At 73.4% G+C, this 55,681-nt stretch carries 52 protein-coding genes, 1 other RNA gene and 2 pseudogenes (1 of these 55 cut by a window edge); 26 read left to right on the forward strand and 29 right to left on the reverse strand.

What is annotated here, in order from left to right; translation table 11 throughout:
- Window positions 1–331 precede the first annotated feature (331 nt).
- From ACP4J0_RS25680 to ACP4J0_RS25705, 6 genes and pseudogenes are all read right to left on the reverse strand, one after another.
- On the reverse strand, window positions 332–1,186 hold the full coding sequence (locus ACP4J0_RS25680) for an ECF transporter S component (RefSeq protein ID WP_426601096.1): 855 nt from the start codon (window positions 1,184–1,186) through the stop codon (window positions 332–334).
- Window positions 1,183–2,868 (reverse strand): ABC transporter ATP-binding protein, encoded by a 1,686-nt coding sequence (locus tag ACP4J0_RS25685; protein ID WP_426601097.1) that lies wholly within the window; start codon window positions 2,866–2,868, stop codon window positions 1,183–1,185. The genes ACP4J0_RS25680 and ACP4J0_RS25685 overlap by 4 nt, the downstream gene beginning before the upstream one ends.
- Window positions 2,865–4,001 carry a CbiQ family ECF transporter T component gene (locus ACP4J0_RS25690; RefSeq protein WP_426601178.1) on the reverse strand — a complete coding sequence of 379 codons (1,137 nt, stop codon included), beginning with the start codon at window positions 3,999–4,001 and terminating at the stop codon, window positions 2,865–2,867. Before ACP4J0_RS25690 ends, ACP4J0_RS25685 begins: the two co-directional genes overlap by 4 nt.
- 79 nt (window positions 4,002–4,080) lie before the next feature.
- A complete protein-coding gene (locus ACP4J0_RS25695) occupies window positions 4,081–4,752 on the reverse strand; it encodes an SCO2322 family protein (protein ID WP_426601099.1) in 672 nt (223 codons plus the stop codon).
- The gene (locus ACP4J0_RS25700) at window positions 4,749–6,008 is read right to left on the reverse strand and encodes a prenyltransferase/squalene oxidase repeat-containing protein (RefSeq protein WP_426601100.1); all 1,260 of its coding nucleotides are present in this window, start codon (window positions 6,006–6,008) and stop codon (window positions 4,749–4,751) included. The genes ACP4J0_RS25695 and ACP4J0_RS25700 overlap by 4 nt, the downstream gene beginning before the upstream one ends.
- 492 nt (window positions 6,009–6,500) lie before the next feature.
- Window positions 6,501–7,196, reverse strand: a pseudogene (locus ACP4J0_RS25705) (TetR family transcriptional regulator); the annotation flags it as partial.
- A 181-nt stretch (window positions 7,197–7,377) separates the two neighbouring features.
- On the opposite strand from ACP4J0_RS25705, the gene ACP4J0_RS25710 reads away from it, so the two are divergent.
- From ACP4J0_RS25710 to ACP4J0_RS25720, 3 genes are read left to right on the forward strand one after another with little or no spacing between them, the layout of a single operon-like run.
- Window positions 7,378–8,778, forward strand: a complete 1,401-nt coding sequence (locus tag ACP4J0_RS25710) for a glycosyltransferase family 4 protein (RefSeq protein ID WP_426601101.1) — start codon at window positions 7,378–7,380, stop codon at window positions 8,776–8,778.
- Window positions 8,772–9,506 (forward strand): class I SAM-dependent methyltransferase, encoded by a 735-nt coding sequence (locus tag ACP4J0_RS25715; protein WP_426601102.1) that lies wholly within the window; start codon window positions 8,772–8,774, stop codon window positions 9,504–9,506. Before ACP4J0_RS25710 ends, ACP4J0_RS25715 begins: the two co-directional genes overlap by 7 nt.
- Window positions 9,503–10,573: a prenyltransferase gene (locus tag ACP4J0_RS25720; RefSeq protein ID WP_426601103.1), complete on the forward strand. Its 1,071-nt coding sequence runs from the start codon at window positions 9,503–9,505 to the stop codon at window positions 10,571–10,573. Before ACP4J0_RS25715 ends, ACP4J0_RS25720 begins: the two co-directional genes overlap by 4 nt.
- Window positions 10,574–10,598: 25 nt before the next feature.
- On the opposite strand, the gene ACP4J0_RS25725 is transcribed toward ACP4J0_RS25720, so the two are convergent.
- From ACP4J0_RS25725 to ACP4J0_RS25745, 5 genes are all read right to left on the reverse strand, one after another.
- The gene (locus ACP4J0_RS25725) at window positions 10,599–10,892 is read right to left on the reverse strand and encodes a hypothetical protein (RefSeq protein WP_100046606.1); all 294 of its coding nucleotides are present in this window, start codon (window positions 10,890–10,892) and stop codon (window positions 10,599–10,601) included.
- Between the two features lie 103 nt (window positions 10,893–10,995).
- Window positions 10,996–11,868, reverse strand: coding sequence for a hypothetical protein (locus tag ACP4J0_RS25730; protein WP_426601104.1), 873 nt, complete (start codon window positions 11,866–11,868; stop codon window positions 10,996–10,998).
- A 164-nt stretch (window positions 11,869–12,032) separates the two neighbouring features.
- Window positions 12,033–13,037, reverse strand: coding sequence for an N-acetylmuramoyl-L-alanine amidase (locus ACP4J0_RS25735; RefSeq protein WP_426601105.1), 1,005 nt, complete (start codon window positions 13,035–13,037; stop codon window positions 12,033–12,035).
- Between the two features lie 22 nt (window positions 13,038–13,059).
- Window positions 13,060–13,710: a class I SAM-dependent methyltransferase gene (locus ACP4J0_RS25740; protein ID WP_426601106.1), complete on the reverse strand. Its 651-nt coding sequence runs from the start codon at window positions 13,708–13,710 to the stop codon at window positions 13,060–13,062.
- A gap of 134 nt (window positions 13,711–13,844) precedes the next feature.
- On the reverse strand, window positions 13,845–15,641 hold the full coding sequence (locus tag ACP4J0_RS25745) for an MFS transporter (RefSeq protein ID WP_426601107.1): 1,797 nt from the start codon (window positions 15,639–15,641) through the stop codon (window positions 13,845–13,847).
- 297 nt (window positions 15,642–15,938) lie between these two features.
- Here ACP4J0_RS25745 and ACP4J0_RS25750 point away from each other — a divergent pair, with 297 nt between their 5' ends.
- Together ACP4J0_RS25750 and ACP4J0_RS25755 are read left to right on the forward strand one after the other, a co-directional pair.
- Entirely contained in the window at window positions 15,939–17,381 is a 1,443-nt protein-coding gene (locus ACP4J0_RS25750) for an MFS transporter (protein ID WP_426601108.1), read from the forward strand.
- A gap of 251 nt (window positions 17,382–17,632) precedes the next feature.
- The gene (locus tag ACP4J0_RS25755; protein ID WP_426601109.1) at window positions 17,633–18,508 is read left to right on the forward strand and encodes a MaoC/PaaZ C-terminal domain-containing protein; all 876 of its coding nucleotides are present in this window, start codon (window positions 17,633–17,635) and stop codon (window positions 18,506–18,508) included.
- Window positions 18,509–18,617: 109 nt separating this feature from the next.
- Here ACP4J0_RS25755 and ACP4J0_RS25760 read toward each other — a convergent pair whose 3' ends face one another.
- The gene (locus tag ACP4J0_RS25760) at window positions 18,618–18,791 is read right to left on the reverse strand and encodes a hypothetical protein (protein WP_426601110.1); all 174 of its coding nucleotides are present in this window, start codon (window positions 18,789–18,791) and stop codon (window positions 18,618–18,620) included.
- A 97-nt stretch (window positions 18,792–18,888) separates the two neighbouring features.
- Entirely contained in the window at window positions 18,889–20,127 is a 1,239-nt protein-coding gene (locus ACP4J0_RS25765; protein WP_426601111.1) for a hypothetical protein, read from the reverse strand.
- A gap of 220 nt (window positions 20,128–20,347) precedes the next feature.
- Between ACP4J0_RS25765 and ACP4J0_RS25770 the strand changes: the two genes are divergently transcribed.
- From ACP4J0_RS25770 to ACP4J0_RS25780, 3 genes are all read left to right on the forward strand, one after another.
- Complete coding sequence (locus ACP4J0_RS25770; RefSeq protein WP_426601112.1) at window positions 20,348–21,205, forward strand: Nif3-like dinuclear metal center hexameric protein; 858 nt, start codon at window positions 20,348–20,350, stop codon at window positions 21,203–21,205.
- Complete coding sequence (locus ACP4J0_RS25775; RefSeq protein WP_426601179.1) at window positions 21,202–21,945, forward strand: zinc ribbon domain-containing protein; 744 nt, start codon at window positions 21,202–21,204, stop codon at window positions 21,943–21,945. The genes ACP4J0_RS25770 and ACP4J0_RS25775 overlap by 4 nt, the downstream gene beginning before the upstream one ends.
- 216 nt (window positions 21,946–22,161) lie before the next feature.
- Window positions 22,162–23,445 (forward strand): bifunctional RNase H/acid phosphatase, encoded by a 1,284-nt coding sequence (locus tag ACP4J0_RS25780; protein ID WP_426601180.1) that lies wholly within the window; start codon window positions 22,162–22,164, stop codon window positions 23,443–23,445.
- Here the strand turns inward: ACP4J0_RS25780 and eda are convergent.
- The 4 genes from eda to ACP4J0_RS25800 all read right to left on the reverse strand — a co-directional run bounded on the left by eda (window position 23,420) and on the right by ACP4J0_RS25800 (window position 26,344).
- A complete protein-coding gene (gene eda / locus ACP4J0_RS25785) occupies window positions 23,420–24,088 on the reverse strand; it encodes a bifunctional 4-hydroxy-2-oxoglutarate aldolase/2-dehydro-3-deoxy-phosphogluconate aldolase (RefSeq protein WP_426601113.1) in 669 nt (222 codons plus the stop codon). The genes ACP4J0_RS25780 and eda overlap by 26 nt on opposite strands.
- A 75-nt stretch (window positions 24,089–24,163) precedes the next feature.
- Window positions 24,164–24,946, reverse strand: coding sequence for a peroxide stress protein YaaA (gene yaaA, locus ACP4J0_RS25790; RefSeq protein ID WP_426601114.1), 783 nt, complete (start codon window positions 24,944–24,946; stop codon window positions 24,164–24,166).
- Between the two features lie 43 nt (window positions 24,947–24,989).
- A complete protein-coding gene (locus ACP4J0_RS25795) occupies window positions 24,990–25,586 on the reverse strand; it encodes a hypothetical protein (RefSeq protein ID WP_426601115.1) in 597 nt (198 codons plus the stop codon).
- Window positions 25,583–26,344, reverse strand: a complete 762-nt coding sequence (locus tag ACP4J0_RS25800; protein ID WP_426601116.1) for a MerR family transcriptional regulator — start codon at window positions 26,342–26,344, stop codon at window positions 25,583–25,585. The genes ACP4J0_RS25795 and ACP4J0_RS25800 overlap by 4 nt, the downstream gene beginning before the upstream one ends.
- 241 nt (window positions 26,345–26,585) lie before the next feature.
- Here ACP4J0_RS25800 and rnpB point away from each other — a divergent pair.
- Window positions 26,586–26,987, forward strand: an RNA gene (gene rnpB / locus ACP4J0_RS25805) — RNase P RNA component class A.
- A 90-nt stretch (window positions 26,988–27,077) separates the two neighbouring features.
- Here the strand turns inward: rnpB and ACP4J0_RS25810 are convergent.
- On the reverse strand, window positions 27,078–27,932 hold the full coding sequence (locus ACP4J0_RS25810) for a hypothetical protein (protein WP_426601117.1): 855 nt from the start codon (window positions 27,930–27,932) through the stop codon (window positions 27,078–27,080).
- Between the two features lie 570 nt (window positions 27,933–28,502).
- On the opposite strand from ACP4J0_RS25810, the gene ACP4J0_RS25815 reads away from it, so the two are divergent.
- The 5 genes from ACP4J0_RS25815 (at window position 28,503) to ACP4J0_RS25835 (ending at window position 33,109) form a co-directional block, all read left to right on the forward strand.
- Window positions 28,503–30,338, forward strand: a complete 1,836-nt coding sequence (locus ACP4J0_RS25815; RefSeq protein ID WP_426601118.1) for a sensor histidine kinase — start codon at window positions 28,503–28,505, stop codon at window positions 30,336–30,338.
- A gap of 141 nt (window positions 30,339–30,479) precedes the next feature.
- Window positions 30,480–30,899 carry a roadblock/LC7 domain-containing protein gene (locus ACP4J0_RS25820; RefSeq protein WP_426601181.1) on the forward strand — a complete coding sequence of 140 codons (420 nt, stop codon included), beginning with the start codon at window positions 30,480–30,482 and terminating at the stop codon, window positions 30,897–30,899.
- Window positions 30,896–31,252 carry a DUF742 domain-containing protein gene (locus tag ACP4J0_RS25825; RefSeq protein ID WP_426601119.1) on the forward strand — a complete coding sequence of 119 codons (357 nt, stop codon included), beginning with the start codon at window positions 30,896–30,898 and terminating at the stop codon, window positions 31,250–31,252. Before ACP4J0_RS25820 ends, ACP4J0_RS25825 begins: the two co-directional genes overlap by 4 nt.
- Window positions 31,233–31,850: a GTP-binding protein gene (locus tag ACP4J0_RS25830; protein WP_426601120.1), complete on the forward strand. Its 618-nt coding sequence runs from the start codon at window positions 31,233–31,235 to the stop codon at window positions 31,848–31,850. Before ACP4J0_RS25825 ends, ACP4J0_RS25830 begins: the two co-directional genes overlap by 20 nt.
- Window positions 31,847–33,109, forward strand: a complete 1,263-nt coding sequence (locus ACP4J0_RS25835; RefSeq protein WP_426601121.1) for a cytochrome P450 — start codon at window positions 31,847–31,849, stop codon at window positions 33,107–33,109. The genes ACP4J0_RS25830 and ACP4J0_RS25835 overlap by 4 nt, the downstream gene beginning before the upstream one ends.
- A gap of 203 nt (window positions 33,110–33,312) precedes the next feature.
- Here ACP4J0_RS25835 and ACP4J0_RS25840 read toward each other — a convergent pair whose 3' ends face one another.
- Window positions 33,313–34,539 carry a cytochrome P450 gene (locus ACP4J0_RS25840; RefSeq protein WP_426601122.1) on the reverse strand — a complete coding sequence of 409 codons (1,227 nt, stop codon included), beginning with the start codon at window positions 34,537–34,539 and terminating at the stop codon, window positions 33,313–33,315.
- Window positions 34,540–34,959: 420 nt separating this feature from the next.
- Here ACP4J0_RS25840 and ACP4J0_RS25845 point away from each other — a divergent pair, with 420 nt between their 5' ends.
- Window positions 34,960–35,517, forward strand: coding sequence for a maltokinase N-terminal cap-like domain-containing protein (locus ACP4J0_RS25845; RefSeq protein WP_426601123.1), 558 nt, complete (start codon window positions 34,960–34,962; stop codon window positions 35,515–35,517).
- Window positions 35,518–35,693: 176 nt separating this feature from the next.
- Here ACP4J0_RS25845 and ACP4J0_RS25850 read toward each other — a convergent pair whose 3' ends face one another.
- Window positions 35,694–36,743, reverse strand: a complete 1,050-nt coding sequence (locus ACP4J0_RS25850) for an LLM class flavin-dependent oxidoreductase (protein WP_426601124.1) — start codon at window positions 36,741–36,743, stop codon at window positions 35,694–35,696.
- A 325-nt stretch (window positions 36,744–37,068) separates the two neighbouring features.
- Between ACP4J0_RS25850 and ACP4J0_RS25855 the strand changes: the two genes are divergently transcribed.
- The 3 genes from ACP4J0_RS25855 (at window position 37,069) to ACP4J0_RS25865 (ending at window position 39,954) form a co-directional block, all read left to right on the forward strand.
- On the forward strand, window positions 37,069–38,070 hold the full coding sequence (locus tag ACP4J0_RS25855; RefSeq protein WP_426601125.1) for a glycoside hydrolase family 11 protein: 1,002 nt from the start codon (window positions 37,069–37,071) through the stop codon (window positions 38,068–38,070).
- A 32-nt stretch (window positions 38,071–38,102) separates the two neighbouring features.
- Entirely contained in the window at window positions 38,103–39,092 is a 990-nt protein-coding gene (locus ACP4J0_RS25860; protein ID WP_426601126.1) for a polysaccharide deacetylase family protein, read from the forward strand.
- Between the two features lie 130 nt (window positions 39,093–39,222).
- Window positions 39,223–39,954 (forward strand): hypothetical protein, encoded by a 732-nt coding sequence (locus ACP4J0_RS25865; RefSeq protein ID WP_426601127.1) that lies wholly within the window; start codon window positions 39,223–39,225, stop codon window positions 39,952–39,954.
- A 396-nt stretch (window positions 39,955–40,350) separates the two neighbouring features.
- Here ACP4J0_RS25865 and ACP4J0_RS25870 read toward each other — a convergent pair whose 3' ends face one another.
- The gene (locus tag ACP4J0_RS25870) at window positions 40,351–40,737 is read right to left on the reverse strand and encodes a MazG-like family protein (RefSeq protein ID WP_426601128.1); all 387 of its coding nucleotides are present in this window, start codon (window positions 40,735–40,737) and stop codon (window positions 40,351–40,353) included.
- A gap of 50 nt (window positions 40,738–40,787) precedes the next feature.
- A complete protein-coding gene (locus ACP4J0_RS25875) occupies window positions 40,788–41,330 on the reverse strand; it encodes a DoxX family protein (RefSeq protein WP_426557832.1) in 543 nt (180 codons plus the stop codon).
- A 236-nt stretch (window positions 41,331–41,566) separates the two neighbouring features.
- Here ACP4J0_RS25875 and ACP4J0_RS25880 point away from each other — a divergent pair, with 236 nt between their 5' ends.
- Window positions 41,567–41,893: a nuclear transport factor 2 family protein gene (locus ACP4J0_RS25880; protein ID WP_426522504.1), complete on the forward strand. Its 327-nt coding sequence runs from the start codon at window positions 41,567–41,569 to the stop codon at window positions 41,891–41,893.
- 495 nt (window positions 41,894–42,388) lie between these two features.
- Here ACP4J0_RS25880 and ACP4J0_RS25885 read toward each other — a convergent pair whose 3' ends face one another.
- Window positions 42,389–43,216: an SDR family oxidoreductase gene (locus ACP4J0_RS25885; RefSeq protein WP_426601129.1), complete on the reverse strand. Its 828-nt coding sequence runs from the start codon at window positions 43,214–43,216 to the stop codon at window positions 42,389–42,391.
- Window positions 43,217–43,348: 132 nt separating this feature from the next.
- Between ACP4J0_RS25885 and ACP4J0_RS25890 the strand changes: the two genes are divergently transcribed.
- Entirely contained in the window at window positions 43,349–44,995 is a 1,647-nt protein-coding gene (locus ACP4J0_RS25890; RefSeq protein ID WP_426601130.1) for an alkaline phosphatase D family protein, read from the forward strand.
- On the opposite strand, the gene ACP4J0_RS25895 is transcribed toward ACP4J0_RS25890, so the two are convergent.
- Window positions 44,982–46,013, reverse strand: coding sequence for a Gfo/Idh/MocA family protein (locus ACP4J0_RS25895; protein WP_426601131.1), 1,032 nt, complete (start codon window positions 46,011–46,013; stop codon window positions 44,982–44,984). The two genes, ACP4J0_RS25890 and ACP4J0_RS25895, sit on opposite strands and share 14 nt — an antisense overlap.
- A 97-nt stretch (window positions 46,014–46,110) precedes the next feature.
- On the opposite strand from ACP4J0_RS25895, the gene ACP4J0_RS25900 reads away from it, so the two are divergent.
- The 4 genes from ACP4J0_RS25900 (at window position 46,111) to ACP4J0_RS25915 (ending at window position 50,897) form a co-directional block, all read left to right on the forward strand.
- A complete protein-coding gene (locus tag ACP4J0_RS25900) occupies window positions 46,111–47,616 on the forward strand; it encodes a multidrug effflux MFS transporter (RefSeq protein ID WP_426601132.1) in 1,506 nt (501 codons plus the stop codon).
- A gap of 77 nt (window positions 47,617–47,693) precedes the next feature.
- Complete coding sequence (locus ACP4J0_RS25905; protein ID WP_426601133.1) at window positions 47,694–48,752, forward strand: serine hydrolase domain-containing protein; 1,059 nt, start codon at window positions 47,694–47,696, stop codon at window positions 48,750–48,752.
- Window positions 48,753–48,918: 166 nt separating this feature from the next.
- Window positions 48,919–49,923 carry a small ribosomal subunit Rsm22 family protein gene (locus tag ACP4J0_RS25910; RefSeq protein ID WP_426601134.1) on the forward strand — a complete coding sequence of 335 codons (1,005 nt, stop codon included), beginning with the start codon at window positions 48,919–48,921 and terminating at the stop codon, window positions 49,921–49,923.
- Window positions 49,924–50,198: 275 nt separating this feature from the next.
- On the forward strand, window positions 50,199–50,897 hold the full coding sequence (locus ACP4J0_RS25915) for a response regulator transcription factor (RefSeq protein WP_426601135.1): 699 nt from the start codon (window positions 50,199–50,201) through the stop codon (window positions 50,895–50,897).
- Window positions 50,898–51,025: 128 nt separating this feature from the next.
- On the opposite strand, the gene ACP4J0_RS25920 is transcribed toward ACP4J0_RS25915, so the two are convergent.
- Window positions 51,026–51,232, reverse strand: coding sequence for a DUF6243 family protein (locus ACP4J0_RS25920; RefSeq protein ID WP_426601136.1), 207 nt, complete (start codon window positions 51,230–51,232; stop codon window positions 51,026–51,028).
- A 110-nt stretch (window positions 51,233–51,342) separates the two neighbouring features.
- On the opposite strand from ACP4J0_RS25920, the gene ACP4J0_RS25925 reads away from it, so the two are divergent.
- The gene (locus ACP4J0_RS25925) at window positions 51,343–51,993 is read left to right on the forward strand and encodes a TetR/AcrR family transcriptional regulator (RefSeq protein WP_426601137.1); all 651 of its coding nucleotides are present in this window, start codon (window positions 51,343–51,345) and stop codon (window positions 51,991–51,993) included.
- Between the two features lie 203 nt (window positions 51,994–52,196).
- Window positions 52,197–52,928, forward strand: a complete 732-nt coding sequence (locus tag ACP4J0_RS25930; protein WP_426601138.1) for a bifunctional DNA primase/polymerase — start codon at window positions 52,197–52,199, stop codon at window positions 52,926–52,928.
- Window positions 52,929–52,953: 25 nt separating this feature from the next.
- Here ACP4J0_RS25930 and ACP4J0_RS25935 read toward each other — a convergent pair whose 3' ends face one another.
- The 4 genes and pseudogenes from ACP4J0_RS25935 to ACP4J0_RS25950 all read right to left on the reverse strand — a co-directional run.
- On the reverse strand, window positions 52,954–53,955 hold the full coding sequence (locus ACP4J0_RS25935) for a hypothetical protein (protein ID WP_426601139.1): 1,002 nt from the start codon (window positions 53,953–53,955) through the stop codon (window positions 52,954–52,956).
- Window positions 53,930–54,053, reverse strand: a pseudogene (locus ACP4J0_RS25940) (iron transporter); the annotation flags it as partial. The gene ACP4J0_RS25935 and the pseudogene ACP4J0_RS25940, both read right to left, overlap by 26 nt.
- A gap of 3 nt (window positions 54,054–54,056) precedes the next feature.
- Window positions 54,057–54,899: a heme ABC transporter ATP-binding protein gene (locus ACP4J0_RS25945; protein ID WP_426601140.1), complete on the reverse strand. Its 843-nt coding sequence runs from the start codon at window positions 54,897–54,899 to the stop codon at window positions 54,057–54,059.
- On the reverse strand, window positions 54,896–55,681 hold the 3' portion of the coding sequence (locus ACP4J0_RS25950) for a FecCD family ABC transporter permease (protein WP_426601141.1). Its footprint extends 321 nt past the window's final position; only the last 786 of its 1,107 coding nucleotides appear in the window; its start codon lies off the right edge, out of view; its stop codon occupies window positions 54,896–54,898. The genes ACP4J0_RS25945 and ACP4J0_RS25950 overlap by 4 nt, the downstream gene beginning before the upstream one ends.

The following is a 55,681-nucleotide window of genomic DNA, read 5'->3' on the forward strand; positions in this document are numbered from 1 at the left end:
GCCCGCCGCCCGCCGCCCGCCGCCCGCCGCCCGCCGGTGCCCCACCCGCGCCCACCCGTGAACACTCCGCCCCTCACTGTCCTCACCGCGCTCATCCGAGCGCACGAAGGACGCTTGCCTCCTTTTGTTCACGTTTCCCGATGGGGCCGTAGCGCGCGGCCGCCGCTCCGGTCGGCAATCGGCAGGCTTCCGCTCGGATTCACGAAGGCGGCCCCGGGGATCGTGGGGCCGCCGCTTCCGGTACGGGGAGGGCGGGAGCGGTCGGCCGGGGCCGCGCGGTCCGTCCGCCGGCCGGCCTTCCCCTACGAAGCCGCTCCGTAGGTGAACCGCGTCATGTGGGGCGGCCCACCTCGTCGGCCTTCTCGAACGTGACCGGCGCCTCGAAGGCCGCCCGACGGGTGGCGCGGCGCAGGGCCTTGAGGAGCGGGGTGCCGAGCGCGAGGGTCAGCACGACCGTCACGGCGGCGCGGCCCGTGTCCCAGCCGAGGGACGTGGCCAGGCAGTAGGCGACGAAGCGGGCCAGGTTGTCGGGGACCGACGCGTCAGGGTCGAAGGCGATGTTCGAGGCGAGCGTGTTCATGAAGGTCCAGCCCGCGAGGTTCATGACCGTGCCGTAGGCGAACGCGGCCAGGAAGCCGTACGCGGCCAGCATGAGCAGCTCCGCCCGGCCGCGCAGGCGGTCGGGGCCGGGCAGCAGGCCCGCGCCCATCGTGAACCAGCCCATCGACAGCATCTGGAACGGCATCCACGGCCCCACCCCACCCGTGAGCAGCGCGGACGCGAACATCGTGACCGAGCCGAGGACGAAGCCGAAGCCGGGGCCCAGGACCCGGCCGCTGAGGACCATGAGGAAGAACATGGGTTCCAGGCCGGCCGTCCCCGCGCCGATCGGACGCAGCGCCGCGCCCGCCGCCGCCAGGACGCCCAGCATCGCCACCGCCTTGGGGCCGAGGCCCGACTCCGAGATCGTCGCGGCCACCACGGCCACCAGCAGCACCAGCAGCCCCGCGAACAGCCACGGCGCGTCCTGCGCGTGCGCGTTCAGGGAGGCGTCCGGCGGGGCCAGGAAGGGCCAGCCGAAGCCCGCCACACCGACCGCGCTGACCAGCACGAGGGCGGCGACCGAGCGGGGGCCGAGGCGGACGGCGCGGGCTTGACGGTCGCGCGACGAGGACGGCCCCGTCATGCCAGCGCCTCCCGAACCTGCGCGACCGTGAGCCATTTGCGCGGCGCCAGCACCTTCGCCACCTGCGGTGCGAAGGAGGGGGAGGCCACCACCACGTCCGCCGCCGGACCGTCGGCGATCACCTCGCCCTCGGCGAGCAGCACGACCCGGTGGGCCAGCTCGGCGGCGAGTTCCACGTCGTGCGTGGCCAGCACGATCGCGTGGCCCTCGGCGGCCAGCCCGCGCAGGATCCCGGTCAGCCGGGCCTTCGCCGCGTAGTCCAGGCCGCGGGTCGGCTCGTCCAGGAGGAGGAGGGGCGGGCGGGCGGCCAGGACGACGGAGAGGGCGAGGGTGAGGCGCTGGCCCTCGGAGAGGTCGCGGGGGTGGGTGTCGTCGGTGACGCCCGGGAGGAGTTCGGTGAGCAGGGCGCGGCAGGTGCCGGGCGCCGCCTCCGCGTCCCGGTCGGCGGCCTGGCACTCGGCGGCGACCGTGTCGGCGTACAGCAGGTCGCGCGGCTCCTGCGGGACCAGGCCGACGCGGCGCACGAGGTCGCGGGGGGCCGTGCGGTGCGGCACCGCGTCACCGGCGCGGACGGAACCGGCGGACGGCTCGACCAGGCCGACGAGCGCGGAGAGCAGCGTGGACTTGCCGGCGCCGTTGCGGCCCATCAGGGCGACGGTCTCGCCGGGGGAGACGGTCAGGTCGACGCCGCGCAGCGCGTGGATCCGGTCCCGGCGGACGGTGAGGGAACGGACCTCGGCGGCGTACGGGGAGGCGGCGGCCGTTTCCGCCCGCTTCCCGCGCCGCCACCGGCGGGAGGCGGGGGGCCGGAGCGCGGGGGGTGCCGGCAGCGCGGCGGCCGGTGGGGTGTGCTCCGGTATCTCCCGGCCGGCCAGCCGGTCCCGCAGCGGGGCCGCGCGGCGGCGGGCGTCGCGGACCGTCAGCGGCAGCGGGGCCCAGCCCGCCAGCCTGCCCAGTCCCACCACCGGCGGATACACCGGGGACACGGCCATCACCTCCGCCGGGGGACCGAGGAGCGGTGCCGCACCCGGGGACGGGAGCAGGACGACCTGGTCGGCGTACTGGACGACGCGTTCCAGGCGGTGCTCGGCCATCAGGACCGTCGTGCCGAGGTCGTGGACCAGGCGCTGGAGGACCGCCAGGACCTCCTCCGCCGCGGCGGGGTCGAGCGCGGACGTCGGCTCGTCCAGGACCAGCACCTCGGGGTGCGGGGTGAGGACCGACCCGATCGCGACCCGCTGCTGCTGCCCGCCCGAGAGCGTGGCGATGGGCCGCGAACGGAGGTCGGACAGGCCCAGCAGGTCCAGGGTCTCCTCCACGCGGCGGCGCATCACGTCCGGGGCCAGACCGAGGGACTCCATGCCGTACGCGAGCTCGTCCTCGACGGTGTCCGTCACGAAGTGCGACAGCGGGTCCTGGCCGACCGTGCCGACGACGTCGGCGAGTTCGCGCGGCTTGTGGGTGCGGGTGTCGCGGCCGGCGACCGTGACCCGGCCGCTCAGCGTGCCGCCGGTGAAGTGCGGGACCAGGCCGCTGACCGCGCCGAGGACGGTGGACTTGCCGACGCCGGACGGGCCGGCGAGCAGGACGAGTTCCCCTTCGGGCACCTCGAAGTCCACGCCCCGGACGGTGGGTCCGGCAGCCCCGTCGTACGTCACGGAGACATCCTCGAAGCGGATCACGACGGCTCCTTGACGGGTACGGGGTGAGGGGCGGGGGTGACGAACGCCGGGAGCAGGCCGACGAGTACGGCCGCCGCCGGCCACAGCGGGAGGGTCGGGGCGACCAGCGGGACCACGCCCGGGTGCAGTGCCGCCGGGTCACGGGCGGCGGCGAGGAACATCAGCGCCGCGACCGCCACGCCGGAGGCGGTGACCAGCCAGGCGCGGGCGTCCCAGCGGTCCGGGCGGTAGCGGGTACGGACGGTACGGCGGCCGCCGAGCCACAGGCCCCCGAGGGCGGCGGCGACCCCCACCAGCAGCACCGGGACGCCGTACGTGCCGCCCGCGGCGGTCAGCAGCCCGTACGTCCCCGCGCAGACGCCGAGCAGGCCGCCCAGGGTGAGGACGGCGGTGGTACGGCGTACACGTGCGGGGACCCGGGCGGTACGGCCGTAGCCGCGGGCGTCCATCGCGGCGGCGAGGGCGACGGAGCGCTCCAGGGCACCCTCCAGTACCGGGAGCCCGACCTGGAGCAGGCCCCGTACACCGTGGTCGGGGCGACCGCGCAGCCGGCGGGCGGCGCGCAGGCGCTGGACGTCGGCGATGAGGTTCGGGGCGAAGGTGAGGGCGACGACGACGGCCACGCCCATCTCGTACAGGGCGCCGGGGAGGGACTTGAGGAGGCGGGAGGGGTTGGCGAGGGCGTTCGCGGCACCGACGCAGACGAGGAGGGTGGCCAGCTTCATCGCCTCGTACAGGGCGAAGGCGAGACCCTCGGCGGTGACCCGGCCGCCCAGGCGGATGCCCTGCGCCCAGTCGGGGAGGGGGACCTCGGGGAGGGTCACGACGGTGTGGGTGCCGGGAATGGCGGAGCCGAAGACCGTGGTGAAGAAGAGGCGGACGAGGAGGACGGCGAGGGCGAGCTTGACGAAGGCGCCGTAGGAACGGGACCAGGGGGCGTGGGGGCGGCGGGCGATGACGACGTAGGCGGAGACGGCTACGAGGAGGGCCAGGAGGAGGGGGTTGGTGGTGCGGGTGGCGGCCGTGCCCAGGGCCAGCGCCCAGAGCCACCAGGCACCGGGGTGGAGCGCGGGGCCCCGGCTGAGGGGGATGGCCGCGCCTGCCGATGCCGACCGGGTGCCGGCCGCGGGCAGGCGCGCCGCCCCGGCGGGACGATCGCCCGCGCCCGCAGGCAGCGCGGCACGATCGCCCGCAGCCGGCCGGCCCGCCGGGTCAGTCGGTGGCATTCCTGCGCCGCCTCGCCTGCCAGGCCGCCGCTCCGGCCAGGGCTGCCACGAGGGCGATGCCCGCGTAGAGGCCGGCCGACGGGCCGCTGTCGTCCTGCGCGCTCTCCCGGTCCGGGGCAGCCGTGGCCGTCGAGTCCTCCTGCGGGTTCGCGTCCTCCTTCTGCGACACCTGCTCACCGCACCCCGACCGCGGGTAGCCCGCGATGCCGCACAGCAGGGCGTTGGTGTCGTAGCGGAGCGGGTCCGCCACGGCGGCCAGGGCGTCGGCCGTCGTGGCGTCCGGGGAGACCCGGGCGCAGGCCGTGCGCGGGGCCGGCGGGGTCTCGCCGGACGGGGCGTCGGAGGCCGTACCGAAGTCGAGGACCAGGGCGACGCGCTTGCTGCCGTCCTCGGCCGGTGTCTTCGCGCAGATCGACGCGAAGTCCGCGGCGCCGCGGGGCTGCGCCGCGTCGCCCGAGTTCTCGCTCACCGCGAAGCGGAAGCCCTGGACGTCGCCGTCGGAGGGGCGGGCGAGGGACGGGCCCTGGGTGGCGTAGACCCAGCGGTCGCCGTCACGCTCCCAGAAGGACCAGTAGCGGTAACCGGCGGCCTGCGCCTGGCCCGCGGTCCCCGTCAGCAGGAACGCGGCCAGGAAGAGGAGGACGACGCGGCGGGTCACGGCTGCTGCTGCTTCTTGTTGCGGCCGCTCAGCAGGAAGCCGACGCCGATACCGACGACCAGGCAGACGCCGACGAACCACCAGACGCCGAAGCCGGAGTCGTCCTTCTTCTCGTCCTCGTCCGCGGCCTTGTCGCTCGTGGTGACGGTGTCCTTCGCCGCCGCCCCCTGCGGAGCCGGCCCCGTCGCGTTCAGTTTCTCCACCAGGTCCGTGCCACCGAAGGCGCGCGGGTCGGTGCCCGTGGCGTGCGCGGCGAAGATCAGCTGGGCGTAGGCGGCCGGGCCGCTCTGCTCGGCCCACTTCGCGGCGTTCTTCTCCAGCCAGGCCAGCGGCTCGGCCGCCGTGTCCTTGCCGCCCTGCGCGGCGAGCGCGACGACCGCGTCGGCGGTGTTTCCGTAGTCGGGCTGCTCGGCGGAGCCGCCGAGGGCGGACTTGAGGTGACCGTCCTTGCCGAGGGCGTCGGCGAGGTACGCGGCGCCGTTCGCGGCGGCCTGCTCGCGGGTGGGCTCGCCCGCGTCGGTGCAGGTCGCGCCGTCGGCCTTCTTGCCGGCCTCGGTGACCAGGCCCTTGCCGAGCGCGCCGAGGACTCCGGCGGCCGTCGCGTCCGCGTTGGCGAGCAGCTTGCCCTTCTGGTCCGGGTACCCGAAGGCGCCGCCGTCCTCGGCGCAGGGCAGGGCGGAGGCCAGCAGCGCGTCGTACGGGGACTTGCCGTCCTTCTTGACCCCCGCCGGGTCGGTCTCCGTGGCGGTCAGGGCGCCGATGACGACGGAGGTGGAGTTGGCCTCGCTGGGCCCGCCGGGGGTGTAGCCCCAGCCGCCGTCCTTGTTCTGCACGGACTTCAGCCAGGCCAGGGCGGACTCGACGGCGTCACCGTGGCCGCCGACGGCCCACAGCGCCTGGACGGCGGCGGCCGTGCTGTTGGTGTCGACCATGGTCCCGGCGTCGCAGGCCTTGGCCGGGTCGGCGCGGAAGGGGGCGAAGGCACCGTTGTCACACTGCTGGTCCGTGAGCCACTTCACGGCCTGCGACGACGGGACCACACCGGCCGTGTCCTGCGCGAGCAACGCGAGGGACTGGCGCCATACGCCGTCGAACCGGGGGTCGGTGGACCCGTACAGTCCGGACGGGCCGGACGGCGTGGACGCCGACGTGGACGGTGACGGCGACGGATCGGCGGCGACCGCGGGCGCGGCGGCGGCGCCGATCACGGCTATGGCGGCCAGAGCCGCGGCGCTGCTGCGACGGCGGACGTTCATGAGCGGCGGGTGCCTTTCCCTGTGCGGGGCCGGACAGCACGGGGCACCCCCGGCGGCTCGGCCCCGTATGCCTCGACGGTGCCCGTGCGCCGGCGGGTGCCGGGCACGTGAGCCGGTCACGTCCGCGCGGGGCAGTCCGGCTCACCGTCCCCGGAAGGCGGCCTCGACGGCCTCGGCGGGCGGCTCACGGTTGCGGGTCAGCGCCGGAATTGCACCGGCTTCCCCCCGTACGGGTGTGATGACGACGCGGCCACCTTACCCGGAGGCAACCGGCCCGGACCCGTGCGGCCGCCCACGCTTCCCCGCGCCCGCCGCGTCGGGCTTCCCGGCCTCGGCCGCGTCGGGCTTCCCGGCCTCGGCCGCGTCGGGCTTCCTGGCCTCGGCCGCGTCGGGCTTCCTGGCCTCGGCCGCGTCGGGCTTCCTGGCCTCGGCCGCGTCGGGCTTCCCGGCCCCGGCCACATCGCGCTCCCCGGCCCCCGCCGCGTCGCGCTCCCCGGCCCCCGCCGCAGCGGGCACCCCCGCTCCCGTCACGTCGATCAGCCGGCACACCGTCTCGATGTCCACCCTCACCTGGGCGATGGACGCGCGGCCGGAGAGCCAGGTGATCAGCGTCGAGAGCCAGGTGTGCTCGACGACGCGGACCGCGGAGAGCTGTTCGGGGGTGGGATTGGCCAGGCCGCCCATCGCGTCCAGGATGATCGCCGTGGTCCGGCGGGAGACCTGGTCGACCTCCGGGGAGACACTCCGGTCGGCGAAGGTCAGCGCGCGGGCCATCGCCTCGGCCAGCCGGGGTTCGCGCTGGAGCGCGCCGAAGGCCCGCATCAGGGTCTGCGCCACCCGGTCCGCCGCCGTCTCACCGGCCGGCGGGCTCTTGCGCAGCGTCCCGTGCAACTGTTCCAGCTGGTCCTGCATGGTCGCGACCAGCAGATGGACCTTGGACGGGAAGTAGCGGTACAGCGTGCCCAGGGCGACCTGCGACGACTCCGCGACCTCGCGCATCTGTACCGCCTCGAAGCCGCCCCGGCAGGCCAGCCGGGCGGTCGCGTGCAGGATGCGGCGGCGGCGCTCCCGCTGCCGTGCGGTCAGGGACGGGGCGGCGGCGGGACGCGCGGACCCGGACGTACGGGCGGCTTCCGCTTCCGGATTGTCCGCTTCCGGGTTGTCCACCTTGGTCACCTTCTCCCCCATGCCCGGCCCGGCACGGTGTCCGCACAGTGCCGGGCCGTGGCGTGAATCACCTGATCCACTCGTCACAGCTTCCTTACCTGCCGGTAGATTCGGAGCCTCCGGACGATCAAGTCTGAAACTTGTTCTAGATTAACGTCCCGGCATAGTGTCGCGGGACAGCGCAGTGAGAAGGGGGCCCAGGGTGACCGCCGAGGCCAGTCAGACGGGTCCCCGTCCGGAGCCCGCCGCCGACGGCATGCGACCGCTCCGCATCGCACTCCTCACCTACAAGGGAAACCCGTTCTGCGGCGGCCAGGGCGTCTACGTCCGCCACCTCTCGCGCGAACTGGCCCGCCTCGGCCACCGGGTCGAGGTGATCGGAGCCCAGCCCTACCCCGTCCTCGACGACGGCCCGGACCACGGCCTCGGGGACCGGCTGTCCCTCACCGAGCTCCCCAGCCTCGACCTCTACCGCCAGCCCGACCCCTTCCGCACCCCGAAGCGCGACGAGTACCGCGACTGGGTCGACGCGCTGGAGGTCGGCACGATGTGGACCGGCGGCTTCCCCGAGCCGCTGACGTTCTCCCTGCGCGCCCGCCGCCACCTGCGCGCCCGCCGCGGGGACTTCGACGTCGTCCACGACAACCAGACCCTCGGCTACGGGCTGCTGGGCGACGTCGGCGCCCCCCTCGTCACCACCATCCACCACCCCATCACCGTCGACCGGCGGCTCGAACTCGACGCCGCCGAGGGCTTCAAGCGCCGGTACTCCGTGCGCCGCTGGTACGCGTTCACCCGCATGCAGAAGCGCGTGGCGCGCCGCCTGCCCTCCGTGCTCACCGTCTCCGGCACCTCCCGCCAGGAGATCGTCGACCACCTCGGCGTACGGGACGACCGCATCCACGTCGTCCACATCGGCGCCGACACCGACCTGTTCTCGCCCGACCCCTCGGTGCCGCGCATACCGGGCCGGATCGTGACGACGTCCAGCGCGGACGTGCCGCTCAAGGGCCTCGTCTTCCTCGTCGAGGCGCTGGCGAAGGCACGCACCGAGCACCCCCGGGCCCACCTCGTCGTCGTCGGCAAGCGGCCCGCCGAAGGACCCGTCGCGCAGGCGATCGAGCGGTACGGCCTCGAAGGCGCCGTCGAGTTCGTCAAGGGCATCTCGGACGCCGAACTGGTCGGCCTCGTGCGCTCCGCCGAGGTCGCGTGCGTGCCGTCGCTGTACGAGGGGTTCTCGCTGCCGGCCGCCGAGGCCATGGCGACCGGCACCGCGCTGCTCGCCACCACCGGAGGAGCCGTCCCCGAGGTCGCCGGACCCGACGGGGAGACCTGCCTCGCGGTGCCGCCGGGGGACGCGGGCGCGCTGGCCGCCGGGCTGAACCGGCTGCTCGGCGACCGCGAACTGCGCGCCCGGCTCGGCGCGGCCGGACGCGAACGCGTCCTGCGGCACTTCACCTGGGCCCGCGCCGCCGAGGGCACGGCCGCCCGCTACCGCGAGGCCATCGGCCCCTCCGCGACCACCCCGAGGGCCGCCCCCGCGACCCCGACGAGCGCGACCAGTGACACCGGTGTCTACCCCGAAAGCAGGGCCACGTGCTGACCGTCGACTTCTCCCGGTTCCCGCTCGCCCCGGGCGACCGCGTCCTGGACCTCGGCTGCGGCGCCGGCCGGCACGCGTTCGAGTGCTACCGGCGCGGCGCCCGGGTCGTCGCCCTGGACCGGAACGCCGAGGAAATCCGCGAGGTCGCCAAGTGGTTCGCGGCGATGGACGAGGCCGGCGAGGCCCCGGCCGGCGCCACCGCCACCGCCATGGAGGGCGACGCGCTCGCACTGCCCTTCCCGGACGAGTCCTTCGACGTCGTCATCATCTCCGAGGTGATGGAGCACATCCACGACGACAAGGGCGTCCTCGCCGAGATGGTCCGCGTCCTCAAGCCCGGCGGACGGATCGCGGTCACCGTGCCGCGCTACGGCCCCGAGAAGGTCTGCTGGACGCTGTCCGACGCCTACCACGAGGTCGAGGGCGGCCACATCCGCATCTACAAGGCCGACCAGCTCCTCGCCCGCATCCGCGAGGCCGGGCTCAAGCCCTACGGCACCCACCACGCGCACGCGCTGCACTCGCCGTACTGGTGGCTGAAGTGCGCCTTCGGCGTCGACAACGACAAGGCGCTGCCGGTGCGCGCGTACCACAAGCTGCTCGTCTGGGACATCATGAAGAAGCCACTGGCGACACGCGTCGCCGAGCAGGCGCTGAACCCGCTGATCGGCAAGAGCTTCGTGGCGTACGCCACCAAGCCGCACCTGCCGCCGGTGGACGCCGCGTGACCACGCCCCGCACCGAACACCTCGTCCTGCCCGGCGTCCTCACCGACGCCGAGGCCGCCGCGACCGTCCGCGGCATCCTCGCCGAGCAGCGGGAGGACGGCGCGATCCCGTGGTTCCGCGGGCACCACCTCGACCCCTGGGACCACATCGAGGCGGCGATGGCCCTCGACGCGGCCGGTGAGCACGAGGCCGCCGGGCGGGCGTACGAGTGGCTGGCCCGGCACCAGAACCCGGACGGATCCTGGTACGCGGCCTACGCCGACGGCGACTTCGCCGACGTCACCGACCGCGGCCGGGAGACCAACTTCGTCGCCTACGTCGCCGTCGGCGTCTGGCACCACCACCTCGCCACCGGCGACGACACGTTCCTCGACCGGATGTGGCCCGTCGTCCACGCGGCGGTCGAGTTCGTGCTGCGCCTCCAGCAGCCCGGCGGGCAGATCGGCTGGCGCCGCGACGACGACGGCACGGACACCACCGACGCGCTGCTGACCGGCAGCTCCTCCGTCCATCACGCGCTGCGCTGCGCCCTCGCCATCGCCGAGCAGCGCGAAGAACCCCAGCCCGACTGGGAGTTGGCGGCGGGCGCGCTCAGGCACGCCATCCGCCGCCACCCGGAGCGGTTCCTGGACAAGGACCGCTACTCGATGGACTGGTACTACCCGGTGCTGGGCGGCGCGCTGACCGGCACCGAGGCCAGGTCCCGCATCGCGGAGAGCTGGGACCGCTTCGTGGTCCCGGGCCTCGGCGTGCGCTGCGTCGTCCCCAACCCGTGGGTCACGGGCGGCGAGTCGGCCGAACTCGCGCTCGCCCTGTGGGCGGTGGGCGAGTCCGACCACGCCCTGGAGATCCTCCAGTCGATCCAGCACCTGCGCGACCCCGACAGCGGCCTGTACTGGACGGGCTACGTCTTCGAGGACGAGGCGGTCTGGCCGCGCGAACTGACCACCTGGACGGCCGGCTCCCTGCTCCTCGCCGTCGCCGCACTCGGCGGCCACGAGGCGACCTGCCAGGTCTTCTCCGGCGACCGCCTGCCGCGGGGCCTGGACCCGGACTGCTGCGTCTGACCGCCGGGCCGGGTCCGCGTCCGGCTCAGTGGCGGTGCAGGCGGTTGGCGACGGCGTGGCCGACGAAGAGGTAGACGACCGCGGCCAGTCCGTAGCCGGCGACCACGCGGGCCCAGGCCTCGTCGAAGGTGAAGAGGTCCCGTGACCAGCCGGCCAGCCAGTTGGCCGCGTCATGGACGAACCGCACCAGGTCGTTGGCCCGGTTGGCGTCCAACAGGTACATCAGGATCCACAGTCCGAGGATGACGGCCATGATGTCCGCGATCACCGCGACGGCCGTCCCGGCGGAGTTGGAGCCACTGCGACTTCGAGGGGACATGTCTTCCGACTGGCCCCGGACGTCCGTTTCAAACCTACGGCCCCTCGCCCGGAAGTACCGGTGGGCGAGGGGCCGTTGACGTGGAACGGGTGGGTGGGCGCGGTCAGCCGCGCTGGATGCCCGAGGTGTCCTGCAGCACGCCGCGGCGGCCGTCCTGCGTCTGGGCGACCAGGTTCGCGCCGCGCTGCTCGACGGCCAGGTACCAGGTGCCCGGCGCCAGCTCGGCGATCGGCGTGGGGGAGCCGTCCTCCGCGAACAGCGGACGCGGCACCGGCACGGCGAACCAGAACGGCGAGAAGTCCGCGGCCGGGGCCGGCTGCGCCTGCGCCGGCTGCGGGGCGTGCGGCTGGCCCGGCTGCGGCTGGCCGCCGAAGGACTGACCCGGCTGACCCGGCTGACCCGGCTGTCCGGGGCCGGGCTGGCCCGGCTGCCCGCCGTACGGCGGCTGCTGCGCGCCCGGGTAGCCGTAACCACCCTGCGGCTGGCCGCCGTAGGGCTGCGGCGCGGCCGGACGGGCGGCCGGGATCAGGGAGCCCTTGAGGGCGGGGACCAGCGGGGTGGCGACGGCCGCGACGGCCATGACCAGCGTGGCGACGAGGGCGAGGATCAGGCCCGTGCCGGCGCCGAACTCGTCGGTGATGCCACCGTCGCCGTCGAAGGCGCCCGCCGGGTCGAAGATGTTGCCGAGCGCGGACCAGGCGGCGAAGACCGTGAACGCGACGCCGAACTGACCGAGGTCGAGGCCCGCCACCTTCTTGGGCTGCGGCAGAGTGCGGGCCACGATGACGAGTGCGGTGCCGATGATGCCCGCGAGGACGACACCGAGCACGACCGCCCCACTGCCCCACAGGCTGGGAATGTCGGCGTCGTCCGGGGCACCGTCGATCGAGTAGATGTCGAGGAACGACGCGATGAACAGCAACACCGCTGCTCCGATCACCACGCCGTCGCCTCGAGTGAGGGAGCGGATATTCACTTCAGGTCCTTCGTAGGTCGTCTCGTCGTCGGTAGAGGCGTCGCTGTCACCGTGCCGCCGTCAGGTTCGGGTTCCGGTGTGAAGCGCGGGGGTGGCCCCTCATCGTACGGATGACACTATCGTCCGTACGTCGGAGCTGTCCGCAGGGATGAGCGCGCTGATCGCTACCCGCGCAGGAAACTCACGATTCCCTCAGACATCCCTTGCGCCGCCTTCTGCCGCCAGGCCCCGCTGGTCAGCAGGGCCGCGTCCTTGCTGTCGCGCATGTTGCCGCACTCGATGAACACCTTGGGAACCGTTGACAGATTGAGACCGCCCAGGTCCGTGCGCGTGACGAGACCGGTGCCGCCACCGACGTAGTTGGAGGGCGCGCTGCCCGTGGTGCGGACGAAGTTGCCCGCGATGCGTTGGCCGAGTTCGGCGGACGGGGCGATGATGGCGCGGGTGTCGGCGGCGCCGTCGTGCACGGGGCCCGGCAGGATGACGTGGAAGCCGCGGTTGCCGGCCCCCGACCCGTCGGCGTGGATCGAGACCGCGGCGTCCGCCTCCGCCTCGTTGCCGATCCGGGCCCGCTCGTCCACGCAGGGCCCGTACGGACGGTCGGCGTCCTGCGTCAGCTTCACCGTGGCGCCCTGCTCCTCCAGGAGCGTGCGCAGCCGGTGGGCCACGTCGAGGGTGAACTTCGCCTCGGGCCAGCCCGCGTTGGTGGCCGTGCCCGTCGTGTCGCACTCCTTCCAGTGCGTGCCGACGTTCACCTTGCGGTTGATCTCGGCAGTGTGCTGGAAGTTGCCGGGGTTGTGCCCCGGGTCGATGACGACGACCTTGCCCTTGAGGGGGCCGGAGGCCGCGGCGGGCGCGGACGCCGAGTCCGAGGGGGAGGGCCCGGCCGCCGTCGCCGACGGGGAGCTGCCCGCGGGCGACTTGGCGTCGGCGGTGGGTGACGCGGGGCCGGCGGGACCACTGGAGGAAGGCGCCGGGGACGACGTCCGCACGCTGCCCGCGCGGTCCGCGCCGCCTTCGCCCCCGTCGTCCGGGCCGCCGACCGCCGCGTACACCCCCCACCCGAGCAGCGCCCCGGGCACGAGCGCCGCGATCGCCACGGTCAGCGGGCGGCGCAGCGGGGAACGGCGGGGCTGGGGAGGATCGAAGTCCGGGCCTGTGTACGACACGCAGCGACTCTAGACCGAGCCCTCAGATCCCCGCGCCCGTTCGCCGCAGGACGCGCAGCGAGTCGGTCACGGAGACCTCGGTGAACGCGCCGGACGCGAGAGCCCTGAGGTAGACGCGGTACGGGGCCTGCCCGGTGAACTCGTCGGCCGGGTCCGGGAAGACGTCGTGGATGACCAGGAGGCCGCCGTCGGCCACGTGCGGCGCCCAGCCCTCGTAGTCGGCGTTCGCGTGTTCGTCGGTGTGGCCGCCGTCGACGAAGACGAGGCCGAGGGGGGAGTTCCAGAGAGCCGCCACCTGGGGGGAACGGCCGACGAGGGCCACCACGTGCTCCTCCAGCCCGGCCCGGTGGAGGGTGCGGCGGAAGGCGGGAAGGGTGTCCATCACGCCCAGTTCCGGATCGACCGTCTCCGGGTCGTGGTACTCCCAGCCCGGCTGCTGCTCCTCGCTGCCCCGGTGGTGGTCGACGGTGAGCGCGGTGACGCCGGCCCGGCGGGCGGCGTCGGCGAGCAGGACCGTGGAGCGCCCGCAGTAGGTGCCGACCTCCAGCAACGGCAGCCCGAGCCCGCCCGCCTCCACGGCCGCCGCGTACAGGGCGAGGCCCTCGTGCGCGGGCATGAACCCCTTCGCGGCCTCGAAGGCGGCCAGGGTGTCGGGGGTGGGTGCCGCGGACATGGGGGTCCTTCCGGTGGTACGAGCGTGTCGGCGCCCCATGCTGCCGCACCCCCCGCCGCGCGATGCGGACAGGGGGTGCGGGTGCGCCGACGGTACGGGTGGATCAGGCGGAGCGGGTGGGTCAGGCGGAGGGCTCAGGCGGAGACCGTCTCGCCCGGCAGGGACAGGTCCAGGTCGACCGGGCTGTCGTCGCCGGCGTGTGTCGCCGAGTGGGCGAGCGGGCCGTGGCCCGCGGCACGGGCGGCCAGCACGTACGGGCCCCGGGCGGGGACGGCGAGCGCGTAGCCGCCGTCCGCGGCGGAGAGGGCCGCGCCCGCCTGGCGGCCGTGCCGGTCGATCAGCGTGACCTTGGCGCGGGCGACGGGTGTGCCGTCGGCGGCCAGGACCCGGCCGCGGAAGCCGCGCAGCGGCTGGCCGGCCACGGCCGCCCCGGTGACGGGCTCCCCGGCCAGTGTCTCGGCCAGTGCCTGCTCGGCGCGGGCCAGGTTCGCGTCCTCCTCGCTGCTCGCGCGCAGCCGGGTGGTCGTGGCCGGGCGGCGGCGGGGGAGGAAGAAGGCCAGTGCCAGGCCGACGGCGACCGCTCCGGTCGCGATCAGGAAGGAGACGCGGAAGCCTTCCATGGTGGGGACGGCGACCCCGCCGACGTCGTCCGCGGTGTTGGCGAGCACCATGCCGATGACCGCGCTCGACACCGACGTACCGATGGACCGCATCAGGGTGTTGAGGCCGTTGGCCGCGCCCGTCTCCGAGGCCGGGACCGCGCCGATGATCAGCGCGGGCAGCGAGGAGTAGGCGAGACCGATGCCCGCGCCGAGCAGCACCGAGGTGACGACGGTCTGCCAGGCGGCGCTCATCAGGCCGAGGCCGCCGCCGTAGCCGATCGCGATGATCAGCAGGCCGATGAGCAGGGTCGTCCGGGGGCCGTAGCGGGCGGACAGGCGGGCGTACACCGGCGCCGTGAACATCATCGTCAGGCCGAGCGGGGCCACGCACAGGCCCGCGACCACCATCGACTGCCCGAGGCCGTAGCCGGTCTCGGAGGGCAGCTGGAGGAGCTGCGGCAGGACCAGGGAGACGACGTAGAAGGCGACGCCGACCATGATCGAGGCGAGGTTGGTGAGGAGGACCTCGCGGCGGGCCGTGGTGCGCAGGTCGACCAGCGGGGCCGCGACGCGCAGCTCCATCAGGCCCCACAGGAGCAGGACCACGACGGCGGCGGCGAACAGGCCGAGCGTGGTGGGCGACGACCAGCCCCAGTCGCTGCCCTTCGTGATCGGCAGGAGGAAGAGGACCAGACCGGCGGTCAGACCGAGCGCGCCCGGCAGGTCGAAGGAGCCCTTGGCGCGCAGCGGGGACTCCGGTACGACGGCGAGGGTCAGGGCGATGGCGAGGACGCCGAGGCCGGCGGCCCCGTAGAACAGGGCGTGCCAGTCGGTGTGCTGCGCGACCAGGGCCGCGGCGGGCAGCGCCAGGCCGCCGCCGACGCCGATCGAGGAGCTCATCAGCGCCATCGCCGAGCCGAGCCGCTCGCGGGGCAGCATGTCGCGCATCAGGCCGATGCCGAGGGGTATCGCGCCCATCGCGAAGCCCTGGAGGGTGCGGCCGACGATCATAGGGAGCAGGGCGTCGGTGAACGCGCTGACCAGCGCGCCCACCACCATTACCGAGAGGCTGGCCACCAGCATGCGGCGCTTGCCGAACAGGTCGCCGAGCCGGCCCATGATCGGCGTGGCCACGGCCCCGGAGAGGAGCGTGGAGGTCATGACCCAGGTGGCGTTGCCGGGTGTCGTGTCCAGAAGTCGGGGCAGGTCCTTGAAGACCGGGACGAGCAGGGTCTGCATCACCGCGACGACGATGCCCGCGAAGGCGAGTACCGGGACGGTGGCCCCGCTCGCTGTCCGGGCGGGCTCGGCGGTCGTCGTGTCGGACATTGAGTGAGGCCTCCAGGCCGGGGGATCGGCGAATGTGTGCAGGCTGAACCTCGTGCGCCGGGGCAACTATTCCGTTACTTCGAGTCCCTAACGAATTCTTGACCTTCTCTTTGGGGAGTGTCCACGTCCGGGCCATGTCCGAGTCCGAATCCCGCGCCCGGGACCCGGGGCCTGGACGCGGGGCCCGGACGCGGGGCCCGAGGCCCGAGGCTCGAGGACCGAGGGCCGAGGACCTAGGACGGTCTGGGGCCCAAATCCCGATGCAAGGGGCGCTCCGGGGTTGAGACCATGACGCCCATGCTCGAAGCCACCGGTACGAACACCGCCCGAATATCGTCGCGCCGCACGCCCCCCACCTGGCTGGTCGTGGCGCTCGCGTGCGCCGGACAGTTCCTGGTCGTGCTCGACGTGTCCGTCGTCAACGTCGCCCTGCCGTCGATGCGGACCGACCTCGGCCTGAGCGCGCAGGGTCTGCAGTGGGTCGTCAACGCCTACGCCATCGCCTTCGCCGGCTTCATGCTGCTGGGCGGGCGGGCCGGGGACCTGTACGGGCGCAAGCGGATGTTCCTGGTCGGGCTCGGACTCTTCACGCTGGCCTCGCTGGGCGGCGGACTTGCCCAGGAGGGCTGGCAGTTGCTGGCCGCACGCGCCGTGCAGGGCCTGGGCGCGGCGGTACTCGCCCCCTCGACGCTCACGATCCTGACCGCGGCGGTGCCCGAGGGAGCCGCGCGGGCCCGGGCGATCGCGACCTGGACCGCCGTGGGCGCGGGAGGCGGTGCGGCGGGCGGTCTGGTGGGCGGCGTCCTGGTGGACGGGCTGTCGTGGCGCTGGGTACTGCTGATCAACGTGCCGGTGGGCGCGGTGGTACTGGCCGGCGCCGTGTACTGGCTGTCCGAGAGCCGGGCGGGGGAGCGGCGGCGCCTCGACCTGCCGGGCGCGCTGCTGGTCACCGCCGGGCTGGCCACCCTGGCCTACGGCATCTCGCAGACGGAGTCCGAGGGGTGGGCGGCGGCCGCCGCGCTGGTGCCGCTGCTCGCCGGGCTCGCGCTGCTCGCGCTGTTCCTCCTCGTCGAGGCGCGGACGGCGGCGCCGCTGATGCCGCTGGGGCTGCTGCGGCTGCGGTCGGTGGCGTCGGCGAACGTGGCGATGCTGGTGTCCGGTTCGTCGATGTTCTCGATGTGGTTCTTCATGACCCTGTACGCGCAGAACGTACTGGGCTACTCCCCGCTGGAGGCGGGGCTCGCCCTGGTGCCCAGCTCGCTGGCGGTGGTCCTCGGCTCGAAGGCGGCACCGCGGTTCATGCCGGTGATCGGGGCGCGGAACGTGGCCGTGCTGGGCACGCTCGTCGCGGCGGTCGGCTTCGGCTGGCAGTCGACGATGACCGCGGACGGCGGGTACCTGACCGCGATCATGATTCCCGGGGTGCTGATGATGCTGGGCGCGGGTCTGGCGGCGACCCCGCTGGCGTCGCTGGCCATCTCCGGGCCGGCGGCCGGGGACGCCGGACTGGTCTCCGGGCTGGTCAACACCTCCCGGACGATGGGCGGTTCGCTGGGACTCGCCGTGATGTCGACGATCGCGGCGGCCCGGGCCGGGGGAGAGGACGCCGGGCCCGAGGAACTGACGGACGGGTACGCGCTGGTGTTCCGCACGGCGGCGGTGGTGCTGGCCGCCGGGGCGGTGCTGATGCGGGTGTGGCTGCCGCCGGGGGAGCGGACGAAGCGCGGGGCGCGCGGGTAGCCGGGGCCCGGGGCTCGGTGGCGGGGCTCGGTGACCGGGCTGTCCGGACTTCGGAAGGACAGCTGTCATGGGTGGCCGGCGTCCCGTACGGTCGTGGCTGTCCGCAGGCGGTGCTGGGACGACGGGTGCCGGCCTGGTGGGTGCCCGGGCGACGGGTGCCGGCCCGGTGGGTGCCCGGACGACGGGTGCCGGAACGGCAGGTGCCCGGGTAACGGATGCCCGGACGACCGGTACCGGGGTGAAGGAGAGCCATGCCCGTCGACGCAGCCCAGGCGCTCGCCGCCGCGCCCCGCGTCCGTGAGATCGCCTGGGACCACAAGGACGTCCAGCTCTACCACCTCGGCATCGGCGCCGGCCTGCCCGCCACCGACCCGGGCGAGCTGCGCTACACCCTGGAGTCCCGGCTGCACGTCCTGCCGAGCTTCGCCACCGTCGCGGGCGGCGGCCCGCCCGGCGTGATCCGCGCGCTGTCCATGCCCGGTGTCGACGTCGACCTCGCCCGCGTCCTGCACGGCGGGCAGTACCTGCGCCCGCACCGGCCCGTTCCGGTGCGGGGCCGGGCGAGCGCCGCCTCCCGCGTCGTCGCCGTCTACGACAAGGGCACGGCGGCCGTCCTCGTCCTGCGCACCGAGGTCACCGACGCGGACGGACCGCTGTGGACCGACGAGGCCGAGATCTTCGTACGCGGAGAAGGCGGCTGGGGCGGTGAACGGGGGCCGTCCGGACGCCCGGCGCCGCCACCCGCCGCAGCACCGGACCACGTGGCCGAGCGCCCCGTACGCGAGGACCAGGCCCTGCTCTACCGGCTCTCCGGTGACTGGAACCCCCTGCACGCCGACCCGGAGTTCGCCGCGCGCGCCGGCTTCGGCCGGCCCGTCCTGCACGGGCTGTGCACCTACGGGAGCACGCTCAAGTCGGTCGTCGACACGCTGCTGGACGGTGACGTGACCCGGGTGCGCGAGTACCGCACGCGGTTCGTCGGGGTCGTGTATCCCGGGGAGACACTGCGGGTGCGCATGTGGCGGTCCGCGGGGGCGGCGGGCGGCGGCACGGTGCGGGTGGCGGTGGGCGCCGTGGAACGGGGCGGCGCGCCGGTCCTCGCCGACACCGTCGTCCGGTACGGATGACGACAACGGCCCCGTCCGTCGGAGTGACGGACGGGGCCGGAGCCGCTTGCTGCTCGCTGCTTCTGTACTTCTGTTCCTGTACTTCTGTGTCGTGTTTCCTGACGTGCCGTCAGGCCGCCGCCGCCGTGTCGGCCTCTTCGGCCGGCTTGCGGTGGCGGCCCCGCGGAATCGCCGCGCCGTCCTGACTGGAGACCGGTCCTCGGTGCCGGCCGTGGCCGGTGTCGGTCTCGCGAACGTCGGCGCCGTCGGCCTGCATCGGCTGGGTCGTGCTGGCGTCGTTCATCGGAAGGAATTCACCCCGTCAACATGATCTTTCCTACAGCCGGGCGAGTGTAACCGGCACCCCTCGGCCCGAATCCAGGCGACCACGCCAACCGGCACTACTTCGTTACAAGCCGTCCCAGCGGGGCCTGTTGCAGGGGTACGGGACGCGTCGAGGCGGACGCCGGAGTGCCTGATTCGCCCGTTGTCTCCGGATTATCCGGAGTCATATCCTCCGTATTCTCCGCATCCCGCGTACCCTCCGCCTCCCGCCTGCCTTCCGCGCCCCGCGTTAACTCCGCACCCTCCGGGTCCCCTGCCCGCCCGCCGCCCGCGTCGCGTGCGGTCAGCCGCGCCACACCGCACGGCGACTGCGGTGTGGCGCACGGCAGACGCAGCTCCCCGTCCGCGGTCCACAGCCCGGCGCCCGTCAACCACCCTTCCGGAGCCGGAAGGTGACGCACCCGCCGTTCGGTGGGCCGCCACACCCCGACCCAGCTGCCGAACGCGCCGTCCAGGCGCAGCGCCACCGCGCAGCGCTCCGGCGTGAGCGCCTGGCCGGGCTGGATCGCGAACGGCGTGACGACGCAGTCCGGCAGTCGCAGGCACTCCGGGAAGCGCACCGGCAGGGTGCTGCCCAGCACCCCCCAGCCGAGCCGCGCCTGCCCCGGCGAGGGCGCGTCCGAGCGGATCAGCGCCAGCCCGCTGTCCGGGTCGGCCAGCAGTATCCGGTCGTCGCTGTCCGCGGTGATCTGCAGCAGCGGGGACACCTCGCCGCCCCGCTCCAGGTCCACCACGACCGCCTTGGTGCGCCCGCCGGACTCCCGGTCCACGGCCAGTATCCGGCCCGTGCGGTCCAGCCAGGCCCCGCCCGAGCACCGGCCGGGGATCTCGGCGGCCCGCTCCGGTCCGAAGAGGCCGCCGGCGACCTGCCACAGCACCGTCACCCGCGGGCCGGCGGCGAGGGCGTACGCCCGCTCGCCGTCCGGGGCCGGCGGCAGCAGCCGCAGCTCGATGGTGTCCGACGGGCACTCGACCGCACCGAGCGGCAGCTCGCCGGTGCCGGGGCCGGTCGGGTACAGCAGCGAGAAGACGTGCCGTCCGGCCGCGACGCGGTGGACCAGGACCCGCCCGTCACCCATCGGCTGCACCTCGGTGCCGGGCTCCTCCGGCTGATTGCCGGGCAGCGGCACCGCGTACGGTTCGGGGCCGTCCAGGGTCCAGCGCTCCGGGTACCAGGAGTCTCCGCTCAGGGTGAGGCGCGCGGCGTAGGCGCCCTCCGCGGTGATGCTGCAGGCCGCCCGCGGGGGGCCGCCGTGCCCGGGATTCGCCGAAGGCTCGATTGCACAGACCGTCATCGTTCGGTCACCTCCAGCGACGAAGCTAGTTTCGTACGCACGGGCGGGGGACCGGCGGCAGGCCCCATCACACATACGTGTGGCACAGGAACGATTCGCCTGAGAGAAGGGCGGGGTGTGTGCTGCGCCGGAGCGGGACGGCCGCGCGGGAGGCCGCCGGTACAGCTGCCGGTACGGCTGCGGGTACAGCGGCGCAGAACCTCCAGGTAGCCTTGCATTCGTGCCCCGTCTGTCAGAAGTCATCGCCGCGCTGGAGAACCTGTGGCCCGCCGAGCGGGCCGAGTCCTGGGACGCGGTCGGCACCGTCGTGGGCGACCCCGGCCAGGAGGTCTCCCGGGTCCTGTTCGCCGTCGACCCGGTCCAGGAAATCGTCGACGAGGCGGTGAAGCTGGGCGCCGACCTGCTCGTCACCCATCACCCGCTGTATCTGCGGGGGACGACGACGGTCGCCGCCTCCACCTTCAAGGGCCGCGTGGTGCACACGCTCATCAAGAACGACATCGCCCTGCACGTCGCCCACACCAACGCCGACACCGCCGACCCGGGCGTCTCCGACGCGCTGGCCGGCGCGCTCGACCTCCGCGTCGTGGGGCCCCTCGTGCCGGACCCGGCCGACCCGCAAGGGCGTCGGGGCCTGGGCCGGGTGTGCGAAGTGGAGCACCCGCTGACCGTCCGCGAGCTCGCCGCCCGCGCCGCCGAGCGGCTGCCCGCCACCGCGCAGGGCATCCGCGTCGCCGGCGACCCGGAGGCGACCGTCCGCACGGTCGCCGTCAGCGGCGGCTCCGGCGACAGCCTCTTCGACCACGTGCGCGCGGCCGGCGTCGACGCGTTCCTCACCGCGGACCTGCGTCACCACCCGGTCTCGGAGGCCCGCGCCCACAGTCTCCTCGCGCTGCTCGACGCGGCGCACTGGGCCACCGAGTGGCCCTGGTGCGAGCTGGCCGCCGCCCAGCTCGACGAGATCTCCGACCGCAACGGCTGGGACCTCCGGGTCCACGTCTCCAAGACGGTCACCGACCCCTGGACCGCCCACGCGGCGTCCGCCCCGACCTCCGACACAATGGGAGCCCCCAACTGAAAGCCGCGCCCGCCGACCAGATCCGACTCCTCGATGTCCAGGGCCTCGACACGCGGCTCCAGCAGCTCGCGCACAAGCGCAGGTCCCTGCCCGAGCACGCCGAGATCGAGTCGCTGACCAAGGACCTCACGCAGCTGCGCGACCTGCTCGTGGCCGCGCAGACCGAGGAGAGCGACTGCGCCCGCGAGCAGACCAAGGCCGAGCAGGACGTGGACCAGGTGCGCCAGCGCGCCACCCGCGACCAGCAGCGCCTGGACTCGGGCGCCGTCACCTCCCCGAAGGACCTGGAGAACCTCCAGCGCGAGATCGCGTCCCTCGCCAAGCGGCAGGGCGACCTCGAGGACATCGTCCTGGAGGTGATGGAGCGCCGTGAGTCCGCGCAGGAGCGGGTCGCCGAGCTGACCGAGCGGGTCGGCGCGGTGCAGGGGAAGACCGACGACGCCGCCGCGCGACGGGACGCCGCCGTCGAGGAACTGGACGCCGAGGCGGCCTCGGTGACCAAGGAGCGCGAGGTCATCGCGGGATCGGTCCCCGCGGACCTGCTGAAGGTCTACGAGAAGCTGCGCGAGCAGCAGGGCGGCGTCGGCGCGGCCAAGCTGTACCAGCGCAGCTGCCAGGGGTGCCGCCAGGAGCTGGCGATCACCGAGCTGAGCGAGATCCGCTCGGCGGCGCCCGACACGGTCGTACGCTGCGAGAACTGCCGCCGCATCCTGGTGCGCACGGCCGACTCCGGCCTGTAAGGGGCCTGTCCGGTGGCAGATCCGGCGGCGGACCGGGCGGCAGATTCGGCGGCGGGCCTGACGGGAGATCCGGCGGCAGGTCCGGCGACGGACCGGGCGGGAGATCCGGCGGCAGGCCCGGCGGCGGGTCCCGTGGCAGATCCGGCGGCGGGCCCGGCGACAGATCCAGCGGCGGGCCCGGCGGTAGGTCCCGTGGCGGGTCCGGCGGCGGTCCCGGTGCGGGAGTTCGTCGTCGAGGCCGACGGCGGGTCGCGGGGCAACCCGGGGCCCGCGGGCTACGGAGCCGTGGTCCTGGACGCGGCCACGGGACAGACCCTGGCCGAGGCCGCCGAGTACCTCGGGGTCGCCACGAACAACGTGGCCGAGTACCGGGGTCTGCTGGCAGGTCTGCGCGCGGCGAAGGAGCTGGACCCGGACGCGACCGTCCACGTCCGGATGGACTCCAAGCTCGTCGTCGAGCAGATGTCGGGCCGCTGGAAGATCAAGCACCCCGGCATGAAGCCGCTGGCGGCCGAGGCGGCGCGCGTCTTCCCGCCGGGGCGCGTGACGTACGAGTGGATCCCCCGCGCGAGCAACAAGCACGCCGACCGACTGGCCAACGAGGCGATGGACGCGGGGGCCCGCGGCGAGCAGTGGTCCGCGTCCACGTCGACGGCGGAACTGGACGCGGGCGGCGCCCGGGCCGCCGAGTCCGCCGACGGCCCCGCCGTGGGCGAACGCCTCACTCAGGCGGCCCGGACTCAGGCGGCCCGGCCGGACACGGAGACCACGGAGACCACCGCTGCCCCTCGCCCCGCTGCCTCCGCCACCGCGGCCGACGCCGACGTGCGGGCCGCGAAGACCGTGGCCTCACCCGGTTGGGGACCCCCCGACATGGGCGCCCCCGCCACCTTCGTCCTGCTCCGGCACGGCGAGACCCCGCTCACCCCGCAGAAGCGGTTCTCCGGAAGCGGCGGCAGCGACCCGTCCCTGTCCTCCGTCGGCCGGGAGCAGGCCGAGAGGGTCGCCGCGAGCCTCGCCCGGCGCGGCACGATCCAGGCGGTCGTCGCCTCGCCCCTGGCCCGCACCCGCGAGACCGCAGAGATCGTCGCCGCCCGCCTCGGCCTCGCGGTGACGATCGACGAGGGCCTGCGGGAGACCGACTTCGGCGCCTGGGAGGGGCTCACCTTCGGCGAGGTGCGCGAGCGGTATCCCGACGACATGGACGCCTGGCTGTCCTCCCCGGACGCCGAACCGACCGGCGGCGGCGAGAGCTTCGCGGCGACCGGCGCCCGGGTCGCCGCCACCCGCGACCGGCTGGCCGCGGCGTACGCGGGCCGCACGGTGCTGCTGGTCTCCCACGTGACGCCGATCAAGACGTTCGTACGGCTCGCCCTGGGCGCCCCGCCCGAGTCGCTGTTCCGCATGGAACTGTCGGCGGCCTCGCTGTCGGCGGTGGCGTACTACGCGGACGGCGGCGCGAGCGTCCGCCTGTTCAACGACACGTCCCACCTGCGCTGAGCGAGGCGGCCGCACGGGCCAGCGCCTCGACGCGCCCCCAGTCCCGGCCGGCCACCGCGTCCTTGGGCAGCATCCAGCTGCCCCCGACGCAGCCGACGTTGGGCAGCGCGAGGTAATCCGGCGCGGAGGCCGGCCCGATGCCGCCCGTCGGGCAGAAGCGGGCCTGCGGCAGCGGGGCGGCGAGCGCCTTGAGGTAGGCGGTGCCGCCCGCGGCCTCGGCCGGGAAGAACTTCATCTCCCGCACCCCGCGCTCCAGCAGCGCCACCACCTCCGACGTGGTCGACACCCCCGGCAGGAACGGCACCCCGGACGCCCGCATCGCCGCCAGCAGTCCGTCCGTCCACCCCGGGCTGACCAGGAACCGCGCCCCGGCCGCCACGACCTCCCCGACCTGCTCCGGCGTGATGACCGTGCCCGCCCCGACCACCGCGCCCGGCACCTCGGCGGCGATCGCGCGGATCGCGTCCAGCGCGACGGGAGTCCGCAGCGTCACCTCGATCGCGGGCAGCCCGCCCGCGACGAGTGCCCGGGCGAGCGGGACCGCGTCGGCGAGGTCGTCGACGACCACGACGGGCACGACGGGCGCGAGATCCAGCACCGACGGCACCGGGGCATGGGGGGAGGAGGGCAGCGGTGAACTCATGACCTCATCGTGCCGCCGGGAAGCACTCTGCGCAATCAGCGTTGCGGCATACGCAACGCACGTCCGACGGCCGGCTCAGTGGATCTCCGCCACCAGCACGTCCAGCGACCACGGCTTCCCCGCCTTAGCCGGCGCCTGCGCCTCCACCTCGTACCCCAGGTCCCGCAGCGCCTCCACCAGCTCCGCGGGCCCCTCGGGCGTGCTCGCGGACGCCAGCAGACTCCGTACGATCCGCCCCTTGGTCGCCTTGTTGAAGTGGCTGACCACCTTCCGGGTCGGTGCGTGCAGCACCCGCACGGTCGCCGTCCGCCCGGCGACCTCCCCCTGCGGCTTCCAGGCCGTCGCGTACGCCGACGAGCGCAGGTCCAGCACCAGCCCGTCCCCGGCCGCCTCGGGCAGCACCTCGGCCATCGGCGCCCGCCAGTACGCGCCCAGCGCCCCGAGCCCGGGAAGCCTCACGCCCATCGAGCACCGGTAGGAGGGAATCCGGTCGGTCACCCGCACCGCGCCCCACAGCCCGGAGAACACCAGCAGCGAACGGGCGGCCCGCTTCCTGGCGGCCGGGTCCAGCGAGGCCAGGTCCAGGGCGTCGTACAGCACGCCGGTGTAGACCTCCCCGGCCGGACGCGCCCCCGCCGTCCGCAGCTCCGTGTTCTTGGCGACCTCGCCGCGCAGCCCCTCGCTCAGTCCGAGCACCTCGCGCGCCTTCTCCTCGTCACCGGCGCACAGCTCGACCAGTTCGCCGAGGACGGTCTCCCGGGCCGGGGCCAGCCCCGGAAGGGACAGCGACTCCGGCTTCAGCGGGGCGCCGCGACCGGACGCGGCCTTCCCCTCCGACGGGGGCAGCAGGACAAGCACACGCACTCCTTCACTACGAGCTCCTGGGCACCGAGGCTCCTGGTCAGGGTACGGCGTACCCCTCCCGTGCCTGGTCGACGGCCCGTACGAGGTCCCCGGCGTCGTCGGCGTGGCAGCGCACGACCCGGACCTCGCGCCGCCGGCCCAGGAAGGTGACGTAGGGGACGGGCTCGGCGAGTTCGACGGTGACGGAGGTCTGCGCACCCACGGCGAGATCGAGCTCACCCTCCGTCCGCTCGTGCGTGGTCCGCAGCTCGCGCCGCACGGAGGCGATCCGCCCCAGCGGTATCCGCACGTCGACGTGCACGGCCTGGCGCACGCGCAGCGTGCCGGCGTCCGGGTCCAGGACGTGCGGGCGGACCACGGACGCGGCGTGCAGCCCGACGACGAAGACGATGGTGTACACGTCCAGGACCAGCACCACGAGGTGCACGGTGGGCCAGTCGCGCAGCAGCACGGACATCATCACCGTCTCGATCACGCACACGAACGCCAGCCCGAGCGTCATCGCGCCCTGCCCCCGGGCGTACCCGAAGACGGACCTGCCGGCCGACGCCCCGTCGGTCCGCCGGGCCGCCCACAGCCACAGACTGGCCAGCATCCGCAGCTCGTGCCGGACGAGGGCGTACGGGACCCTCATGACCGCCGTCCCCTCGACGCGATCTCCATGGCCTGCCGGATCGCCTCCGCCTGGCCGGGCGCGAAGTCGGCGTACATGGCACCCAGGAAGCCGTGGCCGGAGTCCAGCGTGACGTCCTCCTCGGGCAGCAGCTCCGCGGGCAGGCAGTCGGCGAGCACCTGGGCCGCCTCCGCCACGCGCGGGTCGTCGACGCCGGCGTCCGCCAGCTCGTCGAGCAGCGCGTAGGCGTGGTGGGCCCGCGCCATCGCCTCCGGCGAGCCCAGGGCACCGCGCAGCGCGGCCAGCAGCCCCTCCCGGTCCTCCGGCGCCACGGTGCTCTCCAGCAGCGCCAGCATCTCGCGGTCCCGTACGGCCATGGGGGAACCGGAAACGTCCCCCATACCGGCGAAGAGCTCGGCCAGCTCCGCCGAGACCGGCCCCTCGGGCGGCAGCGCGCCCCCCGTCCCCAGCAGCGCCCGCAACCGCGCCCGGCGGTCCCGGATCGCCGCCTCCTGCCGCGCCAGATCCGCGTCCAGCTCCTCGAGCACCTCGGCCAGATCCTTCCCCGCCTCGTCCGCGAGCACGTCCCGCACCTCCGCCAGCCCGAGCCCCAGCTCGGTCAGCCGGCGGATCCGGGCGAGCACGACGACGTGCCTCAGGGTGTACGTCCGATATCCGTTGGCCAGCCGCTCCGGCTCGGGCAACAGGCCCTGGTGGTGGTAGTGCCGCACGGTCCGCGTGGTGACGCCGACGGTGTCGGCGAGTTCTCCGATTCGCATGACTCCAGTGAAGACGTTGACGTTGCGGCAGGGTCAAGCGTGGCGGGTCCGGCGGTGCGCGCCGCCCTCGCGGGCCTGGGCGTCGTCCGCACGGCGACCGCCTTCGTCACCTTCCTGGACGAGTCCCTGACACCCGGCGTCATCGCCGCCTTCGCCCTGATCCTCACGGGCTCGGTCCCGGCGACGGCGGCCGCGGGCCCGAGCCGGCGCGCACGCCCGGTACCATGGTCGGTACGGCAGACGAGCCGGGCGGGCGGCCGCGTGGAGTCCCTCACGGGACTTCCCGAGGAACGTCCGGGCTCCACAGGGCAGGGTGATGGCTAACGGCCACCCGGGGTGACCCGCGGGACAGTGCCACAGAAAGCAGACCGCCCGGCGCTTCGGCGCCGGGTAAGGGTGAAACGGTGGTGTAAGAGACCACCAGTGCCCAGGGCGACCTGGGCAGCTAGGTAAACCCCACCCGGAGCAAGGTCAAAAGGAGACACCCCGGTGTCTCTGCGCGGACGTTCGAGGGCTGCCCGCCCGAGTCCGCGGGTAGACCGCACGAGGCCGGCGGCAACGCCGGTCCTAGATGGATGGCCGTCGCCGGCGGGCCCGCGAGGACCCGCCGGAACAGAACCCGGCGTACAGCCCGACTCGTCTGCCGCCACCTGCGGCCTCGCCTCGGAAAGGGCCTCTGGGCCGGTGCGTCGTGATCACCGAAGAGCCCGGGCGTGCCCGGGCTCCGTGCCCGTCACCCTCGCCTCGCTCCTGATGCGGGCGTGACGTTCGAAGACGATTTCCGGACCGACGGCGTGCCCTCGGGGTCGGTGTACACGCAGGTACCGAAGTCGCTCCACCCCGGCTGGAGTTCGTCCCACTGGCCATGGCTGTAGTAGCCGGTGTCGGTCCCGCTCAGGGTTATGCCGCCGTCCTTCTGGCGGCCGATGTACCGCTGGTAGCCGCCGTCTCCGGCAGACTGGAACACGTGCAGCTCGGCGCGCCCGTCCTGGTTCTCGTCGGTCGCACGCACCGCGGCGACGAAGAACGGGACCTGAACGCGGATGGCGCCGCTCCGGCTGCCGCTCAGGTCCCGGGCGAGCGGTCCGTAGCGCACCTCGTGCACGAGCAGGTTCGAGCGGGGACTGTCCCCGGTGTCCTCCTGGCTGTGGAACAACGCCAGATCGAGATAGCCGTCGCCGTCGAAGTCGCCGAACGTGCCCCGGGTCTCCAGGTCCGGCGTCAGCAGGCCTCGGACCTTCTGCCACACGCCGAGGGCCTCGTCGACACCGACCTCGACGCGGTCGTCGGCCCGGCTGAAGAGGACGGAGGCCTCTCCCGAGCGGTGGGGGTCGTGTATCTCGTCCAGGCGCCCGTCCGCGTCCACGTCGGCGGTCAGGCCGGTGTTGCCGGTGTCGGTGCACACCACCGTCGGTGCGTGATCACCGGGCTCGGGTCCGGAACCGGCGAAGAGCGCTGTGGCGACCGCGCCCAGAGCGGCTCCCGCGCTGATGACGAGCCGCCTTCGCCCGCGTGTGTACGGCCGTCTCGGCAGTGGGGCGAACACGCTGCCGGCACCGACCTGTTGAGGACCCACGGGTTCCGCCATGGCGGGAGCCTAGTGTCCTGCGCCAGTAGTTGATCGTCAGTGGTCGCGTGACCCTGAGCGGAACAGGACCCGGCGTACAGCCCGACTCGTCTGCCGCTCCCCGCTCCCCGCTCCCGGCGGTCCGCTGTCACGGAAACTTCACGATCAGCCGCATTCCCACACCCCGACGGCCCGGTCATCACGAGGGCCGAGGCGTGAACAGCGGTCGCCGTACGTATAGTTGGCTGGAATTCGACAGCTCGTGCGGACGAGGAGGCCGGTGTACCTCATACGGCCGACGGGATGTGACGTCGCGTCAGTGCGGTCCCTGCCCGCATTCCCGTCCCCGGCCGGGCCTGCCCGGCGTCATCCCGGGTACCACAGCGGGACGCGCGAGCGATGAGTTCACGACGAACTCGGATTGCTGACGGACTATTCAACAAGCGAGGCCTTCTCGCACACCAGGGTGATTAGCATGAGCCGTACGTGGTCGGAAGATCGCCTTCCTGTTGGCTGATCTCCTTCCCGGCCCGCGGCTGCGCTGTGCCGCCGCCCTGATTCCCCTGCTCTCACGGACCGAGGGACCGCTCCATGCCAGTGCCTGCTTCGCCCAGCCAGCATCCACCGGTGGGCGTGCCGCGCACCTCGTTCGCCGCACGGTCGGCCGTGCTGGTGACGAGCGCCGCCGCCGGCGGCGCGGCGGTCGCCATGGCACCGTCCGACGCCTCCACGTGGGCCCTGGCCGTGGTGGTGGCCGGTTGGGTGTGCGTGGCCGTCACCGTCCTCGTCGACCACCGGCTCGTCCACCGGGCCCGCGGCACAGCCGCCGAGCGGGAGTCGGAGAACAGCCGGCTCAAGGCGGAAGCGGCCCGGCTGTCGGCCGAGATATCGCACCTGGCCGGTGCGACGCTGCCCGCCGTGGCCCAGCGGCTGCGGGAGGGCGCGAGCGCGGCCGACGTGCTGGGCAGCGTGCCGCCGCCGTCCGACCCGCAACTGCAGCGGCTCACGCACACCTTCGCCGCCACCGTCGAGGAGGACGTGCGGCGGACGACCGCCCTGGACGGCGAATACCGCAGGATGCGGAACGAAGTGGAGCAGGCGGCGGTCGAGTACGAGCGCTTCGTGGGCGAGACGCTGCCCGCCGCGGTCGCCCGGCTGCGCGACGGCCGGTCCGCCGACACCGTGCTCGCCGAAACCGACCTGCCCCAGCTGCCGGCGTTGCGTACCCCGGCCGAATCGTTCATCCGCGAACTCGCCCACAGTGAGCGGCGCGCCGCCGCGGCACAGGCCGCCTCCGCCAAGGCACTCAGCCGCGTCCAGGCCAAGGCCGTGCGGATGCTCGCCGACCTGCGGGAGATGCAGGAGCGGCACGGCGAAGAGGTCTTCGGCGACCTGCTGAAGCTGGACCACAGCACCTCCCAGCTGGGCCTGATGACCGACCGGCTGGCGCTGCTCATGGGCGGCAGGTCCAGCCGCGCCTGGAACAAGCCGATCGTGATGGAGAGCATCCTGCGCGGTGCCGTCGGCCGCATCGCCGCCTACCAGCGGGTGCGCCTGCACTGCTCCACCCGCGCCGCGGTCTCCGGCTTCGCCGCCGAGGGCGTGATGCACCTGCTCGCCGAGCTGATGGACAACGCCGCGAACTTCTCCCCGCCCATCGACGAGGTGCACGTCTACGTCGAGGACCGCAGCGCCGGCATCGTCGTCACCATCGAGGACAGCGGCCTGAAGATGGCCGACGCGGCGATGCGGCGCGCCGAGGAGGCCGTGAGCGGCCGCGTCACCGACCTCGCGTCGCTGCAGGGCACCCGGCTCGGCCTGGCCGTGGTGGGACGGCTCGCGGCGAAGTACGGCATCAGCGTCAACTACCGCCCCTCCTCACGCGGCGGCACCGGCGTCGTCGTCCTGCTGCCCCTGGATCTGCTCGCCCAGCAGCGCGACCTGGTCCCGCACGAGACGGCCCCCCGGCCCGACGCGTCGTCCGCCCCCGCCGCGCTCGCGCCCGCCCCGGCCCCGCTGCCCGACGGCATCGCCCGCCCCGCGGCCGCGGCGCTGCCCCCGGCCACCGAGCACTCCGCCGCACGGCTCGAACTGCCCGCCACCGTCCGTCCGCCGGCCGCGGCCCTGCCCCCGGTCACCGAGCGCACCGCACGGCCCGAACCGGCCGACCACGGACGGCACCGGCGGCCCGACGGCACCACGCCGAACGGTCTGCCGGTCCGGGCCCCCGGCCGCACCATGGCCGAGGCGGAGCGCGAACGCGAACAGCGTCAGTCGGCGTCCGGACAGGCCGGTGACGCACCGTCGACGCGGCGCCCGGCACGCGACGCGGGTACGCGGTTCGGCGCCTTCCACCGTGCCCGGCAGCAGTCCTCGGACGGCACCACCGGACCGGGTGCCGGGTCGCAGCCGCCCCCGGCTCCGTAGTCCCACCCCTTCCCGTGCGGCGTCAGTCCCCACTTCCCGTACGGCGTCCGGGGCGACGGCGCCCCGTCCCGCCCGAGCTCGTGAGATAGGAGGAACGGGCCGGTGACCGGTCAGCCGGACACCACCGTCCCATCACCCATCATGCAGACCACCGACAACAGCCTCAGCTGGCTCCTGCACAATCTCCTGGAACAGACCCCCGGCGCACGTCACGCCCTGGTCCTGTCCCGGGACGGCCTGAAGCTCTGCTGGAGCGAGCACCTGACGCTCGACCAGGCCGACCAGTTGTCGGCGATCTGCTCCGGCATCCAGGCTCTCGCCCAAGGGGCCTCCGTGGAGTTCGGCGACGGCACCGGCGGCGTCCGGCAGTCGATGACCGAGTTCCACGGCGGCCTGCTGTTCATCGTGGAGGCCGGCGAGGGGGCGCACCTCGCCGTCGTCGCCAGGGAGGACGCCGATCCCGGAGTGATCGGCCACCAGATGACGGAGCTGGTCGAGCAGCTCGGTGAACACCTGCGGGCCGAGCCGCGGGACCAGGCCAGGGGGAGCGGCACGTCGTGATGCGCAAACCCGTCGACACGGGTGATCCGGACCGGCTCTACACCGTCACCGGTGGGCGGAGCCGCGCCGACGAGTCCTTCGACCTGGTCACCCTCATCGTCAGCGAGAGCGGGCCGGTGTCGGGGATGCAGTCGGAGCACGCCCGGATCCTGGAGCTGTGCCGGCACCCCATCGCCGTCGTCGAGATCGCCGCGGAGCTCGGGTTGCCGGTCATGGTGGTGCGGATCCTGCTCGGCGACCTGCTGGACACGGGCCGCATCACCGCCCGCCATCCGCGCGCGGCGCAGTCCGTCGCCTCCCTGCCTGATTCCGCCCTACTCCAAGAGGTGCTCCATGGGCTCCGCAACCTCTGAGCCGCCCTCCCACCGCACACCGCTGAACGACACCGCGGAGACCGGTCTGAAGATCGTCGTCGTGGGCGGTTTCGGCGTCGGCAAGACGACGCTGGTCCGCTCCGTGAGCGAGATCCGGCCACTGAACACCGAAGAGGTGATGACCCAGGCCGGCGTGGGCGTCGACGAGACCAGCGCGGTGACGGCGAAGACCACCACGACGGTCGCGTTCGACTTCGGGCGGATCAGTCTCAACGACCGCATGGTGCTGTACTTGTTCGGAGCGCCCGGCCAGGAGCGCTTCTGGTTCCTGTGGGACAGGCTGTTCTCGGGAACACTGGGCGCCGTGGTCCTCGTGGACACGCGCCGGATGGACGACTCCTGGTACGCGATCGACAGGCTGGAGCACCACCGCACACCCTTCGTGGTGGCCGTGAACCGGTTCGACGAGGACGCCGACCGGTACTCCCTGGACGAGATCCGCCAGGCGCTCGCCCTGCCCGCCCACGTGCCGATGGTCGACTGCGACGCACGGGTCCGGCACTCCGGCAAGGACGTGCTGATCACCCTCGTGAACCACCTCCACGACATGGCCATCGCCGAGGAGGCGACACTGTGACCGACCCTGGCGGCCCCTACGCGCACCCGGCGCCCGCGGGGTGCCCCGCGCACTCCGGCGCGGTGCGCCTGACGGGGCTCGAGTACCAGCAGACGCCGTCGCAGCTCTACCGCGCGCTGCGCCGGGACCACGGCCCCGTCGCACCCGTGCTGCTCGACGGCGACATCCCGGCCTGGCTGGTGCTGGGCTACTCCGAGCTCACGTACGTGACCAGCCATGACGAACTGTTCGCGCGGGACTCGCGGCGCTGGCACCAGTGGGAGAACATCCCGCCGGACTGGCCGCTGCTGCCCTTCGTCGGGTACCAGCCGTCGGTGCTGTTCGCCGAGGGCGAGGAGCACCGGCGGCGGGCCGGGGTGATCACCGAGGCGCTGGAGGAGGTCGACCAGTTCGAGCTGTCCCACGACTGCCTGCTCATCGCCGACGACCTCATCGCCCGGTTCGCCGGCAGCGGCCAGGCGGAGCTGATGGCCGAGTACGCGCACGCCCTGCCGATGCGCACCGTGGTGCAGCTGTGCGGGATGCCGACCTCGGGCGAGGACACCCGCCGGCTCGTCGACGACCTGCGGATCTCCCTGGACGCGGGGGAGGGCGACGACCCGGTGGCGGCGTACGGGCGCGTGGCGGAGCGGCTGCGGCAGCTGGTGGAGGACAAGCGGGCCGCCCCCGGCCCGGACATCACCTCGCGCATGCTGACGCACCCGGCCGGTCTGACGGACGAGGAGATCGTCCAGGACCTGATCTCCGTGATCGCGGCGGCGCAGCAGCCGACGGCGAACTGGATCTGCAACACGCTGCGCCTGTTGCTGACGGACGAGCGGTTCGCCGTGAACGTGTCGGGCGGCCGGCTCAGCGTGGGGGAGGCGCTCAACGAGGTGCTGTGGCTGGACACGCCGACGCAGAACTTCATCGGGCGGTGGGCCGTACGGGACGTCCAGCTGGGCGGCCGGCAGATCCGGGCCGGCGACTGCCTGGTGCTGGGGCTGGCCGCGGCCAACACCGACCCGCAGATCTGGCCGGAGGGGCACGTGGGCGCGGAGAACGCCGCGCACCTGTCGTTCAGCAACGGCGAGCACCGCTGCCCGTACCCGGCTCCGCTGCTGGCGGACGTGATGGCGCGGACGGCGGTCGAGACGCTCCTGGAGCGGCTGCCGGACCTGGTGCTGTCGGTGGCTCCGGAGGAACTGACCTGGCGGCCGTCGATCTGGATGCGTGGGCTGTCGGCGCTTCCGGTGCGGTTCACACCGGTGGTGCAGTAAGGCGGGTTCCCGGTCCCTGACCGCGGGCCTGCGGGTTCCCGGTCACATGGCCGCGGGCCTGCGGGTTCCCGGTCACATGGCCGTGGGTCGTCGCGGGTTCCCGGGTCCACGGCCATGGGCCCATATCTCGACGCCTGCCGGCAGACGCGGACGGACCGGCAGGCGCGGTCGGACCGGCAGGCGCGGACCGGCCGGTACGGAGGTCAGCCGCTCACGGGGGTGAACCGCACCGGGAGGCTCTGCGGTCCACGGGTGAACACGCCCTGCTCGGCCGGCTCGAAGCCGTCGGCGAGGCGCACGTCCGGCATGGCGTCGAGGAGCTGGTCGACGCCGATCTCCACCTCGGCCTTGGCGAGCAGCGCGCCGACGCAGAAGTGCCGGCCGAGCGCGAACGCGAGATGGTCGGCGGCGGCGGAGAAGGCGGTCGTGGTGGTGAGGTCGTCGCGGAAGATGTCGAAGCGGTCGGGATCGCGGTAGCGGCTCTCGTCGCGGTTGGCGGCGCCTATCAGGCAGGTGACGGTGGCGCCCGCGGGTACCGTGCCGCCGCTCAGCGTCACCTCCGTCGCCGACTGCCGCATGATCATGTGAACGGGCGGGGTGAACCGCAGCGTCTCGGCGAAGGCGCGCGGGATCAGCGAGCGGTCCGCGCGGACGGCGGCGAGCTGGTCGGGGTGGAGCAGCAGGTTCGCGAAGATGCCGGCGATGGCCTTGTCGGTGGTCTCGCCGCCCGCGGCGAGCAGCAGGCTGCAGAACGCCTTGACGTCCTCGTCGCTCATCCGCACCCCGTCGACCTCGGCGGCGCACAGCGCGGACAGCAGGTCGTCGCCCGGGTTGTCACGGCGGTCCCGGATGATCGGCAGCATGTACTCGGCGAACTCCACCCGGGTCCGCTCGCCGGCCGCCGTCACCTCGGGGTCGCCCGAGAGGTTCCCGAGGAAGGCGATGACGGCCGTGTACCAGTGGTGGAAGCGCGTGTGGTCGGCCTTGTCCAGGCCCAGCATGTCGGCGATGACGTTGACCGGGAAGCGGGTGGCGTAGTCGGTGACGAGGTCGGCGGAGCCGGTGTGCCGGAAGGCGTCGATCAGCTCGCGGGAGTTGCGCTCGATGACGGGCAGGAACGTCTGCTCCAGTTCGCTGCCGCGGAAGGCGGGGGCGACGAGGGCCCGGCGCACGGCGTGCTCCCGCCCGCTGAGCTGGAGGATCGTCTTGCCGTGCACGGGTTCGAGCTGCCAGGCGTAGTTGTCGGTGGTGAACTCGCCGGCCTTGTCCTTGAAGACGCGTTCGACGTCTTCGTAGCGCGACACGATGTAACTCCGCGTCGCCTCGTGCCAGATGAGGGGCGCGGTGTCCCGCATCACCCGGTAGGCGGGATAGGGGTCGGCGGCGAACTCGGGCGAGAGGATGTCGGGCACCTGCTGGGCGGTGGACATGGGACTCGGCTCCCTGGGGATCGTGACATCGCTTACCGGGCAAGGCTATTGATCATTGCTCAGGTACGACAGGGTGGTGAGGCCGCGATGATCCGCGGAGGGCGCGACGGCAAGCGTGCCGACGGCGATCAGCCGCTTGTCCGTGAGGGTGTGCAGGGCCGGGATCAGCGAGCCGGGCGGGAGCGGCCGGTGGACTCGCCCTTCGGGCCATGCCGGGCAACGCTCTCTGCAGTTCTGACGGCGATCTCACCGACTGTGGCCGGCTGCCTCTTCGGCGTCCTCCAGCCGGACGGCCGGCCGGCCTCGCCCGAACGGGGCGGACCTGGCTTCCGCATACCGCTCTGAGCAGTTCGCCTTCGCCGATCGCGCCCCCGGGAGCATGAAAGGATCCTGGCCCAGACGTTGATCCGAGGAGTCGCAGTGGCTGTCATCCACCACACCACGATGAGACCCGGCAAGTTGGAGCTGCTCACCGAGTGGCTGCCGACCCAGCCCTGGTACCGGGGCGGACCGGAGGCGGAGCTCACGAAGGCCGGCGGCTTCCGTCTGGACGACCCGGACGGGGAGGTCGGCATCGAGTTCATGATCGTCACTGATGCCTCGTCGGACGAGCCGGGCACCTACCTGCTGCCGCTGACCTATCGCGGTGCTCCGCTCGACGGCGTGGACGAGGCGCTGATCGGGACTTCCGAGCACGGCGTCCTCGGGACGCGCTGGATCTACGACGGAGTTCACGACCCGGTGCTGGTCGCACGCCTGACCGCGCTGCTCCGCGGCGAGACGGTCGCGCAGGCGCAGAACGAGAGCGACACCCCCGACCCGTCCGTACGGGTGCGCGTCGCCGACCTCGGAACCGCGGTGCCCGTGGTCCACCGGGTGCTCCCTCATCCCGTGTCCGCCGACGTGTCCGGGACGGTCGTCGTGTCCTGGCAGCGCCCGGACGGGACGCGCGCCGAGGGTGTCGTCGCCTCCGCCTAGGGTGCGTATCGAGGCGTGATCGGTCTGCGGGATCGGCTTCCTGGCGGGTCCTGGACCGGTGGCGCCACCGGGTGTCGGCCCCTACTGGCCTCAGGTGTCCCTCTGCTCCCGTGGAGTGACAGGAAGTGTTGTGCACGGCACGTGAGCCGTCCGGTCCGCACCCTCACGCCGCACCCTCAGGCGAACGCCGGCATCACCCGCTCGGCGATGAGCCGCAGCTGCGTGTCCACGTCCGCCGCCCCCGCCAGGTCCCGGCCCGTGAAAGCCTTCACCAGGGTGCGGTCGGTGATCGCGCAGATCATGTGGTTCACGCCGCTGGGCGCGATGTCCCGCTCGATCTTCGCCAGGCACTCCTCGGGCGTGCCCGCGACCGAGAGGCGCTCGGCGATCTCCGGGGTGGTCAGTTCGACACCGCGGGCCAGGTCGCCGGCGCCGATCGCGTCGACGACCGGTTTCAGCTCGGCCGGGTCCACGCCGTTGCGGAGCAGTTGTTCCTCGGGCATCGACGAGGCGTAGATACCGACCATGCTGCGCGCCGCCTCCTTGGCCGCCGCCGAGTCGGGGCCGGTCGCGAAGACCACCCAGGCGCCGATGTCCAGGGACCGCCAGTCCTTGCCGGCCCGCTCCGCGCCCGCCCGGATGTGGTGCACGGCGTAGTCGTAGGCCTCGCGGGTGTAGCTCAGGGCGTGGTGGCAGCCGTCGGACAACTCCCCGGCCGCCTCGAAGGACTTCGGCCCCCGCATCGCGCCGAGCTTCAGCGGCAGCCGGGCCTGCAGGGGACGGGCGAACGTGAACAGGCCGTCGTACGAGAAGAACTCGCCGTCGTGCGTGATGGCGCCCTCGTCGAGGAACGTGCGCATCACGTGCAGGGCTTCCTTGACGCGGGAGAGGGGCCTGGTGCGGGCCCAGTCGATGCGGTACTGGGCGAGCAGGCCGAAGTTGCCGCTGGACAGGACGCCTTCGGCGCGGCCGCCGGAGAGTTCGTCGAGCGTGGCGAGGGCCTGGGCGATCAGGGTCGGTTCGCGCAGCGTGACCGGGGAGACGCTGGGGCCGAGACGGATGCGGCTGGTGCGGCCGGCGGCCGCGGCGAACAGGAGCCACAGGTCCTTGTGCCAGGTCTCGTCGGCGGCGTAGCAGGCGTGGAAGCCGAGTTCGTCGGCGAGCTGGATGGACGCCAGGGAGTCGGTCAGTGGGTAGTCGGGGAGCATCGCGTAACTGAACTTCACGGGCGCCACCTTCCGGTGCGGGAAACGGTGTGCGGCTGTCTGGTGCTCTGCCATCCCGAGGATGTGAGGTCCGGTCCGTCGCTGTCCATAGGCCAAGCTCTCGAAACATTCGATGAGTTGCCTCGTGCTTTCTGGTCGGCTCGTCGCAGGAGATTTTCTTTAGTGGACTTGTGATGCCATGTGGTGGCCTGGGCTGGCAATACGTTGGATCAGCGTCGCTGAAGGGCGAGCGAAGGTTTCGAAATATTTACCGAAACCATTGACGCTTGACGGGTGCAGATCAACACTGCTGCCGTTGTCACCCCCACGAGAGGAAGCACCCGCCATGAACGTGCTCGTCCGACCCGGGCGCCGCAGAAGCGGCCCCGTCACGCTGCTCGTCAGAAGTGCCTGGGCCTTCGCGCTGGCCGCGCTGGCCGCGTTGATGCTGCCGGGCACCGCCCACGCCGGCACGGTCGTCACGACCAACCAGGAGGGCACCAACAACGGCTACTACTACTCGTTCTGGACCGACAGCCAGGGCACCGTCTCCATGGACATGGGGTCCGGCGGCCAGTACAGCACCTCGTGGCGGAACACCGGCAACTTCGTCGCGGGCAAGGGCTGGAGCAACGGCGGACGCAGGACCGTGCAGTACTCGGGCACCTTCAACCCGTCCGGCAACGCGTACCTGACGCTCTACGGGTGGACGTCGAACCCGCTCGTCGAGTACTACATCGTCGACAACTGGGGCACCTTCCGGCCCACGGGCGAGTACAAGGGCACCGTGACCAGCGACGGCGGCACCTACGACATCTACAAGACGACGCGGTACAACGCCCCGTCCGTCGAAGGCACCCGCACCTTCGACCAGTACTGGAGCGTGCGGCAGTCCAAGCGCACCGGTGGCACCATCACCACCGGCAACCACTTCGACGCGTGGGCGCGGGCCGGTATGCCGCTGGGCAACTTCAGCTACTACATGATCATGGCGACCGAGGGCTACCAGAGCAGCGGCAGCTCCAACATCACGGTCGGTGGCACGGGCTCCGGCGGTGGCGGTGGCGGCGGGGGTGGTGGCGGTGGCTGCACCGCGACGGTGTCGGCCGGGCAGCGGTGGGGGGACCGGTACAACCTCAACGTCTCGGTCAGCGGGGCGAGTGACTGGACCGTGACGATGAACGTGCCGTCCCCGGCGAAGGTGCTGTCCACCTGGAACGTCAACGCGAGTTATCCCAGTGCGCAGACGCTGTCCGCCAAGTCGAACGGCAGCGGCAACAACTGGGGTGCCACCATCCAGGCCAACGGCAACTGGACCTGGCCCTCGGTCTCCTGCAGCGCGGGCTGACCACACCTGACACGAGAGGAGGACCCACTCGTATGCGCACCAGACCACGCCCGTCACTGCGTTCCCTCGTCACCGGGGTGGCCGTCGCCACGCTGGCCGCCGCGGGCACCGTCGCCGCCGAGGCCGCGCCCGCGCGGGCCGCCGCCTGCAACGGCTACGTCGGGCTCACCTTCGACGACGGCCCGTCCGGCAACACCCAGGCCCTGCTGAACGCGCTCCGGCAGAACGGGCTGCGGGCCACCATGTTCAACCAGGGCCAGCACGCGGCCCAGAACCCGTCGCTGGTCCGGGCCCAGGTCGACGCCGGCATGTGGGTCGCCAACCACAGCTACACCCATCCGCACATGACTCAGCTGAGCCAGGCGCAGATGGACTCGGAGATCTCCCGGACCCAGCAGGCCATCGCGAGCGCGGGCGGCGGCACACCGAAGCTGTTCCGGCCGCCGTACGGCGAGACCAACGCGACGCTGCGGTCGGTCGAGGCCAAGTACGGGCTGACCGAGGTGATCTGGGACGTCGACACCCAGGACTGGAACAACGCCAGTACCGACGCGATCGTGCAGGCCGTCTCCCGGCTGGGCAACGGCCAGGTCATCCTCATGCACGACTGGCCCGCCAACACGCTCGCGGCCGTTCCGCGCATCGCGCAGACCCTGGCGAGCAAGGGCCTGTGCTCCGGCATGATCTCACCGCAGACCGGCCGCGCGGTCGCCCCCGACGGCGGCAGCGGTGGCGGTGGCGGTGGGGGCGGTGGCGGTGGCTGCACCGCCACGCTGTCGGCCGGGCAGCGGTGGGGGGACCGGTACAACCTGAACGTCTCGGTCAGTGGCGCGAGTGACTGGACCGTGACGATGAACGTGCCGTCCCCGGCGAAGGTGCTGTCCACCTGGAACGTCAACGCGAGTTATCCCAGTGCGCAGACGCTGACCGCCAAGTCGAACGGCAGCGGGAGCAACTGGGGTGCCACCATCCAGGCCAACGGCAACTGGACCTGGCCGACGGTCTCCTGCAGTACGGGCTGAACCGGGCACGTGGTGCGGCACGGCGGTCCCGGCCGCCGTGCCGCACGAGCGTCCGCCCGCCGGCCCCAAAAGGACGTGCACGCCCCCGAGGCACTGGGATACGTTCATGCCTGTTCGAAGGGGGACCGACATGGCGAAGCTGAACCAGATCATCGCTGTCGAAAAGGGCGTCAAGAGCAAATCGCTCCAGGACATCACCGCGGCGCACCAGAAGGTGCAGAAGCCGGCGCTGCTCGCCGGGATCGCGCGTACGTACCAGCCGAAGGACGAGGAGGGCGAGCAGCTGCCGCCCGAGTCGACGCGGGTGCAGGTGCGGGCCGAGGACGTGCTGCGCGAGATGTCCGCGTCGCTGACGCGGCTGTTCGACGTGACCGCGACGAAGGACTGGGCGAACTGCGCGGCCCGCGCGGACGTCACGGTCGACGGGCGGACGGTCGTCGCGGACGTCCCGGTCAGCTACCTGCTCTTCCTGGAGAAGCAGCTCACCGACCTGCACACCTTCGTCAAGAAGCTCCCCACGCTCGACGCCGCCGAGTCCTGGTCCCAGGACCCGTCCACGGACTGGTGGAAGACCGACCCGGTCCGCACGATCCGGACGAAGAAGGTCCCGCGCAACCACGTCAAGGCCGAGGCGACCGACAAGCACCCGGCGCAGGTCGAGGTGTACTACGAGGACGTGCCCATCGGGTACTGGACGACCGTGAAGTTCTCCGGGGCGCTTCCGGCGCGGCGGGTGAACGAGCTGCTGGAGCGGGTCGAGAAGCTCCAGCAGGCCGTGAAGTTCGCCCGCGAGGAGGCCAACGGCGCCGAGGTCACCGACCAGCGGGTCGGCGACGCGGTGTTCGGCTACCTGTTCGGCTGAGGCCGGGCACGGGTAGCCTCCACAGATGCCCCCGCGTGCGAGCGCGGGGGTGCGCGACAGGCGCGGGCCGGATTGAGGACCGGTTCGCGCGACGAGCGCAAGCTGAAACTGAAGTTCAGCCTGAAGAGGCGCGGGCGACGATCGTCCGGGCCGTCAATCTCAGACTCTCGCTCCAGCTTCAGTATCGCCGCCGATCGCCGGATCGACCGGGGACGGACGAACGCCGTCGGATGCGAGTTCGACTCTCGCCTGCACCTCTCCCACGGTGCGGTAGTTCAAAGGAAGAACACGACGGCCTGATGACTGATCCGTCCTCTTAAACGCCGCCGGCGTGCGCAATTGGGTGGCATCCCCAGGGGCCCGGGAGCTGGATACGACTCCCGGGCTCCGCCACGTTCAGGCGGCCGGCGTCCCCGGCGTCCCAGGTACCACCGGTGCTCCCGGCGTCCCCAGAGACCGCTCCGCCACCCGCGCCAGATGCCGCCCGAACACCTCCCGCGCCTGAGGCGTCAGCGTCCGCAGGGCCACCAGCGCCGTGATCACGACGTCGCACAGCTCCGCCTCGACGTCCTCCCACGTGTGGGTGACGCCCTTGCGCGGGTTCTGGCCGGTCGCGCCGATCACCGCCTCGGCGACCTCGCCGACCTCCTCGGACAGCTTCAGCATGCGCAGCAGGAGGCCCTCCCCGCCGCCGACGGGCTGGTCCGTCTCCAGCCACCGCCACAGGTCGTCGATGGTGTCCCAGAGACCGGCGGGCGGGCTGCCGTGATCGTCGTCGCTCATGCGCGGCAGCCTGCCACGGGTGGCGCGGCGCGCGGTATGGGACCGCCGCGTCAGTCGAACAGCGGTTCCTGCTGCTCCTCCGCCGCCTTCCGCACCCGCTTGTTGCGCGCCCCCACGACCACCGTCGTGGCCGCGGCCGTCGCCGCGAACGCCACCGGGACCATCCAGTTCCGGTTGACGGTGTGGCCGAGGGCGTGGTCCAGGGAGAGGCGGCCCGGTCCCGTGACCGCGAGGCCGACGGCCGTCAGACCGAGCGACGCCGCGTACTCGTAACCGCCGGCCTGGGCGAAGAAGCCGCTCGGGACGTGCACCGCCGCGGCGCCCGCCATCGCTCCGGCCGCTGCCGCACCCGCGGCCGGGGTGGCCAGTCCCAGTGCCAGCAGCGCCCCGCCACCGGCCTCGGCGAGGCCCGCCGCGGTGGCGCTGGCCCGGCCCGGCGCGTAGCCCATGGCCTCCATGGCCTGGCCGGTGCCCTCGATCCCGCCGCCGCCGAACCAGCCGAGCAGCTTCTGCGCGCCGTGCGCGGCCAGGACGCCGCCGGTACCCAGTCGGAGCAGCAGCAGCCCCAGATCACGCCGGTCAAAACAGTTCACGTCGACTCCCTCGCAGACGGCGGCGGCTCATCTCCCCACCGTCGCCCGCCCGCGCCGCGCGGGCCCGCCGCGGACGCCGTTCGGGTGGTGGACCCACGCGGCGGGCCGGTCACCCGGTCGGGCGGGAGGGCAGGAGCCGGCCGGGCCGGGGCCGGTCGAGCCCGGGGGCTGGGGCCGGTCGAGCCGGGTGGCCGGTCGGGTGGCGAGGGCCCGGGGGCGGTGTGACGCTGGCCGGCATGACCATTCAGACGACGCGACTCAGCGACCCGGCCGTCCGCGCCTTCGTCGCCGCAGTCAACGCCCACGACCGCGAGGCCTTCCTCGCGCTGCTCGCGCCGGACGCCACCATGGCCGACGACGGGGACGACCGGGACCTCGCCCAGTGGATCGACCAGGAGATCTTCTCCTCCCACGGCCACATGGAGGTCGACAACGAGTCCAACGGCGGTCGCGCCCTCATCGCCCGCTACAGCAACGACACCTGGGGCGAGATGCGTACGCGGTGGAGCTTCACCGTGGGCGAGGACGGGCGGATCGCGCGGTTCGAGACCGGGCAGGCGTAGTCGGCGCGGGGCTGACGTACCGGTCCCGGCTCCGAGCCCCGCCTCACCGCGGGCGGTCGTACGCCCCGCACAGGGTGCCCTGGCCCGGCTGTGGTTCGCGCCCCGCGCGCCGTGCCGATACCCGGGTTCCGTTCCGTCGCGCAGGCCGAGGAGAACGTCGCGCAGGCCGAGAAGAGCGCGGGCGCGCCGGCGAAGGGGCCGCTCGGCGGGGAGCAGAGGGCGGACGCCGACCGGACCGGGGGCGCTGACCCAGGCGGTGATCTGCGCGGCAGCCGTTCCGCCCACCGGTGCGTACCCCGCGGTCGCCCGCGGGATCCACCCCCACCCGGTGCGGCGGAACGGCTGCCGCCTCCCCCCTCGGAATGGTCCGCGGAGTTACCGAAGCTCAACACTCCAAGTGTGAAGCTCTCGTGAAGGAGGGTTGAGCATATGTTCGTCACCGGCCGCAATACAGCGGACCGGGAAATTCCGATTGTGTGGATCGGGGTGGGGGCCTCAGCCCCGCCCCACGTACGGCATCGCCGTCGCCATGACCGTCGCGAACTGCACGTTCGCCTCCAGCGGCAGCTCCGCCATGTGCCGCACCGTGCGCGCCACGTCGGCGACGTCCATCACGGGCTCGGGTGCCGTCTCCCCGTTGGCCTGGAGCGCGCCGGTCTGCATCCCGGCCGTCATGTCGGTCGCCGCGTTGCCGATGTCGATCTGGCCGACCGCGATGCCGTAGGGCCGGCCGTCCAGCGACAGTGACTTGGTCAGGCCCGTCAGCGCGTGCTTCGTCGCCGTGTACGCCACCGAGTGCGGGCGCGGCGTGTGGGCCGAGATCGAGCCGTTGTTGATGATCCGGCCGCCCCGCGGGTCCTGCTCCTTCATCTGCCGGTACGCCGCCTGCGCGCACAGGAAGGCGCCGTTGAGGTTGGTGTCCACGACGTGCCGCCACGCCTCGTAGGGCAGTTCCTCGACCGGTACGCCGCCCGGACCGAACGTCCCGGCGTTGTTGAACAGCAGGTCCAGCCGCCCGAAGCGGTCGCGTACGGCGGCGAACAGGGCCGCCACGTCGTCGGGTTGTGACACGTCGGCACGGACCGGGAGTGCCGTGCCGCCCGCCGGTGCCAGTGCGGCCGTCTCCTCCAGGGGCCCGGGGCGCCGCCCCGCCAGGGTCACCGACCAGCCGGCGGCCAGCAGTTCGACGGCGACCGCCCGGCCGATGCCGGAGCCGGCGCCCGTGACGACGGCGACGCGCTGCGCCCCTTCCCCGCCGGTCTGTTCCTCTCCGGCTTGTTCCTTGCCGTTCTGTTCCTCGTCAGTGGTTCTCACGGTGTTCATGAGTCGGCAGCGTACGGGCCGGCGATCATGCGGAACTCACCCTTCCGACATGAGATCGCCATGTCCGCGCCAAGGGTGTGCCGCTCCCGGCCCGTCGAATGCCCCTTGCAACCACCGCAAGGGGAGGAACGGATGACACCCGCGAACCACCAGGCCCAGCCCTCGCACGTGCCCGAGCTCCGCGCCGCCGCCCGGCACCTGGGCCGCCGCCGCTTCCTGACCGTCACCGGCGCCGCCGCCGCGCTCGCCTTCGCCGTGAACCTGCCGGCCGCCGGCACCGCGAGCGCCGCCGAACTCGACGCGGCGCGGCTCACCGACGACCCCTTCACGCTCGGTGTCGCCTCCGGCGACCCGCAGCCCGAATCCGTCCTGCTGTGGACGCGCCTGGCCCCCGTCCCGTACCAGGCCGACAGCGGACTGCCCGCCGAACGCGTCACCGTCGAATGGGAGCTGGCCCTCGACGAACGGTTCCGCCGCGTCGTCAGACGGGGCAGGGCCACCGCCCACCCCGAGTTCCACCACGCCGTCCACGTCGAGGTCGACCACCTCGCCCCCGGCCACGTCTACTACTACCGCTTCCGCGCCGGCCGCTGGGTCAGCCCGGCCGGCCGCACCCGCACCGCGCCCGCCGGGCGCAGCCGGGTCTCCGGCCTCACCTTCGGCCTGGTCTCCTGCCAGCGCTACGACCAGGGCCACTACACCGCCTACCGGCACCTCGCCCAGGAGGACGTGGACGTCGTCCTCCACCTCGGCGACTACCTCTACGAGTACGCCGTCAACGACGTCGGCGGCTCCCGCGCCTACCCGGTCGGCACCCTGCCCGCCCACTTCAACCACGAGACGGTGACCCTGGAGGACTACCGCCTGCGGTACGCCCTCTACAAATCCGACCCCGACCTGCGGGCCGCGCACGCCGCGCACCCGTTCGTCGTCACCTGGGACGACCACGAGACCGAGAACAACTACGCAGGCGGGACACCCGAGAACAGCGTCCCGCCGGAGGAGTTCCTCATCCGCCGGGCCGCCGCCTACCGCGCCTACTGGGAGAACATGCCGCTGCGCCGCCCGCAGCTGCCCGACGGCGCCGACCTGAAGCTCTACCGCCGCCTGCACTGGGGCCGGCTGGCCCAGTTCGACGTGCTCGACACCCGCCAGTACCGCTCCAACCAGGCCTACGGCGACGGCTGGCAGTTCCCGGGACCGGAGTCCGAGGACTCCTCGCGCACGATGACCGGCGACGCGCAGGAACGCTGGCTGATCAACGGCTGGCACCGGTCGGACGCCCTGTGGAACGTGGTCCCCCAGCAGGTCACCTTCTCGCAGCGGTTCAACTCCACCGCCTCACCGTCCAAGGTCTCCATGGACTCCTGGGACGGCTACCCGGCCTCCCGCGAACGGGTGCTGGCCGGCGCGCAGGCCGCCGGTGTCGAGAACCTGATGGTCCTCACCGGCGACGTGCACGTGCACTACGGCTTCGACATCAAGCGCGACTTCGACGACCCCGGCTCCCGGACCCTGGGCACCGAGATCGTCACCACCTCCGTCACGAGCGGCCGCGACGGCTCGGAGAAGCCGTCCAACTGGGACACGCTCATGGCCGCCAACCCGCACCTGAAGTTCTTCGACGGGCGGCGCGGCTACGCGACCGTCTCCCTCGACCGCCGGCTGGCGCGCGTCGACTTCAAGACGGTGTCCCACGTGACCACCGAGGGCGCGCCGCTGACGACCGCCGCGTCGTTCGTGACGGAGGCGGGGGAGCAGGGCCTCAAGCCGGCGTGACGACCGGCGCGCCCGTCTCGCCCGGGTAGCGGACGCCGACGCGGTCCCGGATCGCGTCGAGCGTCCGCATCACGGCCAGGGTGCCGTCGAGCGGGACCAGCGGGGACTCGGTCTCGCCGGCGCGCAGGGCGCGCATCACCTCCCGCGCCTCGTGGTGGAGGCCGGCCCGGGGTCCGTCGGCCGGGTCGGCCCGGAACTCCTCCGGCTCCCGGCCGTCCCGGTGCAGCACGAAGCTGTCCGGGAAGAAGAAGCCGTCCGGGACGTCGATACGGCCCTGGGAGCCCGTGATCGAGGCGCTGTTGGGCGTACCGCCGGTGATGGAGCAGTGCACCGAGGCGAGAGCGCCGCTCTCGTAGGAGAGCAGCGCGCCCGTCTGGAGGTCGACGCCCTCCTCCGAGAGCACCGCCCGCGCCGCGATGTCCGACGGCTCACCGAGCAGCAGCTGGGCGAACGACACCGGGTACACGCCCAGGTCGAGCAACGCGCCGCCGCCCTGCGCCGGGTCCCGCAGGCGGTGCGCGGGAGGGAAGGGCCCCGCCAGCCCGAAGTCCGCCTGCAGGCTGCGGACCTCGCCGATCACGCCGTCGTCGACCAGCGCCTTCAGCCGCCGCACCATCGGGTTGCAGTACATCCACATCGCTTCCATCAGGAAGCTGCCGCCCTGCCGGGCGAGCGCGACCAGTTCCTCCGCCTCGCGCAGGTTCAGCGTGAACGGCTTCTCGCACAGCACGTTCCGCCCCGCCTCCAGGCACAGGCCGGCGGCCGCCCGGTGCGCCGAGTGCGGGGTCGCGACGTACACCACGTCGACGTCCTCGTCCCGCGCCAGCGTCTCCCAGTCGCCGTACGCCCGCGGTATCCCGAACCGCTCCGCGAACGCCTTCGCCGACGCCTCGGTCCGCGAGGCCACCGCCACGACCTCCGCGTCCGGCAGATCGACCAGATCCGCCGTGAACCTCGCCGACATACCGCCGGTCGCCAGAATTCCCCAGCGCACCTTCTGCCCGGTCTCCACTGACACCCTGCCCCACCCTCGTTCAGGTTCGTTCAAGTCTGTTCGTTCAAGTCCGTACGAGCTGAGAGCATAGGTGCCGGATCTGTCGAAGAGGGAGGGGCACATGCCCGAGCGCGGGCCGTCCATACCGCACGAGTCACCGGACACGACCACCGCACCGGACACCACACCGAAGACCACCCGGGCCACGCAGGCCACGAAAACCACGCAGGCCACGCAGGCCACGGAGATCACCACCAAAACCACGCAGACCACGCAGACCGCACAGGCGGCCGGTCCGGAAACGGGACCGGCCGCCCGCACGCTGCGTGCCACCCGCCGCACCGGGCTGCTCGTCACCCTCATCCTCGGGAGCCTGACCGCGACGCCGCCGCTGGCGATGGACATGTACCTCCCCGCGCTCCCGGAGGTCACCCGGACCCTGGGCGCATCCGCCGCCACCGTCCAGCTCACGCTCACCGCCTGCCTGGCCGGCATGGCCCTCGGCCAGCTCGTCGTCGGACCGATGAGCGACAAGTGGGGCCGCCGTCGCCCGCTCCTGGCCGGCCTCGCCGTCTACGTCGTCGCCACCGCCCTGTGCGCGATCGCCCACTCCGTCGAACTCCTCATCGCCTTCCGGCTGGTGCAGGGACTCGCGGGCGCCGCCGCGATCGTCATCTCCCGGGCCGTCGTCCGCGACCTGTACGACGGCATGGCCATGGCCCGCTTCTTCTCCACCCTCATGCTGATCTCCGGTGTCGCCCCGGTCGTCGCGCCGCTCATCGGCGGGCAGATCCTGCGCGTGACGGACTGGCGGGGCGTGTTCGTCGTGCTCACCGTGGTCGGGGTGGTGCTGGGCGGGATCGTCTGGGCCAAGCTCCCCGAGACCCTGCCGGCCGCCGAACGGCACGCCGGCGGCGTCGGCGACACCCTCCACGCGATGCGCGGCCTGCTCGCCGACCGCGCCTTCACCGGGTACATGCTCGCGGGCGGCTTCGCCTTCGCCTCGCTGTTCGCCTACGTCTCGGCGTCCCCGTTCGTCATCCAGGAGATCTACGGCGCCTCCCCGCAGACGTTCAGCCTGCTGTTCGGCATCAACTCGATCGGCCTGGTGGTCGTCGGTCAGATCAACGGCAAGATCCTGGTCGGACGGGCCCGCCTGGACCGCGTGCTGGGCCTCGGCCTCCTGATCGTCATCGCCGCCGCGACCGCCCTGCTCCTGATGTCGCTGGGCGTCTTCGGCGAGGTCGGCCTGGCGCCGGTCGCCGTCGCGCTGTTCGTGCTGATGTCCGCGATGGGCATCAGCCTGCCCAACACCCAGGCCCTCGCCCTGATGCGGGTCAAGAAGAACGCCGGTTCCGCCTCCGCGCTGCTCGGCACGTCCTCCTTCCTCATCGGCGCCATCGCCTCCCCGCTCGTCGGGATCGCGGGGGAGGACACCGCCCTGCCGATGGCCGTCGTCCAGCTGGTGGCGGCGCTGGTGGCGCTCGCGTTCCTGGTGGGGATGTGCCGTCCTGCCGCCGGACAGACGGTAGGAAAGGCAGTAGGACGGGCGGCGGGACAGGCGGCCGGGCCTACGGCGGGACGGACGGCGGCCGGGCGTGCGCCCGGGAAGGGAGAAGAGAGCTGAGCGCTCCGAGACTGCGCAGCGACACACCGGAGCGGGCCGGACTCGACCCCGAGCAGCTCCGCCGTGTCGTCGAGGAGGTGCACGGCCTCACCGCCGGCGAGCGTCCCTGGGCGGCGGGCGCCGTCGTGGCCGTCGGCCGCGGACCCGTGCTCGCCGTCGAGGAGGCGGCGGGCTGGGCCGTGCGCTACGCGTCCTACGACCCGCGCACCGACACGGGCGTGGAGCTGCCCGCCCGCTCCCGCGTGCCGACGGCCGTCCGTACGCCCTTCGACCTGGCGTCCCTCACCAAGGTGTTCACGGCGGTCGCCGCCGTGCAGCAGATCGAACGGGGCACCCTCGGCATCGACGCCGAGGTCGGCGCCTACCTGCCGGACTTCCGCGCGGCCGCCGCACACCGCGTCACCGTACGGCAGCTGCTCACCCACACCTCCGGGCTGCGGCCCGAACTGCCGCTGTACGACTGCGCCGACGACGAGGAACGGCTGCGGCGGCTGCGCGCGGAGCCACCGGTGGGAGTGCCCGGCACGTACTGCTACTCGGACCTGAACATGCTCCTCCTCCAGCAGGTCCTGGAACGCGTCACCGGCCGCGGCCTCGACGTCCTCGTCCACGACGGGATCACCCGGCCACTGGGCATGACGGCGACGCACTTCGGGCCGTGCCCGGGCGCGGCGGCGACGGAGGACCAGCGGCGGCCGTGGGCCAAGGCGGACCGCGGGATGCTGCGCGGCGTCGTCCACGACGAGAACGCGTGGGCGCTCGGCGGGGTGGCCGGCCACGCGGGGCTGTTCTCCACGGGCCGGGACCTCGCGGTCTTCTGCCGCACGCTGCTCGCGGGCGGCTCGTACGGGCCGGCGCGCATCCTCGGCCCCGACTTCGTGGAACTGCTCCTGACCGAGCCGGGGCTCGGGTTCGCCCTGGACCAGCCGTGGTTCATGGGCGGGCTGGCGGGGCGCGGCGCGGCCGGACACACCGGCTTCACGGGCACGATGCTGGTCCTCGACCGGGCGACGGACACGTTCGCGATCCTCCTAGCCAACACGGTCCATCCCCGTCGCCGCGCCCCCGACAACCGGCCCCGGGCGGCGCTGGGGACGCGGGTGGCCCGCGCGGTGCGGGCGGTGCGGGAGACCTGAGCGGGGCGCCCGCGGCGGCCTGCGCGAGCCGGGTCCGTGGGGGAGGCCGCCCGCATCCCCGCCCCCGCGCCCCCGCGCCCCTGTATCCCCGCATCCCCGCGCCCCCGCTCACCGCCGGCCCGCCCAGCCCGCCCAGCCCACCCGGCCCGCCCCGTAGAATCACCGGGTGAACGACCCCGCCACCCCCGCCGACGCCCTGCGTGCCGCCCTCGCCGACCTGGTCGACGGGCTGCCGCCCCGGCAGGCCGCCCAGGCCGTGGAGCGGCTGATCGCCAGCTACCGCGGGGCCACCCCGACCGACGCCCCGATCCTGCGGGACCGCGCCGACGTCGTCGCCTACGCCGCGTACCGCATGCCGGCGACCTTCGCGGCCGTGCGGTCGGCGCTGGCGGCGTTCGCGGACACGGTGCCCGGGTGGGCGCCCGGGAGCCACGTCGACATCGGCGGCGGGACCGGCGCGGCGACCTGGGCCGTCAGCGACACGTGGGAGGGCGTTCGCCCGGTGACCGTGCTCGACTGGGCCGAGCCCGCGCTCGCCCTCGGCCGGGAGATCGCCGCCGCCCGTCCCGCCCTGCGCGACGTCCGCTGGCAGCGCTCCCGGATCGGAGCGGCGCTCACCGTCGAGAGCACCGACCTCGTCACCGTCTCCTACGTCCTCAACGAGCTGACCGGCCCCGACCGCGACGCGCTCGTCGACGCCGCCGCCACCGCCGCGCAGGCCGTCGTGATCGTCGAGGCCGGCACCCCCGACGGCTACGCCCGCGTCATCGAGGCCCGCGACCGGCTGATCGCCGCCGGCTTCCAGGTCGCCGCCCCCTGCCCGCACAGCGCCGCCTGCCCCATCGTGCCCGGCACGGACTGGTGCCACTTCGCGGCCCGGGTCAGCCGTTCCTCCCTGCACCGTCAGGTCAAGGGCGGCTCGCTCGCCTACGAGGACGAGAAGTTCAGCTACGTCGCCGCCACCCGGTTCCCGGCCGGCCCCGCCCCCTCCCGGGTGGTCCGGCGTCCGCAGATCCGCAAGGGCCAGGTCCTGCTCGACCTGTGCGAGACGTCGCCGTCCAGCCCGCACGAGCGGCTCGGCCGCCGGACGGTCACCAAGCGCCACGGCGACCTGTACAAGGCCGCCCGCGACGCGGACTGGGGCGATCCCTGGCCCCCGTCGGAGGCGTGAGCGGGCACGGCGTCCGGCCGGACATGACGGCCAACCCCCGGAGCCAGTAGGGTCGTCGGCCGAAGGACGGGGAGGGGCGGACGGCGGCACCGCGGAACGGCACGGCCGGCGAGCTTCCCTCCAGGACGACGGCCGGGGCGGTGCGGACGAGGGCGGCGGTTCGCACCGGACCGGTGTCCGGCGCCGCCTCGCGGCCCACGACGGCACCCCGCGCCGGGCCGGCCCGCCCGGCGGACCGACGACCCTGGAAGTGAACCTCCCCCGTGGAACGTGAAATGGACCGTGGCACGACCGGCGGCGCGGACCGCCCCCTGCGGATCGTGATCGCCGAGGACGACCCCCTGCTGCGCGAGGGCCTCGCCCTGCTGCTGCGCGCGGAGGGCCTGGACGTGGTCGCCACCGCGGACACCGCCGAGTCGGTGCTCGACGCCATCGACGAGCACGAGCCCGACGTGGCCATCCTGGACGTACGCATGCCGCCCACGCACACCGACGAGGGCATCCGCGCGGCCGTCGAGGCCCGGCGCCGCCGCCCCGCGCCGGCCGTCCTGGTGCTGTCCGCGTACGTCGAGCAGTCCTTCGCCACCGACCTGCTCACCGGCGGGGTCGGCGGACTCGGTTACCTGCTCAAGGAGCGCGTCGGGCGGGTCGAGCAGTTCATGGACGCGCTGCGCAGGGTCGCGGCCGGGGGCACCGCCATCGACCCGGAGGTCGTCGCCCAGTTGTTCACCCGGACCCGCCAGGACACCCGCCTGGAGCGTCTCAGCCCGCGCGAGCGGGAGGTGCTCGCCCTGATGGCCGAGGGCCTGGGCAACAGCGCCATCGCCGGACGGCTCGTCGTCACCGACGGCGCGGTCCACAAGCACATCCGCAGCATCTTCGCCAAGCTCGACCTGTCCCCGGCCGACCAGGTCGACCGGCGCGTGGCGGCCGTCCTGCACTACCTGGAGAACGCGCGGCCGCAGCCCCACTGACCGGCGGGGTGCGGCCTGCCGCACCCCGGGCCGGTCCGACGGCGGCCTCCCGGGCGCCGCCGACCGGCCGACGCCTGCCGCCGACGCCCTGCCGGCGCCGCCCGGAGGGCCGTCCGCCTACCCCTCCCTCACGACGTCCCGTCGCTCGCGGCGGCCTCCTCCCGGTCCTTCTGCTGCCGCTCCTGGAGCCTGCGCAGCAGTTCGCGTTTCTGCGCCTGCGGGTCCGGTCCGCCGCCGATCCGGCCGGTCCGGTCGCCGCCGCGCAGGGCGTCGCGGGTGAGTTTGCGGCGCGTGCCGCCGACGCCCAGCATGTTTCCGGCTCCACCTCGGGACATGACTCTCCCCTCTCGGTACGAGCGTGAAGACGAGACGTGCCGTCTCGACTGTTTCCACGACCCACTGTCCGGCGAGACGCACCGTCTTGTCAACCTGGTAAATTCGATACATGGCCGTCCAGAAAGCAGTCCCCACCCAGACAATTGCCCCCGACCGGCAGAACCCCGACGCCACCCGTCGCAGCCAGCGGTCCCGCCAGGCCATCTACGACGCCGCCCTCGCGCTCGTCGCGGAGGTCGGTTACCCGAAGACCACCATCGAGGGCATCGCCGCCCGCGCCGGCGTCGGCAAGCAGACGATCTACCGCTGGTGGTCCTCGAAGGCGGACGTCCTGCTGGAGGCCTTCCTCGACCTGGGCGAGCGGGCCGTGCAGGCCGCCGGCGAGGAGGCGTACGCCATCCCGGACACCGGCGATGTCGCCGCCGACCTCAAGACCGTGCTGCGCGCCACCGTCGACGAACTGGGGGATCCGAAGTTCGAAGCCCCCTACCGCGCCCTGGCCGCGGAGGGCGTCGTCAACGAACAGCTCGGCCGGGAGTTCGTCGCCCGGCTCCTGGAGCCGTCGCTCCAGCTCCACGCCGACCGGCTGCGCGCCGCCCAGGAGGCCGGCCACGTACGGCCGGATATCGATCCGCGCATCGGACTGGAGCTCTTCGTCTCCCCGCTCGCCCAGCGCTGGCTCCAGCACACGGGGCCGATCTCCCACGCCTACACCGACACACTCGTCGACTACGCGCTCCACGGGCTCGCGCCGCGATGACCGGCGGAGCCCGGCGAAGAGACCCGGCCAGGGAAACCCGACACGGGAAACCCGACACGGGAAACCCGACACGGGAAACCCGACACGGGAAACCCGACACGGGAAACCCGACCGGGGAAGTTTGTCCCTTCCCGACCCCGAAGCGCGGAATGGTGCGACCATAGGGCATGCTGGTGCGCACGACGGCGAGGCGAAGGGGATAGATGAGCGCGGAGTTCGGCGGTCGGAGCGGCCTGCAGGGCAAACTCTCCCAGTGGCTGCGCGGACGCCGCCCCAAGGAGGCCCCCGGTGACGGTGGCCGGGAGGACCTGCTGCTCGCCGCCGCCGGTGCGGGACTGCCGCTGGCGCCCGCCGCGCACCCGGCCGGATACCGCTGCTCCTGCGACCGCGTCGGCTGCCCCACGCCGGCCCGGCACCCGGTGTCCTTCGCCTGGCAGACGCAGTCCACCACCGACCGCGCGCAGATCGAGCGCTGGGCCCGCCACCAGCCCGAGGCCAACTTCATCACCGCGACCGGCATGGTGCACGACGTCCTCGACGTCCCCCTCCAGGCCGGTCGCGAGGCGCTTCAGCGCCTGCTCGACGCGGGTATCGAGGTCGGCCCGGTCGCCGAGAGCGACGACGGCCGCATGCTGCTCTTCACCCTCACCCGCGGCACCCCCGAGGACGAGGACGAGTGGTGGCCCTGCGAGCTGGACTGCCACCCCGAGACGATGGACGAGCATCCCGGTCTGCGCTGGCACTGCCGGGGCTCGTACGTCCTCGTACCGCCCGCCCGGCTGCCTGGTGAGGACCGGACGGTGCACTGGGTGCGCGGCCCCGAGCACCCGCTGCCGGACCCGCTGACCCTGCTGGAGACCCTCACCGACGCGTGCGCCCGGCACGCCGGCGAGGAGAGCGACCAGGCGGGCGAGGCCTGGCCCCTGCGCCGCTGAGCCGGCGCGGTGCCACCCGCCGCCGCTACTCGCCCTTCGCCGACGTCAGACCCTGGACCCGTCCCAGGACCGACACCTGCCCGGCGCCCGAGCCGTCCGCCGGGTCGAGCGCGATCTGGTTGGAGACGAACTCCATCGTCAGGGACTGCTTGATCTCGCCGTCCGTCAGCGCCAGCACGTCCTTGTTCGGCGCCGGCACCGACGTGCCCTGCGCGGCGGTCCGCTTCTCGTAGTGCCGCGTGGTGAAGAACACCAGCGCCCCGCCGTCCTCCGTACGCAGCGCCAGCGGCGCGTAGTCGCCGTTCGTCAGCGGTTCGTCGATGAACTGCGTGACCAGGCCGGGGCGGATCGACCGCTTCTCCCGCGACTGCCGCCAGGCACTGGTGTGGGTGCCGTCCGCGAAGGCCTTCCCGCCGTCCTTCAGATACGTCGTGTAGCCCTTGCTCAGGCCGGCGGGCGGGACGGCTAGGCCGGTGGTGTTCGCGGGGACGGCCTCCGCCCAGCCGTCCCGGTCGGTCTTGAACTCGGGCATCTTCCCGGGCGCGACCAGCGTCAGGTACGCGGCCTGCCAGGTCTCCTCCAGGCCGTCCCGGGTGAAGACCAGCACCCAGCGCGAGTCGCCGCCCTTGTTGCCCTTGGCGTCCGCGACGAACCAGCGCGGCCAGCCCGCCTTCTTCGGGATCGTGAACTTCGCGTCCGTCAGCTCCAGCGGCGTGTGCGAAGCGTTGCCGCCCGGGTTGTTGGCCCGGCCCGCCTTCAGCCGCGCCGAGTCGATGGCGGCGAGGGCGCCGGTGGTGTGCTCGGCGTCGAGGGAGGAGTCGTACGCCTTGTCGGCCGCGTTGTACGCGGAGGTGAACTCCTGGAGCGCCTTCGCGGCCTCGGCCCGGGTGGTCGCGGGGAGCACCTCGCGCTCTCCGTGCACCACCACGCAGCCGCTCGCCGTCAACGACAAAGCGGTCGCCGAGGCGGCTATGAGCGCGCACTGGTCAAGCCTGCGGGGCCTACGAGGGCCGCGATCCCTGCTCATCAGGTCTTCTTCACCTTCCCCTTCCCGGAGGCGAACCCTACCGGGGCGAGGCGGCGCGCGAACCCCGGGACCGGGTACAGCGGCCACACCGTGACCTCCCGTCACGGCACGCGCCTCGGGACGACCAGCACCGCCCCCGTGCGCGGGTGCGGCAGCACCTCCACCGGCTGGTCGTAGACCTCGGACAGCAGCTGCTCGGAGAGCACCTGTGCCGGCGGCCCGTCGGCCGCGACCCGGCCGGCGCACAGCACCGCGACCCGGTCCGCGTACGCCGCCGCCAGGGAGAGGTCGTGCAGTACGACGACCACCGCGTCCCCGGCCCGCGCCCGCTCCCGGCACAGCCGCAGCACCAGTTCCTGGTGCCGCAGGTCCAGAGCCGCGGTCGGTTCGTCGAGCAGCAGCAGGGAAGCGCGCTGCGCGAGCACGCGGGCCAGCGCCACCCGGGCCCGCTCGCCGCCGCTGAGCGCGGAGAACGGCCGCCCGGCGAAACCGGTCACCTCCGTGCGCGCCATCGCCTCGGCCACCGCCGCGTCGTCCTCGTCCTCCCGACCGGTCCCCGCCCAGGGCGCCCGGCCCATCCGGACGACCTCCTCCACCGGGAAGGGGAAGGACAGCGACGCCGACTGCGGCAGCACGGCCCGGCGCAGCGCGAGTTCGGGCGCGGACCACTCGGTCACCGGGCGGCCGTGGACGCGTACGACGCCCTCGGCGGCCGGAAGATCGGCGGCCAGCGCACCCAACAGGGTGGACTTGCCCGCCCCGTTGGGTCCCACCAGCGCCAGCACCTCGCCGGCGCGGACGCGGGCGCCCACTCCGTCCAGGACCGGCCGCCCGCCGAGACGCACGCGCAGACCGTCGGCCTCGGCGAGGACGTCGCCGGGCGCGGCCGGGGACGGCGGCGCCGGACGGGACGGCACCAGCCGCGGGAACCTCACGCCCCTCATGCCCAACCCCCCTGCCTGCGCCGGGTGCGGCGCAGCAGCCAGAAGAAGAACGGGCTGCCCAGCAGCGCCGTCAGCACCCCGAGCGGCAGCTCGGCGGGGACCGCGACCGTGCGGGCGGCCAGGTCGGCGGCGAGCAGCACGAGCGCGCCGAGCAGCGCACTGCCCGGGATCAGGAACCGGTGCCCGGGACCCGCCGCCATCCGCAGCAGATGCGGGACGACCAGCCCGACGAAACCGATGACCCCGGCCACGCTCACGGCCGCCGCGGTCAGCAGCGCGATCACCAGGACCAGCACGATCCGCAGCCGCTCCACGTCCACGCCCAGGTGCCGGGCCGGGCGTTCACCGAGCGCGAGCAGATCGAGCCGGCGGGCGTACAGCGGGGCCAGCCCGAGGCCGAGCGCCGCGCACGGCAGCACCGCCAGCACCTTCGGCCAGGTCGCCTGCGCGAGCGAGCCCAGCTGCCAGAAGGTGATCTGGTTGACCGCCGCCGTGTCCGCGAAGAACAGGAACAGCCCGATCAGCGCCCCCGCGAAGGCGTTCACCGCGATGCCCGTGAGGATCAGCGTCACGACCTCCGTACGGCCGCCCGACCGGGACATCGCGTACACCACCAGGACGGTGACCAGGCCGGAGACGAACGCGAAGACGGACACCGTCCAGGTGCCGAGGAAGTCGATGCCGAACGCGATGGCGGCGACCGCGCCGACCGCCGCGCCCGAGGAGACGCCGATGACGCCCGGCTCGGCGAGCGGGTTGCCGAATACGCCCTGCATCAACGC

Source organism: Streptomyces sp. WG7 (assembly GCF_049975785.1).
Classification (GTDB): domain Bacteria; phylum Actinomycetota; class Actinomycetes; order Streptomycetales; family Streptomycetaceae; genus Streptomyces.

What these genes read in the sequence shown, in the direction of transcription:
- ACP4J0_RS25755 (WP_426601109.1), top strand. Translation starts at nt 17,633, where the DNA reads ATGCCCGTCGACGCAGCCCAGGCGCTCGCCGCCGCGCCCCGCGTCCGT.
- ACP4J0_RS25800 (WP_426601116.1), bottom strand. Translation starts at nt 26,344, where the DNA reads ATGCGAATCGGAGAACTCGCCGACACCGTCGGCGTCACCACGCGGACC.
- ACP4J0_RS25795 (WP_426601115.1), bottom strand. Translation starts at nt 25,586, where the DNA reads ATGAGGGTCCCGTACGCCCTCGTCCGGCACGAGCTGCGGATGCTGGCC.
- ACP4J0_RS25930 (WP_426601138.1), top strand. Translation starts at nt 52,197, where the DNA reads ATGAGCGCGGAGTTCGGCGGTCGGAGCGGCCTGCAGGGCAAACTCTCC.
- ACP4J0_RS25915 (WP_426601135.1), top strand. Translation starts at nt 50,199, where the DNA reads ATGGACCGTGGCACGACCGGCGGCGCGGACCGCCCCCTGCGGATCGTG.
- ACP4J0_RS25725 (WP_100046606.1), bottom strand. Translation starts at nt 10,892, where the DNA reads ATGTCCCCTCGAAGTCGCAGTGGCTCCAACTCCGCCGGGACGGCCGTC.
- ACP4J0_RS25760 (WP_426601110.1), bottom strand. Translation starts at nt 18,791, where the DNA reads ATGAACGACGCCAGCACGACCCAGCCGATGCAGGCCGACGGCGCCGAC.
- ACP4J0_RS25810 (WP_426601117.1), bottom strand. Translation starts at nt 27,932, where the DNA reads ATGGCGGAACCCGTGGGTCCTCAACAGGTCGGTGCCGGCAGCGTGTTC.
- ACP4J0_RS25860 (WP_426601126.1), top strand. Translation starts at nt 38,103, where the DNA reads ATGCGCACCAGACCACGCCCGTCACTGCGTTCCCTCGTCACCGGGGTG.
- ACP4J0_RS25740 (WP_426601106.1), bottom strand. Translation starts at nt 13,710, where the DNA reads ATGTCCGCGGCACCCACCCCCGACACCCTGGCCGCCTTCGAGGCCGCG.
- ACP4J0_RS25935 (WP_426601139.1), bottom strand. Translation starts at nt 53,955, where the DNA reads ATGAGCAGGGATCGCGGCCCTCGTAGGCCCCGCAGGCTTGACCAGTGC.
- eda (WP_426601113.1), bottom strand. Translation starts at nt 24,088, where the DNA reads ATGAGTTCACCGCTGCCCTCCTCCCCCCATGCCCCGGTGCCGTCGGTG.
- ACP4J0_RS25830 (WP_426601120.1), top strand. Translation starts at nt 31,233, where the DNA reads ATGGGCTCCGCAACCTCTGAGCCGCCCTCCCACCGCACACCGCTGAAC.
- ACP4J0_RS25925 (WP_426601137.1), top strand. Translation starts at nt 51,343, where the DNA reads ATGGCCGTCCAGAAAGCAGTCCCCACCCAGACAATTGCCCCCGACCGG.
- ACP4J0_RS25920 (WP_426601136.1), bottom strand. Translation starts at nt 51,232, where the DNA reads ATGTCCCGAGGTGGAGCCGGAAACATGCTGGGCGTCGGCGGCACGCGC.
- ACP4J0_RS25745 (WP_426601107.1), bottom strand. Translation starts at nt 15,641, where the DNA reads ATGTCCGACACGACGACCGCCGAGCCCGCCCGGACAGCGAGCGGGGCC.
- ACP4J0_RS25750 (WP_426601108.1), top strand. Translation starts at nt 15,939, where the DNA reads ATGCTCGAAGCCACCGGTACGAACACCGCCCGAATATCGTCGCGCCGC.
- ACP4J0_RS25945 (WP_426601140.1), bottom strand. Translation starts at nt 54,899, where the DNA reads ATGAGGGGCGTGAGGTTCCCGCGGCTGGTGCCGTCCCGTCCGGCGCCG.
- ACP4J0_RS25880 (WP_426522504.1), top strand. Translation starts at nt 41,567, where the DNA reads ATGACCATTCAGACGACGCGACTCAGCGACCCGGCCGTCCGCGCCTTC.
- ACP4J0_RS25885 (WP_426601129.1), bottom strand. Translation starts at nt 43,216, where the DNA reads ATGAACACCGTGAGAACCACTGACGAGGAACAGAACGGCAAGGAACAA.
- ACP4J0_RS25890 (WP_426601130.1), top strand. Translation starts at nt 43,349, where the DNA reads ATGACACCCGCGAACCACCAGGCCCAGCCCTCGCACGTGCCCGAGCTC.
- ACP4J0_RS25700 (WP_426601100.1), bottom strand. Translation starts at nt 6,008, where the DNA reads ATGAACGTCCGCCGTCGCAGCAGCGCCGCGGCTCTGGCCGCCATAGCC.
- ACP4J0_RS25855 (WP_426601125.1), top strand. Translation starts at nt 37,069, where the DNA reads ATGAACGTGCTCGTCCGACCCGGGCGCCGCAGAAGCGGCCCCGTCACG.
- ACP4J0_RS25815 (WP_426601118.1), top strand. Translation starts at nt 28,503, where the DNA reads ATGCCAGTGCCTGCTTCGCCCAGCCAGCATCCACCGGTGGGCGTGCCG.
- ACP4J0_RS25865 (WP_426601127.1), top strand. Translation starts at nt 39,223, where the DNA reads ATGGCGAAGCTGAACCAGATCATCGCTGTCGAAAAGGGCGTCAAGAGC.
- ACP4J0_RS25870 (WP_426601128.1), bottom strand. Translation starts at nt 40,737, where the DNA reads ATGAGCGACGACGATCACGGCAGCCCGCCCGCCGGTCTCTGGGACACC.
- ACP4J0_RS25900 (WP_426601132.1), top strand. Translation starts at nt 46,111, where the DNA reads ATGCCCGAGCGCGGGCCGTCCATACCGCACGAGTCACCGGACACGACC.
- ACP4J0_RS25765 (WP_426601111.1), bottom strand. Translation starts at nt 20,127, where the DNA reads ATGACGGTCTGTGCAATCGAGCCTTCGGCGAATCCCGGGCACGGCGGC.
- ACP4J0_RS25840 (WP_426601122.1), bottom strand. Translation starts at nt 34,539, where the DNA reads ATGTCCACCGCCCAGCAGGTGCCCGACATCCTCTCGCCCGAGTTCGCC.
- ACP4J0_RS25680 (WP_426601096.1), bottom strand. Translation starts at nt 1,186, where the DNA reads ATGACGGGGCCGTCCTCGTCGCGCGACCGTCAAGCCCGCGCCGTCCGC.
- ACP4J0_RS25820 (WP_426601181.1), top strand. Translation starts at nt 30,480, where the DNA reads ATGCAGACCACCGACAACAGCCTCAGCTGGCTCCTGCACAATCTCCTG.